This window comes from Cytobacillus sp. OWB-43 (assembly GCF_034651445.1).
Lineage (GTDB): Bacteria > Bacillota > Bacilli > Bacillales > Cytobacillaceae > Cytobacillus > Cytobacillus kochii.
In genome coordinates this window covers 46,473-103,519 of record NZ_JAYEFF010000005.1, presented here as the reverse complement: position 1 = coordinate 103,519, position 57,047 = coordinate 46,473, and the positions used below count along the sequence as shown (strand labels likewise).

General features: G+C 37.8%; 70 protein-coding genes, 2 riboswitches and 1 other annotated feature (1 of these 73 only partly in view). Of the genes, 17 read left to right on the top strand and 53 right to left on the bottom strand.

The features are described from left to right. The 7 genes from U9M49_RS17275 to U9M49_RS17245 form a co-directional block, all read right to left on the bottom strand. Positions 1-477, bottom strand: the 5' portion of a protein-coding gene (locus tag U9M49_RS17275; RefSeq protein ID WP_095370966.1) for an ATP-binding protein. Its footprint begins 876 nt before the window's first position; 477 of the gene's 1,353 nt are visible here — the first part of the coding sequence; it begins with the start codon at positions 475-477; its stop codon lies beyond the left edge, outside the window. Beyond that, on the bottom strand, positions 474-1,169 hold the full coding sequence (locus U9M49_RS17270) for a response regulator transcription factor (RefSeq protein ID WP_095370967.1): 696 nt from the start codon (positions 1,167-1,169) through the stop codon (positions 474-476). The genes U9M49_RS17275 and U9M49_RS17270 overlap by 4 nt, the downstream gene beginning before the upstream one ends. 112 nt (positions 1,170-1,281) lie before the next feature. Further along, positions 1,282-2,283, bottom strand: a complete 1,002-nt coding sequence (locus U9M49_RS17265; RefSeq protein WP_095370968.1) for a DUF1835 domain-containing protein — start codon at positions 2,281-2,283, stop codon at positions 1,282-1,284. A gap of 15 nt (positions 2,284-2,298) precedes the next feature. After that, entirely contained in the window at positions 2,299-2,751 is a 453-nt protein-coding gene (locus U9M49_RS17260; RefSeq protein ID WP_322910271.1) for a GNAT family N-acetyltransferase, read from the bottom strand. Positions 2,752-2,904: 153 nt separating this feature from the next. Next, on the bottom strand, positions 2,905-3,048 hold the full coding sequence (locus U9M49_RS17255) for a hypothetical protein (protein ID WP_322910270.1): 144 nt from the start codon (positions 3,046-3,048) through the stop codon (positions 2,905-2,907). Between the two features lie 636 nt (positions 3,049-3,684). Next, positions 3,685-3,825: a hypothetical protein gene (locus U9M49_RS17250; protein WP_322910269.1), complete on the bottom strand. Its 141-nt coding sequence runs from the start codon at positions 3,823-3,825 to the stop codon at positions 3,685-3,687. A gap of 579 nt (positions 3,826-4,404) precedes the next feature. Further along, positions 4,405-5,667, bottom strand: a complete 1,263-nt coding sequence (locus U9M49_RS17245) for a cation:dicarboxylate symporter family transporter (protein ID WP_095370971.1) — start codon at positions 5,665-5,667, stop codon at positions 4,405-4,407. A 130-nt stretch (positions 5,668-5,797) separates the two neighbouring features. After that, a riboswitch (cyclic di-AMP (ydaO/yuaA leader) is annotated at positions 5,798-5,953 on the bottom strand. A 361-nt stretch (positions 5,954-6,314) separates the two neighbouring features. Here U9M49_RS17245 and U9M49_RS17240 point away from each other — a divergent pair. Then, complete coding sequence (locus U9M49_RS17240) at positions 6,315-6,770, top strand: SRPBCC family protein (RefSeq protein WP_095370972.1); 456 nt, start codon at positions 6,315-6,317, stop codon at positions 6,768-6,770. Positions 6,771-6,788: 18 nt separating this feature from the next. Here U9M49_RS17240 and U9M49_RS17235 read toward each other — a convergent pair whose 3' ends face one another. Further along, positions 6,789-7,184, bottom strand: coding sequence for a VOC family protein (locus U9M49_RS17235; protein ID WP_095370973.1), 396 nt, complete (start codon positions 7,182-7,184; stop codon positions 6,789-6,791). A gap of 64 nt (positions 7,185-7,248) precedes the next feature. Then, entirely contained in the window at positions 7,249-8,472 is a 1,224-nt protein-coding gene (locus U9M49_RS17230) for an MFS transporter (protein ID WP_322910333.1), read from the bottom strand. Between the two features lie 83 nt (positions 8,473-8,555). Between U9M49_RS17230 and U9M49_RS17225 the strand changes: the two genes are divergently transcribed. Continuing rightward, on the top strand, positions 8,556-9,194 hold the full coding sequence (locus U9M49_RS17225) for an alpha/beta family hydrolase (RefSeq protein WP_322910268.1): 639 nt from the start codon (positions 8,556-8,558) through the stop codon (positions 9,192-9,194). Between the two features lie 21 nt (positions 9,195-9,215). On the opposite strand, the gene U9M49_RS17220 is transcribed toward U9M49_RS17225, so the two are convergent. From U9M49_RS17220 to U9M49_RS17185, 8 genes are all read right to left on the bottom strand, one after another. After that, positions 9,216-9,605, bottom strand: coding sequence for a DUF2283 domain-containing protein (locus tag U9M49_RS17220; protein WP_157733822.1), 390 nt, complete (start codon positions 9,603-9,605; stop codon positions 9,216-9,218). A gap of 77 nt (positions 9,606-9,682) precedes the next feature. Then, the gene (locus tag U9M49_RS17215; protein WP_095370976.1) at positions 9,683-12,163 is read right to left on the bottom strand and encodes a peptidase G2 autoproteolytic cleavage domain-containing protein; all 2,481 of its coding nucleotides are present in this window, start codon (positions 12,161-12,163) and stop codon (positions 9,683-9,685) included. 205 nt (positions 12,164-12,368) lie between these two features. Then, positions 12,369-12,851, bottom strand: a complete 483-nt coding sequence (locus tag U9M49_RS17210) for a VOC family protein (protein WP_095370977.1) — start codon at positions 12,849-12,851, stop codon at positions 12,369-12,371. Between the two features lie 148 nt (positions 12,852-12,999). After that, a complete protein-coding gene (locus U9M49_RS17205; protein ID WP_095370978.1) occupies positions 13,000-13,461 on the bottom strand; it encodes a helix-hairpin-helix domain-containing protein in 462 nt (153 codons plus the stop codon). A 25-nt stretch (positions 13,462-13,486) separates the two neighbouring features. After that, positions 13,487-13,735, bottom strand: a complete 249-nt coding sequence (locus U9M49_RS17200; RefSeq protein WP_322910332.1) for a hypothetical protein — start codon at positions 13,733-13,735, stop codon at positions 13,487-13,489. Positions 13,736-13,847: 112 nt separating this feature from the next. Then, positions 13,848-14,711, bottom strand: a complete 864-nt coding sequence (locus U9M49_RS17195) for an aminoglycoside 6-adenylyltransferase (protein ID WP_095370980.1) — start codon at positions 14,709-14,711, stop codon at positions 13,848-13,850. Between the two features lie 61 nt (positions 14,712-14,772). After that, entirely contained in the window at positions 14,773-16,413 is a 1,641-nt protein-coding gene (metG, locus tag U9M49_RS17190) for a methionine--tRNA ligase (protein ID WP_095370981.1), read from the bottom strand. Between the two features lie 80 nt (positions 16,414-16,493). Beyond that, positions 16,494-16,769 (bottom strand) — a binding site (T-box leader). A 423-nt stretch (positions 16,770-17,192) separates the two neighbouring features. After that, the gene (locus U9M49_RS17185; protein WP_322910267.1) at positions 17,193-17,732 is read right to left on the bottom strand and encodes a hypothetical protein; all 540 of its coding nucleotides are present in this window, start codon (positions 17,730-17,732) and stop codon (positions 17,193-17,195) included. A gap of 309 nt (positions 17,733-18,041) precedes the next feature. On the opposite strand from U9M49_RS17185, the gene U9M49_RS17180 reads away from it, so the two are divergent. Further along, positions 18,042-18,752, top strand: a complete 711-nt coding sequence (locus tag U9M49_RS17180; RefSeq protein WP_095370982.1) for a hypothetical protein — start codon at positions 18,042-18,044, stop codon at positions 18,750-18,752. 90 nt (positions 18,753-18,842) lie between these two features. On the opposite strand, the gene U9M49_RS17175 is transcribed toward U9M49_RS17180, so the two are convergent. From U9M49_RS17175 to U9M49_RS17125, 11 genes are all read right to left on the bottom strand, one after another. Then, positions 18,843-19,040 (bottom strand): hypothetical protein, encoded by a 198-nt coding sequence (locus U9M49_RS17175; protein WP_095370983.1) that lies wholly within the window; start codon positions 19,038-19,040, stop codon positions 18,843-18,845. 19 nt (positions 19,041-19,059) lie between these two features. Next, positions 19,060-19,791 carry a cytochrome c biogenesis CcdA family protein gene (locus tag U9M49_RS17170; RefSeq protein WP_322910331.1) on the bottom strand — a complete coding sequence of 244 codons (732 nt, stop codon included), beginning with the start codon at positions 19,789-19,791 and terminating at the stop codon, positions 19,060-19,062. Between the two features lie 46 nt (positions 19,792-19,837). Beyond that, complete coding sequence (locus U9M49_RS17165; RefSeq protein ID WP_322910266.1) at positions 19,838-20,407, bottom strand: nucleotidyltransferase domain-containing protein; 570 nt, start codon at positions 20,405-20,407, stop codon at positions 19,838-19,840. Then, positions 20,404-20,526: a hypothetical protein gene (locus tag U9M49_RS17160; protein WP_322910265.1), complete on the bottom strand. Its 123-nt coding sequence runs from the start codon at positions 20,524-20,526 to the stop codon at positions 20,404-20,406. Before U9M49_RS17160 ends, U9M49_RS17165 begins: the two co-directional genes overlap by 4 nt. Before the next feature lie 30 nt (positions 20,527-20,556). Continuing rightward, positions 20,557-21,288, bottom strand: coding sequence for a class I SAM-dependent methyltransferase (locus U9M49_RS17155; protein WP_322910264.1), 732 nt, complete (start codon positions 21,286-21,288; stop codon positions 20,557-20,559). Between the two features lie 14 nt (positions 21,289-21,302). Then, positions 21,303-21,749: an HAD hydrolase family protein gene (locus U9M49_RS17150; RefSeq protein WP_322910263.1), complete on the bottom strand. Its 447-nt coding sequence runs from the start codon at positions 21,747-21,749 to the stop codon at positions 21,303-21,305. Then, on the bottom strand, positions 21,746-22,075 hold the full coding sequence (locus U9M49_RS17145; RefSeq protein ID WP_322910262.1) for an HAD-IIB family hydrolase: 330 nt from the start codon (positions 22,073-22,075) through the stop codon (positions 21,746-21,748). Before U9M49_RS17145 ends, U9M49_RS17150 begins: the two co-directional genes overlap by 4 nt. Beyond that, complete coding sequence (locus tag U9M49_RS17140; protein WP_322910330.1) at positions 22,072-22,500, bottom strand: DUF4275 family protein; 429 nt, start codon at positions 22,498-22,500, stop codon at positions 22,072-22,074. The genes U9M49_RS17145 and U9M49_RS17140 overlap by 4 nt, the downstream gene beginning before the upstream one ends. A gap of 24 nt (positions 22,501-22,524) precedes the next feature. Continuing rightward, the gene (locus U9M49_RS17135) at positions 22,525-23,802 is read right to left on the bottom strand and encodes a hypothetical protein (protein ID WP_322910261.1); all 1,278 of its coding nucleotides are present in this window, start codon (positions 23,800-23,802) and stop codon (positions 22,525-22,527) included. Next, on the bottom strand, positions 23,799-24,212 hold the full coding sequence (locus U9M49_RS17130; RefSeq protein WP_095370989.1) for a hypothetical protein: 414 nt from the start codon (positions 24,210-24,212) through the stop codon (positions 23,799-23,801). Before U9M49_RS17130 ends, U9M49_RS17135 begins: the two co-directional genes overlap by 4 nt. A gap of 87 nt (positions 24,213-24,299) precedes the next feature. Continuing rightward, complete coding sequence (locus tag U9M49_RS17125; RefSeq protein WP_095370990.1) at positions 24,300-25,301, bottom strand: YeiH family protein; 1,002 nt, start codon at positions 25,299-25,301, stop codon at positions 24,300-24,302. A gap of 106 nt (positions 25,302-25,407) precedes the next feature. Here U9M49_RS17125 and U9M49_RS17120 point away from each other — a divergent pair, with 106 nt between their 5' ends. From U9M49_RS17120 to U9M49_RS17105, 4 genes are all read left to right on the top strand, one after another. Beyond that, a complete protein-coding gene (locus U9M49_RS17120) occupies positions 25,408-26,286 on the top strand; it encodes a LysR family transcriptional regulator (RefSeq protein ID WP_095370991.1) in 879 nt (292 codons plus the stop codon). Between the two features lie 379 nt (positions 26,287-26,665). Then, on the top strand, positions 26,666-27,505 hold the full coding sequence (locus U9M49_RS17115; RefSeq protein ID WP_233435361.1) for a helix-turn-helix domain-containing protein: 840 nt from the start codon (positions 26,666-26,668) through the stop codon (positions 27,503-27,505). 51 nt (positions 27,506-27,556) lie between these two features. Continuing rightward, a complete protein-coding gene (locus U9M49_RS17110) occupies positions 27,557-29,611 on the top strand; it encodes a HelD family protein (RefSeq protein WP_322910260.1) in 2,055 nt (684 codons plus the stop codon). Between the two features lie 344 nt (positions 29,612-29,955). Further along, positions 29,956-30,927: a phosphotransferase gene (locus U9M49_RS17105; protein ID WP_095370994.1), complete on the top strand. Its 972-nt coding sequence runs from the start codon at positions 29,956-29,958 to the stop codon at positions 30,925-30,927. 903 nt (positions 30,928-31,830) lie between these two features. Here U9M49_RS17105 and U9M49_RS17100 read toward each other — a convergent pair. Continuing rightward, complete coding sequence (locus tag U9M49_RS17100) at positions 31,831-32,802, bottom strand: M23 family metallopeptidase (RefSeq protein WP_322910259.1); 972 nt, start codon at positions 32,800-32,802, stop codon at positions 31,831-31,833. 23 nt (positions 32,803-32,825) lie between these two features. After that, positions 32,826-33,065, bottom strand: coding sequence for a hypothetical protein (locus tag U9M49_RS17095; protein ID WP_095370996.1), 240 nt, complete (start codon positions 33,063-33,065; stop codon positions 32,826-32,828). A 133-nt stretch (positions 33,066-33,198) separates the two neighbouring features. Continuing rightward, a riboswitch (TPP riboswitch) is annotated at positions 33,199-33,303 on the top strand. Positions 33,304-33,407: 104 nt separating this feature from the next. Between U9M49_RS17095 and thiT the strand changes: the two genes are divergently transcribed. Further along, positions 33,408-33,986 carry an energy-coupled thiamine transporter ThiT gene (gene thiT, locus U9M49_RS17090; RefSeq protein ID WP_095370997.1) on the top strand — a complete coding sequence of 193 codons (579 nt, stop codon included), beginning with the start codon at positions 33,408-33,410 and terminating at the stop codon, positions 33,984-33,986. A 410-nt stretch (positions 33,987-34,396) separates the two neighbouring features. Here thiT and U9M49_RS17085 read toward each other — a convergent pair whose 3' ends face one another. After that, entirely contained in the window at positions 34,397-34,792 is a 396-nt protein-coding gene (locus U9M49_RS17085; RefSeq protein WP_322910258.1) for a hypothetical protein, read from the bottom strand. 556 nt (positions 34,793-35,348) lie between these two features. Between U9M49_RS17085 and sigY the strand changes: the two genes are divergently transcribed. Genes sigY through U9M49_RS17065 form a run of 4 tightly spaced genes read left to right on the top strand, consistent with a single transcriptional unit; the run spans position 35,349 to position 36,719 of the window. Next, positions 35,349-35,906 (top strand): RNA polymerase sigma factor SigY, encoded by a 558-nt coding sequence (gene sigY / locus U9M49_RS17080; RefSeq protein ID WP_322910257.1) that lies wholly within the window; start codon positions 35,349-35,351, stop codon positions 35,904-35,906. Further along, the gene (locus tag U9M49_RS17075; RefSeq protein ID WP_307315724.1) at positions 35,860-36,219 is read left to right on the top strand and encodes a YxlC family protein; all 360 of its coding nucleotides are present in this window, start codon (positions 35,860-35,862) and stop codon (positions 36,217-36,219) included. The genes sigY and U9M49_RS17075 overlap by 47 nt, the downstream gene beginning before the upstream one ends. Next, entirely contained in the window at positions 36,206-36,424 is a 219-nt protein-coding gene (locus U9M49_RS17070; protein ID WP_095371001.1) for a hypothetical protein, read from the top strand. The genes U9M49_RS17075 and U9M49_RS17070 overlap by 14 nt, the downstream gene beginning before the upstream one ends. Then, positions 36,405-36,719, top strand: coding sequence for a YbjQ family protein (locus U9M49_RS17065; protein WP_095371002.1), 315 nt, complete (start codon positions 36,405-36,407; stop codon positions 36,717-36,719). The genes U9M49_RS17070 and U9M49_RS17065 overlap by 20 nt, the downstream gene beginning before the upstream one ends. Positions 36,720-36,844: 125 nt before the next feature. Here the strand turns inward: U9M49_RS17065 and U9M49_RS17060 are convergent, their stop codons facing one another. Next, positions 36,845-37,378, bottom strand: a complete 534-nt coding sequence (locus U9M49_RS17060) for a PadR family transcriptional regulator (RefSeq protein ID WP_322910256.1) — start codon at positions 37,376-37,378, stop codon at positions 36,845-36,847. 181 nt (positions 37,379-37,559) lie between these two features. Between U9M49_RS17060 and U9M49_RS17055 the strand changes: the two genes are divergently transcribed. Beyond that, positions 37,560-38,816, top strand: a complete 1,257-nt coding sequence (locus U9M49_RS17055; protein ID WP_322910255.1) for a cytochrome P450 — start codon at positions 37,560-37,562, stop codon at positions 38,814-38,816. A gap of 270 nt (positions 38,817-39,086) precedes the next feature. Here U9M49_RS17055 and U9M49_RS17050 read toward each other — a convergent pair whose 3' ends face one another. From U9M49_RS17050 to U9M49_RS16975, 17 genes are all read right to left on the bottom strand, one after another. Next, positions 39,087-39,245 (bottom strand): helix-turn-helix transcriptional regulator, encoded by a 159-nt coding sequence (locus U9M49_RS17050; protein WP_322910254.1) that lies wholly within the window; start codon positions 39,243-39,245, stop codon positions 39,087-39,089. A gap of 33 nt (positions 39,246-39,278) precedes the next feature. After that, complete coding sequence (locus U9M49_RS17045; RefSeq protein ID WP_322910253.1) at positions 39,279-39,581, bottom strand: hypothetical protein; 303 nt, start codon at positions 39,579-39,581, stop codon at positions 39,279-39,281. Positions 39,582-39,679: 98 nt separating this feature from the next. After that, the gene (gene aspA / locus U9M49_RS17040) at positions 39,680-41,107 is read right to left on the bottom strand and encodes an aspartate ammonia-lyase (protein ID WP_095371007.1); all 1,428 of its coding nucleotides are present in this window, start codon (positions 41,105-41,107) and stop codon (positions 39,680-39,682) included. A gap of 133 nt (positions 41,108-41,240) precedes the next feature. Next, positions 41,241-41,486: a hypothetical protein gene (locus U9M49_RS17035; RefSeq protein WP_095371008.1), complete on the bottom strand. Its 246-nt coding sequence runs from the start codon at positions 41,484-41,486 to the stop codon at positions 41,241-41,243. Between the two features lie 218 nt (positions 41,487-41,704). Continuing rightward, positions 41,705-42,025: a cytochrome C biogenesis protein gene (locus U9M49_RS17030; RefSeq protein ID WP_095371009.1), complete on the bottom strand. Its 321-nt coding sequence runs from the start codon at positions 42,023-42,025 to the stop codon at positions 41,705-41,707. 10 nt (positions 42,026-42,035) lie between these two features. Continuing rightward, complete coding sequence (locus U9M49_RS17025; RefSeq protein ID WP_095371010.1) at positions 42,036-42,218, bottom strand: hypothetical protein; 183 nt, start codon at positions 42,216-42,218, stop codon at positions 42,036-42,038. 447 nt (positions 42,219-42,665) lie between these two features. Further along, positions 42,666-44,342, bottom strand: coding sequence for an acyl-CoA dehydrogenase family protein (locus U9M49_RS17020; protein ID WP_322910252.1), 1,677 nt, complete (start codon positions 44,340-44,342; stop codon positions 42,666-42,668). After that, positions 44,339-45,844 (bottom strand): long-chain-fatty-acid--CoA ligase, encoded by a 1,506-nt coding sequence (locus U9M49_RS17015; RefSeq protein WP_322910251.1) that lies wholly within the window; start codon positions 45,842-45,844, stop codon positions 44,339-44,341. Before U9M49_RS17015 ends, U9M49_RS17020 begins: the two co-directional genes overlap by 4 nt. After that, complete coding sequence (locus tag U9M49_RS17010; protein ID WP_322910329.1) at positions 45,837-46,220, bottom strand: MerR family transcriptional regulator; 384 nt, start codon at positions 46,218-46,220, stop codon at positions 45,837-45,839. The genes U9M49_RS17015 and U9M49_RS17010 overlap by 8 nt, the downstream gene beginning before the upstream one ends. Before the next feature lie 127 nt (positions 46,221-46,347). After that, the gene (locus tag U9M49_RS17005) at positions 46,348-46,545 is read right to left on the bottom strand and encodes a hypothetical protein (protein WP_322910250.1); all 198 of its coding nucleotides are present in this window, start codon (positions 46,543-46,545) and stop codon (positions 46,348-46,350) included. Next, positions 46,532-47,041 carry a phosphoribosylanthranilate isomerase gene (locus U9M49_RS17000; RefSeq protein ID WP_322910249.1) on the bottom strand — a complete coding sequence of 170 codons (510 nt, stop codon included), beginning with the start codon at positions 47,039-47,041 and terminating at the stop codon, positions 46,532-46,534. The genes U9M49_RS17005 and U9M49_RS17000 overlap by 14 nt, the downstream gene beginning before the upstream one ends. A 400-nt stretch (positions 47,042-47,441) precedes the next feature. After that, a complete protein-coding gene (locus U9M49_RS16995; protein ID WP_322910248.1) occupies positions 47,442-47,993 on the bottom strand; it encodes a hypothetical protein in 552 nt (183 codons plus the stop codon). Between the two features lie 228 nt (positions 47,994-48,221). Continuing rightward, positions 48,222-48,536 (bottom strand): antibiotic biosynthesis monooxygenase, encoded by a 315-nt coding sequence (locus tag U9M49_RS16990; RefSeq protein WP_322910247.1) that lies wholly within the window; start codon positions 48,534-48,536, stop codon positions 48,222-48,224. A 24-nt stretch (positions 48,537-48,560) separates the two neighbouring features. Further along, positions 48,561-48,671, bottom strand: coding sequence for an HTH domain-containing protein (locus tag U9M49_RS22710; RefSeq protein WP_370873339.1), 111 nt, complete (start codon positions 48,669-48,671; stop codon positions 48,561-48,563). Between the two features lie 149 nt (positions 48,672-48,820). Continuing rightward, positions 48,821-49,378 carry a DUF4256 domain-containing protein gene (locus U9M49_RS16985; RefSeq protein WP_289432618.1) on the bottom strand — a complete coding sequence of 186 codons (558 nt, stop codon included), beginning with the start codon at positions 49,376-49,378 and terminating at the stop codon, positions 48,821-48,823. A gap of 16 nt (positions 49,379-49,394) precedes the next feature. Continuing rightward, positions 49,395-49,940: a hypothetical protein gene (locus U9M49_RS16980; RefSeq protein WP_307315750.1), complete on the bottom strand. Its 546-nt coding sequence runs from the start codon at positions 49,938-49,940 to the stop codon at positions 49,395-49,397. Further along, positions 49,933-50,409: an NUDIX hydrolase gene (locus tag U9M49_RS16975; RefSeq protein ID WP_322910246.1), complete on the bottom strand. Its 477-nt coding sequence runs from the start codon at positions 50,407-50,409 to the stop codon at positions 49,933-49,935. The genes U9M49_RS16980 and U9M49_RS16975 overlap by 8 nt, the downstream gene beginning before the upstream one ends. A gap of 131 nt (positions 50,410-50,540) precedes the next feature. Here U9M49_RS16975 and U9M49_RS16970 point away from each other — a divergent pair, with 131 nt between their 5' ends. Then, positions 50,541-51,254 (top strand): class I SAM-dependent methyltransferase, encoded by a 714-nt coding sequence (locus U9M49_RS16970; RefSeq protein ID WP_322910245.1) that lies wholly within the window; start codon positions 50,541-50,543, stop codon positions 51,252-51,254. Between the two features lie 50 nt (positions 51,255-51,304). On the opposite strand, the gene U9M49_RS16965 is transcribed toward U9M49_RS16970, so the two are convergent. The 3 genes from U9M49_RS16965 to U9M49_RS16955 form a co-directional block, all read right to left on the bottom strand. Beyond that, entirely contained in the window at positions 51,305-52,060 is a 756-nt protein-coding gene (locus U9M49_RS16965) for a class I SAM-dependent methyltransferase (protein ID WP_095371024.1), read from the bottom strand. A 17-nt stretch (positions 52,061-52,077) separates the two neighbouring features. After that, positions 52,078-52,251: a hypothetical protein gene (locus tag U9M49_RS16960; protein ID WP_322910244.1), complete on the bottom strand. Its 174-nt coding sequence runs from the start codon at positions 52,249-52,251 to the stop codon at positions 52,078-52,080. 182 nt (positions 52,252-52,433) lie between these two features. After that, positions 52,434-52,616 carry a CAP domain-containing protein gene (locus U9M49_RS16955; protein ID WP_322910243.1) on the bottom strand — a complete coding sequence of 61 codons (183 nt, stop codon included), beginning with the start codon at positions 52,614-52,616 and terminating at the stop codon, positions 52,434-52,436. A gap of 70 nt (positions 52,617-52,686) precedes the next feature. Here U9M49_RS16955 and U9M49_RS16950 point away from each other — a divergent pair, with 70 nt between their 5' ends. Next, the gene (locus U9M49_RS16950) at positions 52,687-53,073 is read left to right on the top strand and encodes a hypothetical protein (protein WP_180317027.1); all 387 of its coding nucleotides are present in this window, start codon (positions 52,687-52,689) and stop codon (positions 53,071-53,073) included. Between the two features lie 121 nt (positions 53,074-53,194). Here the strand turns inward: U9M49_RS16950 and U9M49_RS16945 are convergent, their stop codons facing one another. Next, positions 53,195-53,959 (bottom strand): hypothetical protein, encoded by a 765-nt coding sequence (locus U9M49_RS16945; protein ID WP_180317028.1) that lies wholly within the window; start codon positions 53,957-53,959, stop codon positions 53,195-53,197. A gap of 167 nt (positions 53,960-54,126) precedes the next feature. On the opposite strand from U9M49_RS16945, the gene U9M49_RS16940 reads away from it, so the two are divergent. Both U9M49_RS16940 and U9M49_RS16935 read left to right on the top strand, forming a co-directional pair. Further along, on the top strand, positions 54,127-55,260 hold the full coding sequence (locus tag U9M49_RS16940) for a CamS family sex pheromone protein (protein WP_322910242.1): 1,134 nt from the start codon (positions 54,127-54,129) through the stop codon (positions 55,258-55,260). Positions 55,261-55,376: 116 nt separating this feature from the next. Then, a complete protein-coding gene (locus tag U9M49_RS16935) occupies positions 55,377-56,063 on the top strand; it encodes a DUF1796 family putative cysteine peptidase (RefSeq protein ID WP_322910241.1) in 687 nt (228 codons plus the stop codon). Positions 56,064-57,047: the final 984 nt, after the last annotated feature.

Below are 57,047 nucleotides of genomic sequence, written 5' to 3'. Positions count from 1 at the left end.
TAGCGTTACGATAAAGAGAACGGTCTTTAATATATTTAAATTTCGATAACTTGCTTCAATATCTTTTCCTATTTGTAAGTTTGCCACTTCTCCACTAGGCAAAATCATTGGTGTTGAACTAATAACTATATGGTCGTTCTTAATAATTTCTGTCTTATCACTTGCTCCAAATTGAAAAGCCAGCTTATCTACCTTTTCATTATCCATCGAAGTGGTTGTTGTTGCTTCTCCATTTTCATGAATAATTCTTATAAACCCATCAACCGGTACATACGCCCTTAATAAGCTTCCTTGAGGAAGAGTGCCTAGGGATTGATGGAACTCAGTTAAAACCCTATTTAATTCTTCTTTTGCCTGCTCCTTCTCACCCTCTAGCGTAATGGATTGAAAAATAAAGTATATTGTAAAGTTCATTACAATGAGTAAAACAATAAATAAGACCGCAGTATATAAATGAATTCTATTTTTGATCTTCATGTTGGTTGCCTGAGGGTATAGCCCACACCTCTTACTGTTTGAATAAGCGGTTTGACATCATCAGATACTTCTAACTTCCTTCTTAAATAACGAATATACACATCAACCACATTTGTATCACCGCTGTAATCGTACCCCCACACTTTAGACAATATTTGGTCTCTTGTCAGCACTTGGCGTTCATTCTCAGCTAAATAGAGCAATAAATCGAATTCCTTAGCAGTCAACTCAATGGATTGTTCCCCTCGCATGACTTCTCTCGTCTGCTCATTCATTTTTAAATCGCTACAAGTTAACCATTTTCCTCCTTCTTCCTTACCGCCTTTTTGTTTCAATCGCAAAGCTGCTCTCACTCGTGCTAGCAATTCTTCTATTTGAAAAGGCTTGGTGACATAGTCATTCGCCCCAAAATCAAGTCCAGTTACTTTATCTTCTACTGCACCTTTAGCTGTTAGTAATATAACCGGTGTAACCGTATCATTCCCTCTAATTCTACGCAGAATTTCCATCCCACTTAAACCTGGTAGCATCACATCTAAGAGGATAAGATCCCACTCTTTTTCTCGGTAATGATTCATCGCCTCCATGCCATCATACACCTTTGTCACTTGATAACCTTCATACGTTAATTCAAGCTCTAATAAGCGCGCAATTTTTTCCTCATCCTCAACAATCAAAATCTCCTCTGCCATCCACCACGCCTCCTTTTACAGTTATTATTAACTTACCAAAAGAACATTAAAAACAAATTAAAATTTTCATTAAATAAACCTCCCTTTTTTGAAGGAGGTCTCACCATATTGATTATTCGTTCGACTTGAGGCGTACACTATAAAATCTCATTGCCCTCGGCACACCCTTCAATTCAAAAACACCTAAGAACGCTAGCGTTCTTAAACGGTATTCAATAAACAAATCCCCAATGGGTTGGTCTAAATGTCCAATGACCTCACCAATTAGGCGGGTAGACTTCATAAATTCTTTTCCCTTTTGAAGCTCCCTTGCCTTAGCAATAATCATCTCATCTAAATAATGTTCACTGACAGGAGTCAACCTTCCTTCTTTCCATGTCCTTAAAAAGACGTCCTTCGATTGAGCAAGCGTAACCCAAAGTTCTATCCATTTTTGACGTTCATCTATTGATAAGAGGAGATAATTTTCCACATTTTTTATATATTCCATCCACTGCTCGGGCGCAAGCTCACCTGTATGTAGAATATCTTGACGTGTTAAACTTTGCTGGTGCTCCTGATCTAAACCTATATATACTTGATTGTTTTTCTCCCGTAATAGGTAGACTGCATAGGCTATTCCTGCCTGTTCATGCGCATTTTCACATCCCCAAATAAAAATTTTACATTGTTCGGGTAATGCCTGTAACTTCATCCAACTTTCTTCTATCCGTGGAATATAGTCAAAAATAAATTCATCTTCTAAATTAATATGTTCAAACAACCAGTCCCTTCGCTTCTCAAGACCCTCTATTTGATGCAATTGCCATAATGGCCCGATCGAAAAATTAATCGGAATAGTAATGACTCTATCACTCATATTTAATTTCTTTATTGCTTGTTTTAAACTCCCCGCACTCGAATCGCTAAAAACAATATGTATATTACCTCCTTGAATAGGAGGAGTTTCCTTATCAAATGTTAACACTGCTTGATAAAACTTCTTCATGCTAGTCATATAATCCTCATCAGAGTAATTTCCTGAACGAAGCATTTCAGTATGTAATAACATTTGTAACAGTAAGGATCTTGCTTTATGATCCGATAATTTATCTACTTGCTGTTTAATTTGCAACTGCTAATCCACTCCCTATACACTTTTATAACAATCAATTACCATATTTATAAACTCATAAGTACTTCCGTTTGTTTCATGCATATATATGCGACTCGTGCGAAACCCTACTCGTTTATATAGTTTAATAGCCCTTTTATTGAAAGTAGCTATAGATAATGTCATCTGTTTAGGTTCATAATTCTTTCTTAAAAAACACATCGCAGCCTTTAAGAAAGTGGCACCTTTTCCTTGACCAGTTAAGTCTGGTCTCATCCCAAGGCCTAAATCCATTGAGTCACCCATTTGCTCAATCATCAAAAAAGCGATAAGCTCTTCTTCATCCTTTACAAAAAAAACAAACTCGCCCCGTTCTTTTTCATCCAAAAATGCAACTAAATCCTCCTCATCTTCTTCAATATTATAAAAATCATAGGGGGCATCATACTGCCAAGTTAAAGAAATTTCCTCAGCTTCCTGTTGCGACATTTAAATGAATCGGCATTATAGACTCCTCCTTATTTTAGTAAATTATACCACTTCCTATCTATTCAAGGCCCTAACTAGCCATTTAATATGCAGGGCCCTGCTTTTGACAGCGAAGTCCGCATTGAGCGCGATACTTTTGGAGTAAAGTGTTTCCTACTTTTTTTTAGACTTGTATGCGTTTTTGGCTCTTTCGCGCATTTCCTCGGCTTCCTCTATACCACTTTTGCGCGTATCCGGCATTTGCGCGCAATTCTTCTTCGCTTTCTCATAACTTGTGCGCATATTTGGCTCTTTCACGCATTTCCTCGGCTTCCTCTATACCTCTTTTGCGCGTATCTGGTATTTGCGCGCAATTCTTTTTCTCTCTCTCATAACTTGTGCGCGTTTTTGGCTCTTTCGCGCATTTCCTCCCCCTTCTCTATACCTCTTTTGCGCGTATCTGGCTTTTGCGCGAAATTCTTTTTCTCTCTCTCATAACTTGTGCGCATATTTGGCTCTTTCGCGCATTTCCTTGGCTTCCTCTATACCGCTTTTGCGCGTATCTGGCTTTTGCGCGAAATTCTTCTTCTCTCTCTCATAACTTGTGCGCATTTTTGGCTCTTTCGCGCATTTCCTCCCCCTTCTCTATACCTCTTTTGCGCGTATCTGGCTTTTGCGCGAAATTCTTCTTCGCTTTCTCATAACTTGTGCGCATTTTTGGCTCTTGCGCGCATTTCCTCTGCCTTCTCTATGACTCTTTTGCGCGTATCTGGCTTTTGCGCGCAATTCTTCTTCTCTTTCTCATAACTTGTGCGCATTTTTGGCTCTTTCGCGCATTTCCTCGGCTTCCTCTATACCCCTTTTGCGCGTATTCGGTATTTGCGCGAAATTCTTTTTCTCTCTCTCATAACTTGTGCGTATATTTTGCTGTTTCGCGCATTTCCTCTGCCTTCTCTATGACTCTTTTGCGTGTATCTGGCTTTTGCGCGTAATTCTTCTTCTCTTTCTCATAACTTGTGCGCGCATTTGGCTCTTTCCCGCAATTCCTCCCCCTCCTCTATGACCCTTTTGCGCGTATCCGGCATTTCCGCGCAACTCTTCTTCTCTTTCTCATAACTTGTGCGCGTATTTGGCTCTTTCCCGCAATTCCTTCCCCTCCTCTATGACTCTTTTGCGCGTATCCGGCATTTCCGCGCAACTCTTCTTCGCTTTCTCATAACTTGTGCGTATATTTTGCTCTTTCGCGCATTTCCTCTGCCTTCTCTATGACTCTTTTGCGCGTATCTGGCTTTTGCGCGCAATTCTTCTTCGCTTTCTCATAACTTGTGCGCGTTTTTGGCTCTTTCGCGCATTTCCTCGGCTTCCTCTATACCTCTTTTGCGCGTATCCGGCTTTTGCGCGCAATTCTTCTTCTCTTTCTCATAACTTGTGCGCATATTTGGCTCTTTCGCGCATTTCCTCGGCTTCCTCTATACCGCTTTTGCGCGTATCTGACATTTTCGCGCAATTCTTATTCTCTTTCCCTTAGCTTGTGCGTGTATTTGATTCCTGCCACATAGTTTCTTATTCTCTTCCCTCGCATTTTAGGTTATGCAGCCAAGTTAGACTATTAATCGCAAACAAAAAAAATACCACAGAATTAAATTCTGTGGCATACAAATTCTATGATAACTTTTAAGAAGCTTTTTGAACTTTATTATCAGCTGGCGGGTTAAATTGGCCTTCCCACTTTGCGATAACAAGTGCAGCAAGGGAATTACCAACTACGTTTACTGCTGTACGACCCATATCTAGGATACGGTCGATACCTGCGATAAAAGCAAGACCTGCTGCAGGTAGTCCAATTGTACTGAAAGTAGCTAGTAGAACAACAAACGAAACGCCTGGTACACCTGCCATACCTTTAGAAGTAATCATTAGTACAAGCATTAGTGTGATTTGTTCAACAATACTTAACTCAATACCAAACATTTGTGCAATAAATAATGCTGCAATGGCTTGGTATAAAACGGAACCATCGAGGTTAAATGAGTAACCAGTTGGAATAACAAAAGAAGCGATATGTTTCGGGCTTCCTGCTTGTTCCATCTTGTCCATAATTCTTGGAAGAACCGTTTCTGAACTCGCTGTTGAGAAAGCAAGCAGTAATTCTTCTTTAATGGATCCAAGTAATTTAAAGATATTCACACCGATAATTTTAGCCATAATTCCTAAAATAACGATAACGAAGAATGCCATTGTACCATACACTGTTAACGCTAATTTCCCCAAAGGAATCAATGAAGCAAAACCATATTTTGAAATAGTCACACCAATTAACGCAAACACCCCTATTGGTGCGTACTTCATAAATAAGTTTGTTACATAAAACATGGCCTTAGCTGTGCCTTCAAAAAATCTTAATACTGGTTTCCCTTTTTCACCTATTGCTGCGACTCCTAGTCCAAATACAACGGCAAAGAATATAATCGCAAGCATGTCACCTTCCACCATTGCTTGAACCGGATTTGTCGGTACAATATGCAATAGTGTGTCGGCTATTGATTTTCCTTCTTGCTCTTCATTCGTTTCAACATATCCAGAAATATCATTCTGTTCTAAGCTCTCCATATCCAAACCCGCTCCAGGTTGGAATATATTAGCAGAAATAAGTCCCACTGCAATCGCTACCATTGTCATTCCAATGAAATAAAACAGTGATTTCCCGCCGAGCTTACCGACTGATTTAATGTCACCAACACCAGCAATAGCAACGATGATTGTTGAAAGAACGATCGGTACGACGATCATTTTAATTAAACGGATAAATAAATCACCAAATGGCTGTAAAAAACTTTGAGCGGTTTCATTTCCGTAGAAAATACCACCAATGACAATACCTAAAATAAGACCAATCAAAATTTGAGTAGCTAGACTCATTTTAAATATTTTTTTCATTTAAAAAACCTCACCTTCTATAAATTTGATCTAGTGCTTAGGCAAGGGAAACAAGGTTAATTAATTTAAGGTGAAAATAAACCAAAAAAAAAAGCCTTTTCAGTCATTTTCCCGCAATCATATAAACTCCTTTTGTCTCCTTTAATGCTGACGAGGTTAGCTTTCGGGTTAGGACTAAGGGAAACAGTAAGCCCCTCTAACATACATAGATTCACCCCAAACGGACATGTCCGCTGTAAAAATTGGGTCCCCCGTTCTTAGAAAAAAGATTAAGCAATATATTACAAAATACTTTTCTATTATATTATTAATACATTGAAATTGTAAATAGCAAGAATTACCGAGGATATTTAAAGCTGTGCGTTCACTATAGCGCACCTATCTAGCAAAACCTTTATAATTCTAGCAAATACTTATCATTTCTCCTGTTTACTATAATATTCTTCAGTTTAATTCTTCCGATTATTCCTCTTTTTTTAAATAAAAATTAAAGAAAAATATACACAAATTTTACAAAACTAATTTTTCTGAAATATTAATTATTTAGTCTATCTAAATAATTAATCAACGGTTACCGCAATGATCTTGTTTATGGTGGTTGATTTCATCGAATGCTTTTGTTATCACTAAAATAAGGGGGTTTACAGATGCCTGTCATTAAACATCGTTTGTTGATTCATGCCGATATTCACTTATGTTTTGATTTAGCTAGAAATGTGGAAGTACATACGGAGACAGCAAAGCAATCACAGGAGCGAGCTGTTGCCGGAGTGACTTCAGGTTTACTCAGGAGTGGGGATACAGTAACATGGGAAGCTATACATTTTGGTGTAAAGCAGAGACTAACAGCAAAAGTTACGGAGATGGAACGCCCCTATCAATTTACAGATGTATTGGTAAAGGGTGCTTTTCAATCATTTATCCATGTTCATGAGTTCCGCGAGCATGATGAAGGAACAGAAATGATTGATTCATTTTCTTATATTTCACCATTAGGATTGATTGGAAAGATAGCAGACTTCCTCTTTTTAAAAGCTTATATGCAACGATTCATAACCAAAAGAGCGATAGCATTAAAAAAGATGGCAGAAGGGAATACATAACCCTCGCCATCTTTTTACTTAAGGTAGATTGATTTGCCAAGACACACCGAAGCGATCATTAATCCAGGCAAATTGTTGACTAAAACCATAATCACCTAAAGGCATTAATTCCGTACCACCGTCTACTAGCTTTTCGTAGACAACACGAAGTTCTTCCTCAGTATCACAATTCAAATAAAAGGAAAAGCTTGGTGTGAAATTGAACTGATGGGCGATATTACTATCAATGCACATCACTTCTTGGTCCTTTAGCTTGAATATGGCATTCATTACTGTTCCTTCATCACCCACTTCATTTTCACCATAGCGGACAATATTTATAATGCTTGAGTCTTCAATAATTGACGTATAATAATTCATCGCTTGCTCTGCTTGGCCATCTTGAAACATAAGAAAAGGCATGACACTTTTCATCGCTAATCTCCTTTATCTCTCATTTTCATTCATCATACTTCAATCGGAAGTTAGGAGCAAATCATTAGCTAGAGACAGCCTTATCTTCAAAATAACTTGCCTTTGATGGACGATAGATAGTTGCGACTAACGCAATGGAAACAATTCCACTAATCACTGCAAATACAACACTTACTTCTTGTAGGGTAAACCACTCAGCTAGGAGACCCAGTAGTAATGTCAAACCAATTTGGACGATTCCTTGCAATAGATCAGCTACACTTGCAAACCTCCCCATTATGTCGACAGGTACTTGTTTTTGGAAAAAAGTAACGTAACCTGCATTTGCAAACGTAAAGAAGAACCCTAATATGACAAAGGCTATGGTTGCAGTCAAATAATGTGAAGATGCATAGAAGACAATGTAACCGATGGATGTCAATAACATCCCCGCACCAATATATAGTTTTAATGATAATTTTTTCGCTAATAAACTCGAACATAAACCGCCAAATATAGCACCGATACCTGTCATAGCCACAATATAGCCATACGCTTCATTAGATAGGCCAAGATCTCTCGTTAAAAAGGTAACTTCTTGAGAATCTAGGGCGACACATATGAGCATCGTCGTTTGGAACAACAAATAGACAGATATAAAATATTTGGCTCCTTTTGAAAACCGGATAATTGTTCGCCAATCTTCTATTAATGTTTTTAAGCGAATTCGCTCTCTAACATGATTATTCTGCTCATCCACATTAGGAAGTAAGAAAATAAAGAAAGCACAAATAATAAAAGTAGCCGCATTAATATAGAAGCAGACAGCCAAACTAACCGTCGTCATTAGTACACCTGCAATAGCTGGACCAATCATAATTGCCCCATTACCTGCCATTCCGATAAGAGAGTTAACTCGCTTACGTTCTGACTCTGGAATTAATTTGGTTATGTATACTTGTGAGCTTGGTCCAAAGAAACTACCAGCCAAATTAATAAGTAACAATAAAAAGTAAATTAACCATAATGAATGTAAAAATGGTAAACAGACAACTAAAAGACCACGTACAATATCGATAAAAATCATTAACCTTCTTTTATTTACTCTATCAATCACGCTTCCTGACCAAAGGTTGGTCATAAGCATTGCTAGAGGTCTAATAATATAAAGACCCGCAACTGCAGCTGCAGAACCGGTTAAGTCAATAATATATACGTTCAACGCAATCAAATAAATCCAATTTCCTAAATAAGAAACGCCTATACCCAATATAAGCAGCGCAGGATTTCTCCACCCGATAGGTATCACCCCTTGCAAAAAAATATAAGATTCAGAAAATACAGTACAGGAAATATGTTACACTACTTATAAAAAATAACAAGGGGAAATCGATGGAAATTCACGAAAGAAACTTACAAAAAGAGGAAAAAGTAGTTAGATATACTCATATAAATTCAGGTGCTCCGTCCGTATGTATTATGTTTTCAGGAGCGGGATACAACTATAATCATCCATTGTTTTACTACGCTACGATGATGATGATTGAACAGGGCATTGATGTTGTTCATATCCATTATCAATATGAAGCAAATTTATTAAAAACACATAGAGTAGAAGACATTTCATCCTTAATGATGGCAGATATTCACCTAGTTATTACGGATCTATCTCAAAAACATATCTATCAAAAAACCATCCTGTTGGGCAAATCTCTTGGTACGATACCGATCACTTTACACCTTGCGAAAGAAGAAATTTTCCGTGAGGCACAGATTATTCTTTTAACACCGTTATTAAAACTCCCATCAATCGCTAAGGCAACAGTACTTATAACGCAAGAGGTGTTACTCGTCATCGGTAATCAAGATCCATATTTCCATCATGAAACAATCGAAGAAATGAAGGAACGTTCTATTCAAATAAAAATAATCGATGGCGCAAATCACTCACTCGACATCAACTATCATACGGAACAATCCCTTCAAACTTTAAAAACAGTAATGGCTGAATTAAAAAGATTTATTTCTTGAAAGCGAAAAAAAAACTAAAAATTATTTTACCATGCTTTTTAAAATCTGTTTCTTATATTTGTGAAAATCAATAATGTCGAAGCCGATAAAGTATTTAGACTGCTCATCAGCAAAATAAAATTGGATGCCTTTTAGCAGATAATGTTTCTTAACAGCTTGTCCAGATAGCCGGAAGGATAGGGTTTCTCCATTTTCGTGATATATTTTTTCTTCCCCTGCTATCGGGGATAATCTTTGCGCAATCTCTCCAAAACATTCTATACCAACGATTCGATCATGCTCATCAATATCGACTAGTAATGGAGAATCACCCACATCTTCTGTTGCTTGAATAGTATACGTTTCTGAATCAGCCAGTAAATAAATATAGCCAGCCTTCGCCTCTGTATCAAATGTAATTCTAGATTCCAATCGTTTTCCCCCCCAGATTTTTAGTTTATTATGTAAACATAGGGTTCCTCTTTATAGAAACCCTACATTCTTACGGTTTAATTATTTTTATTATTAATTGTATTAGCCAACTGGGAAAGCATTTGTTTCATTTCTTGTTGCTCTTGTTGATATCGGTTAGAAAGCTCGATTATTTCACTTTCATTGCCTTTTATCATAATAATGACTTGATTAGCGGCCGTTCTTTTGATCACGCGATACCCTTGCTGTGAAGTAGTTGCTATTCCTTCATTATTTGGTAAACAATAGCCATTCACTTGACAACTACCATCATCTCTTACTCTTAATTGTCCCAATAACCCTACTGCAGACCACTCTTGTCTATCTTGTCTTGAAACATAAGATTGCGATGGATCCCATTTCGTACTAATGATCGGTTTGGTTTCTGTAACCGATGAGCGAGTTTCTCCATTTTTTGTAGCTGGCAAAGGTACTTCAATATGGGTGTATATTCTACGTCCCCATTCATCTAATTCATATTTCCCCTGCCAATTCAAGCTTGCACTATTACCTAATAAACTTGGAGTAGCACTTGTTACACCAAGAATATAGCTATCAGATGCAGTTGCCTTTCGCATCTTATCTCCTTCTAATGTAACAAAGTATCCTGGATCAATTGCCAAGCCATCTATACTTTCAAACATCTCTGCTATATCTGCCCCACCAGTATTGTATGTGGCTCCATCAATATACATTTCGCCATTACTAGCTAACCATTTAGCACCGAGGCTTCTTGTGTCTGCAGCTGTACCGTTACCAATAAACCATGAAAAAGGTTCTTCGGCATCACCGTATCTACCTATAATATGTGCGCCGGCTTGATCATTTGTACTTGTTCCAAGTCCCTCCGCATGAGAGTAATCACCTGAAGCGATCGTATCTGTGCCTTCTGCATGACTTGCTAATCCACTCGCCACATTGTTAAATCCTTCAACATGGGAACTATTGCCGCTTGCAGTGTTAGGTGCAGGTAAGTTTGCACCATCTGAACCCCCTTCTGCGTGTGCTGAAAAACCACTTGCGGTATTTTCTGTTCCTTCCGCATGAGAAGCATTTCCGCTGGCAATTGTACCTAATCCTTCTGCATGTGCATAAGGGGCATCAAGTGTTGTACTAGATAAGTAGCCCTCAGCATGGGAAGCAGTGCCCGCTGCCACAGTACTCTGACCTTGGGCATGTGCAAAAGTGCCTGAAGCAATTGTGGAATTTCCTTCTGCATGCGATGCGTAGCCAGATGCCTCTGATCCATCACCCTCCGCATGAGACCAAGTACCAGAAGCAACTGTTGAAGTACCTTCCGCATGAGCCGCATCTCCACTTGCAACGGTTAAATATCCTTCCGCATGAGTATACACACCTTGTGCCTGTGTACTCCCCCCTTCGGCATGAGAGTAAGATCCTATCGCTTGAGTATTGTACCCTTCGGCATGAGTACCAAAGTTACTTGCTACACTTAGAAAACCCTCGGCATGTGCGCCAGAATTGGAGGCAGTTGTTTGAATGCCCTCCGCATGAGCACCATAAGCTGTTGCATTTGTTGAACCACCTTCTGCATGCGAAGCGATAGCGGTAGCAGAAGTAGATAAACCCTCGGCATGTGCAGCACTACCAGAAGCTAACGTACCATCTCCTTCCGCATGAGAGGCATCTCCACTCGCGGTTGTACCTAACCCTTCTGCATGCGAAGCACCCCCACTTGCTGTTGATTCTGAACCTTCTGCATGCGAAACATCTCCACTTGCACTTGTTTCAGAACCTTCGGCATGAGAGGTTTCTCCACTAGCTGTTGTTGCATAACCCTCGGCATGACTATTATCTCCAACCGCCGACGTATTTGTTCCTTCAGCATGTGCCTCATTTCCAATTGCCGAAGTATTAATCCCCTCGGCATGAGAGGCATATCCACTTGCTTCAGTCCCATGTCCCTCAGCGTGTGATACTCCACCGATGGCCAAACTTTCAAAACCCTCCGCATGGGAGGCTGTCCCTAATGCATTCGTAGAATTCCCCTCAGAATGAGACCCATCACCGTTTGCAGTTGTACTAAAGCCTTCTGCATGTGCAGCGACTCCACCTGCATTCGATTGAGCCCCTTCTGCATGTGAACCAATTCCTTCTGTTGTTGTTCCATAACCTTCTGCATGTGAGCTATCAGCAATCGCTGTATTCCCAAAGCCTTCCACATGGGATGCTGTGCCTAAAGCTTCCGTCGAATTCCCCTCCGCATGGGAGGCTTGCCCACTCGCTAGTGTATTAAACCCTTCACTATGTGCGGCGACCTCCGTCGCATTAGTACTTGATCCTTCCACGTGAGAAGCTGCACCTGTTGCTGTTGATGCATAACCCTCGGCATGTGATGTCTCACCAGTTGCTATACTATTATAGCCCTCCGCATGAGACGCTGTGCCAACAGCTTCTGTTGTACTACCTTCCGCATGCGAAGCCACACCACTTGCAGTAGTATTATAGCCACCTGCATCGGAACATGTCCCTAAAGCATTTCTATTACAATCAGCCAAATGTAACACTCCTTTCCACAAGAATTTAATCTTTATCCTGATAGTTTATTAAGAAGAGATCATTTTCGTGTGGACAAGTAACCTATTTTTATCACTTTATCTCTTTGGCATTTTCTAAATGTAACCATATTACCGCTCAACTCTTACAAGGCAAAAAAAAAACGAAAAAATGATATATGAAGCAACATTTTTTCGTAAAATTACTCTATTTATATATATCTTGTAGCTTAAGTCCCTTCAAAGATTCTTCCCATTCAGTGATAGACCACTTTTTGCAAACTTTCTGCAACTCCTCTGGTGTATCCACCGTACACATCAACTCTAAACTATTGCCGTCCGGGTCTTTAAAATAAACTGACGCATTACTTTGATGTGATCGAATAAATGGAGCCACCGACTTTCTGTTACCAAATGGCACTGCTTCAATTCCCTTTGTTTCTAACCAATTTAATGACCGCTTTAAATTTTCATAGGAAACGCGAAAGGCAACATGTCTAACAGAAGGATGATAAGGCAACTTGTACTCTTCACCTTGCCATAGACCTAACCAACTTTTATCCTTTTCAATCCAGAGAAATACTGTATCTTCATCCCTTAATGCCACCTGTAACCCTAGATTCGTATAAAATTCAATCGCGTCATCTAAATTTTTGACTGGTAAATGAGCTTCATATAAGCCTTCTATCATTGCATCATCAGTCCTCCTTTATCTAATTATATTTTTATACAAAAGAGAACTCATCACGACCGATAAAAGCTGTATCTTACTTACGACTTTTGATGGAGAGCGGACTTTGCAATAAGCTACTCTCTTGAATCACAATAGCCAACTTCTCCTAGTCCCTCCACGATTTCTCTGGTCGATCTGATGGAAAGCCATGTGTTATGCGATACGCCTTCCTCTCCTCCGTGAAGTCAAACCATTTTTTAGACATTTGCTTATTGTTAGCAAAATGAATGACACAGCGAATTTGATCTTCCACACAGCCATCCGTTCTCACACCCATTTCCTTTTCCAGCAGATCAAATAGTTGTCCAGGGTTTTCATTCTTTATATCTTCTAAACGATAGATTTGCAGATATCGAACAAGTTTATCCGCTAATTCAAAACCAATTGAGGGCACCAATTGGAAGTCTGCCCATCCCTTAATCTTCCGTGCCCTTTCATCTGATATATTTAAATGCTGACTAATTTCTTTTATCCCAAGTATATGTATTTGGCTGATCTTCAATCTTGCCTCTCGTAGTCTAGACCTTTCATCCGCTGTTAAAGGTAATTTAGGTTGATAAGATGGCATCGGCTTCCTCCTTACTGGCTTACATTTATAGTGTTAGTGGTTTATAACCTTTTCTTTTTTTATAATGTTCAAGTGTACCCATCTCTAAGTTAGCTACCATTTCCATTCTCTCTAAATCTCTTCTTGTCACAACAGGATCCGCCGCATTCCAGCGCACAGTGCGAATGAAATAATACGTTTTAATTGGGTGAAAGACTACTTTTGAATGGGGAAAAGCATCGAAAGTAAATTCAATCGCTCCCCGTTTTTTATAAGAATAGGAAAGAATATTCATTGTGTGAATCCATCCCTTTGCTTTTAAGTCGTACAATTCTTTACCCTTATACGAAAGGTCTTCAATCCCTTTTTCCGCTTTTTCCTCTCATTCTTTAAGTAGCCTATCTCCTTCACGCTTTCGGTAATTGCCTAACCCCCTCCAAATACGCCAACATGCGGCGATCATCATTGATAGGATAAGAGAATCGAAGGTGATTAGCCACTTCTTGAGCTAACGCACGAAACAATTCGCATGTGGTCATAACTGCTTCCCACATATTTTCCTCATCTCCATCACTATAAGTTTTTCTGTACATCTCCCAATAGGAAGGAGGGAGATAACACTTATAATATTTTTCTAACTTACCAGTAGAAATACGAAAATCATATTGAATACCGATCCACCAATCGACCATTTTGTTTAATGCGTCTCTTATGTCAGAGTTAAACATTGCTTGAGCATATGGCCATTCATCTCGCCAAATGCCTTTCGCCACATTTTGTAGACACCACCAGAAGTTATTTGTATAAGCATCATATTCACCTTCACTCGGTGTTTGCACGTGGTAATCGACATCTGTCGGAGGAGGAATAATGGGCAAGTACTCACCTTTATCTAATAAAGGAACAGTCAGTTTATCTTCCCCATATTCTTTTCGCATCACTTCCTTCGTTTGAAAGCGAAGATCGATGCGATTGCCGTCTGTAAATAGCATCAGAAAACCATAACTCTTGAAGTCTTGCACTATTTCTTTACCAAAATCATTTTTATCTGGTTCTTGCTTCATAATCAACTCGCCGAATGATGCGATCCAATTTTGATTTTTAATAAAAGGCTCGGTATCTTCAACGACATAAACAATATCATAATCTTGAAACTGGTCTCTTGGGACATTTATATTTGTTCTGGAACCGTTCATATAGACAGCAAAAATCCTCTCTTCGTTTTTTGCAAAGTCTATAATCGTAGCCATCATTTCTGTTTCTGACCTCATCACTTCACCACCCAAGTATTGGTTCTTTGTTTGCTAAGTAAAGTCCTGCTTCCGGCGATTATTAGATAAGTGATTGTGCTTGTAATCTCGTTAATTCTTTTTCAATGTTCTCTACATCAATGCGCGCAAACAATGGTTCAACTGGTGCAGTGAGTGTCACACCATTCAAAACAACCTCTTGCCATCTCCGCTCTTGGACATTGAGTAATTCAAATACCTTTTCACTTGAAAACGGTAAAAAAGGAGAAAGTAATTGCGCGAGGTTGGCAAGAAGATAAACACAATTAGCTAACGTTTTTTCACAAGTCCCTTGATCCTCATGCCATTGTTGCCATGGCTTTTGCTCATCAAAATATTTATTAAATTTTCGTACATAGGCGAATATATTCTCTAGTGCTTGCTTCATGCTTCCTTGTTCGATGAGGTTTCCAACTTCTTGATATAAGCAGTTTATTTCTCCTTTTATCTTTTCATCAATATCCGACGTTGTAATGACACCGGCAAATGATTTTTCAATAAATTTCAACGTACGATTCACAAAATTCCCATATGCACCGAGCAATTCGCTATTATGGCTATAGATAAACTCTTTCCAAGAAAAATCGGCATCGCGATTCTCCGGTGCATTAATCGTAAGAAAGTAGCGAATCGAATCTGGTTCATATCTTTCTAAGAAATCAGGCACCCAAACAGCCCAATTTTTACTCGTCGATAACTTCTTTTTTTCTAAAGTAACATATTCGTTGGAAATCACCCTTGTCGGCAATGCCGCAATTCCTATTCCTTGTAAAATGGCGGGCCAAATGACCGTGTGGAACGGGATATTATCTTTTCCGTGCACATAATACGAGGTTGTTTCATTTGACCAAAAATGATGATCATCCTGATTGTTTTCTTCGGCCCACTTTTTACTTGCTGAATAATAGCCTGAAACCGCCTCAATCCATACATACACCTTTTTATCTTCATAACCAGAAACAGGGACACTGACACCGATTGGTAGATCTCGAGAAATGGCTCTGTCGTGCAAGCCTTCACCTAAATACCTTTTCGTTAAATGCAGTGCATTCTCTCTCCATAAATGTTGCACCTCAGCCCGTTGTGTATATTTCTCCAAATCAGCTTGTAAGTCCCTTAGTGCAAAATAAAAATGTTCTGTCTCCCTTGTCGTCGGTGTGTGACCACAAATTTTACAGCTGCGTTCATGAAGTTCAAGGGGCTCTAAGATGGTTGCACAATGATCACATTGATCGCCTCTGGCAGGTTCATTGCAAACTGGACATAATCCTTCCACATAGCGGTCTGGCAAGAACTGCTGACAATGGTCACAATAGGTTTGCTCTACCTTTCGCTTGTAGATCAAGCCTTTTTCTAAAAGCGCTAAAAATATTTCTTGTACTACATGATGATGATGAGCTGTATCTGTTCTTGTATAAATATCATAAGAAAAACCTAATTGCGTAAAGCAATCAACAAACTCTTGGTGATAGTGATCCGCTATCGCCTGCGGCTCTACCCCCGCCTGTCTTGCCTTCACAGTAATCGGTGTACCATTACAATCACTGCCTGAAACATATAGCACTTTTTCTCCTTTTAAACGATAATATCTTGCCAAAATGTCTCCAGGTAGCAAACTTGAAACATGACCGAGATGTAAAGATCCATTTGCATAAGCCCACGCCCCACCAATAAAAATACTCATCTTCTATTCCCCCTAAATTGTTAGCCTGTTTGATTGAGACGTGACTGCAAACAAAAAACCTCGCCCCATAGCTATTTCTAGCTAAGGGCGAGGTTTACACCACGCGTTACCACCTTATTTTACAAATAGGTTGCCCTACTTGCCTCATCAAGTACGCCAGTCCCAATCGGCCTTTATACTGTGACATTGATAACGAGTGCCAAAACTCGGTGTAGCCTACTTATACTTATAAACAAGTATGTTCAGTACACAGCTCAGAGACCATTTTCGAATGATTGCTTTTTGCTTCTTCTCAGCTACCGAAGCTCTCTGCTTAAAAAACGACACATTCTACTTTTTCTCTTCATTGCTTTTGGAGTGAAAATATTTAAATGTAATTGTAATCAACTGGGTTTTGAAAGTCAATGGGAGAAGTGAAAGGCAAATGTGTTTTGCTCGGCTTTCGTGACGGATTTTCTAGTTGAATGACTTGCTAATGCTATTTGCTCGGCTTTCGTGGCAGATTTTCTGACTGAGTGACTCGCTAATACTATTTACTCGGCTTTCGTGACGGATTTTCTGGCTGAGTGACTCGCTAATGCTATTTGCTCGGCTTTCGTGACGGATTTTCTGGCTGAATGACTCGCTAATGCTATTTGCTCGGCTTTCGTGGCGGATTTTCTAACTGAATGACTTGCTAATGCTATTTGCTCGGCTTTCGTGGCGGATTTTCTAACTGAATGACTCGCTAATGCTATTTGCTCGGCTTTCGTGGCGGATTTTCTAACTGAATGACTCGCCTATGCTATTTGCTCGGCTTTCGTGACGGATTTTCTGGCTGAATGACTCGCTAATGCTATTTGCTCGGCTTTCGTGGCGGATTTTCTGACTGAGTGAATCGCTAATACTATTTGCTCGGCTTTCGTGACGGATTTTCTGGCTGTATGACTTGCTAATGCTATTTGCTCGGCTTTCGTGGCAGATTTTCTGACTGAGTGACTCGCTAATGCTATTTGCTCGGCTTTCGTGGCGGATTTTCTGACTGAGTGACTCGCTAATGCTATTTGCTCGGCTTTCGTGACGGATTTTCTGGCTGAATGACTTGCTAATGCTATTTGCTCGGCTTTCGTGACGGATTTTCTGGCTGAATGACTTGCTAATGCTATTTGCTCGGCTTTCGTGGCGGGTTTTCTAGTTGAATGGCTCGCTAATGCTATTTGCTCGGCTTTCGTGACGGATTTTCTGGCTGAATGACTTGCTAATGCTATTTGCTCGGCTTTCGTGGCGGATTTTCGTGCTGAATGACTCGCTAACGCTTCCTTTTTTACTTTTTTCACCATTGTTGGTTGTGTATTTCGGCCAAATCACGGGTCTTTATCTATTTCTCGGCGGCACGGGAAAACAATATTTGCCGACGATTTATCTTTCGATTACCAATAAAAGGCCTGGGCTCATCGGGCAGGCACGCGGCGTCATCTACCACTGACCATGGATTATTCTTTTCCCTCTCATAGCTTACTTATTACTACTATTGGCCTTTTATCTCGTCTCGTCAGGTTAAATAACCAGACAAATAAAAATTGGCGGAGGATGACTCATTTATGATTTTTGGGTATATAGAAGGGTAGAGAAATAGGAGGGGAATCACCATGACCATTGAATCCATCATCATTGGCGTTATTCTTATATTCATTCAACTTTTTGCACTAAGGATTATTAAATGGCTACCAATGAAAGAGCAGAAAATACTTTCACTTTCCGGCGGTGTGGCGATCGCTTATGTATTTGTATATATTCTCCCTTCCATGCATGAAGAACAAGACAAGTTAGGTGGCACACTAGCGATCGATTCCGAACTATACTTCTTGGGGTTAATCGGATTAATTGTTTACTATAGTGTGTATAAATTCGCAAAATCTACAAAAGCGCAAAAAATGAACCAAAACGCCGCCTATTTTGTGCAAGCAACTTTTTTCGCTATCTATACATTTATGGTTTCTTATATTGTATTCTCATCTGACGTTCACTCTGGTGAAGCTTTATTTTATGGATTAGCCATCGGTCTTCACTTTATCGGCATATCCTATCATATTGGAAAAGAAAACGAGGATATTCACCACCAATACGGACGCTTTCTATTTGCGATAGCTACGCTTATAGGGGCAATTGCCGGATCAATGGGCCCTACTACAGGGTTATTCGTCCACTCCATCATCGCTTTCAGTTCAGGCGCAATGATCTTTAATGTCATTAGTAAAGAGTTACCGGAGGAAGACTATGCCCACCTGCCCACTTTCTTATTGGCTTCCCTTTTGTACTCATTGATTCTCTTTACTCTTAAAACCGTCTTTAATTGGTAAATAAAAGGAGAAAACCCAATTTAAATGACATGAGCAAATTCCCAGAAACATTTGTTCATGTCTTTTTTATGGAGTTGTACTCAACTCTTCTTACTTACTTTTTCTGTAAAGTATAGCACTAGTAAGAATCATAACGACTGTACCAATCATTAATAAACTGTTTGGGATCCAATACAATTCACTCGGTAAAGTACTAAAAAATATGATAGACAGCACGATCAAAGGTAGCATGCCTAAAATATACAGACGGATGATTGGGTTTTGCCACTTTATATTAAACTGATTCAACTAATTTTCCCCCTTTGTGCTAACTAGTAATCATCCCCCACAACCCTTTCAAAAAGAATTCCGCCTTCGCTCCCCAAATGTTGATGACATACACTTGATCAAAATAGACCATTACCCCAATAATAATCAAAATGAAACCACCCATTTTCATCAAATGACTCGAATATTTATGAAAGAATCGCACCTTCTCAATAGCAAAACCTAGTAAAATAAACGGTATAGAAAATCCTAACGAATAAGCTGTAATATGGATAAAAGTTTGTTCTGGTGGTTGAGCCAAACTAGCGTAAATAATAGCACCTAAGATGGGGCCAATACATGGGGTCCAAGCGGCAGCAAAAATGACGCCTACTAAGTATGAACTCAAAAAAGTTCCTGCTTGTTTATATTTAAAGAGGCGTATCTCCTTCATAAGAAGTTTCGGCTGAAAAAGACCCATTAAAAATATCCCCATCATAATAAGGAAAATCCCACCAAACATGCGAATGAGATCATTATATTCTCTAAAAAACTCCCCAAGAAAACTCGCAGAAAAACCCAATACATAGTTTAAAGATGCTAATCCGAAACAAAACGCAACCGCATGAAGGATTACCTTCGACTGTGCACCATGCTTTTGTTTCAGGTCATTTACCGATACCCCGGTAATATAAGAGATAAAAGTCGGATATAACGGTAGCGTACACGGAGAGAAAAATGCCAATAGCCCGCCTAATAATGCTAAGGTTACTGTCATATTCATTATATCCATCACTAGGTATCCTCCTGATCCATTTAAGTAAGTGTATTTCAGTATCTTACAGTAATTCTAACCACTTATGATATGGCATATGTAATTGCATCGCCGTTTGTAGCCATTTCTTTTCTTCAGAAGATAGGAAATCGACGACTCGAAGAAAGTCCTCTTGATCTTTCGCTCTCGTATCTTTCGCTTTATATAACAACACCACTTCGGGACTCAAATAAGGAATGCCTTCTTTGTTTACGGACTTCATTTTTTCAAATGAATAACGAATACGCTCATCTCTTCTAAAGATCCAATCGTTATGTTGGATTTCATTTAACAATACCTCTAAAGAAGTACCATTTATCACATTCTGGCAATGAATTTCATGAATCGGTCGCTGTAAGTTTTCTCCTTCCCACATAACTAGTTCACCATTCACCACTTTCTGAAGCCTCCATTGTTTAAGGTGATTTTTTACATGCGCTTGATCATGACGAAATACAGCGATTTCAATATCTTTATGTTCTCTAGTCTTTTGACCGATATGCAAATCAATCGCCCAACCACCCGCAATAAACCACGGTTTATCAAATCCCGACATGAGTTCCTTTACTCTATGACAAAGTTGGAACTCCGTCATAATTTCAACCCCATACATAAAGCTCCTGCTACCGGATTGTACGTATATGGCGGAATTTCATAAAACTGGTTAAGAGAATAATCTCTTGAAACGACCAAATCATCTACTCCTTTCTTCAACAACCAATCATCATTGATATTTAGCTACTCTTATTTAGTCGCCGAAATGATGATCATCATGGGTCTTCTCATTTCATTCTTCATTTCCTCTGTATGCATCATATGTTCTGGTGGCTTTGGTTCCACTACTCTTGTGATTTGAAAACCTTGCTTTAGTAAGCCATCAAGATAAGTAGTCAAAGTTTTATGGTATTTCGTTACTTTTTCTCCCAAAAAGGTTGTTTGTCTTTCTCCTTCAAAGAAATAATGGTCGACAGGAAAATGAGAAACCTCTTGCTGTACATCATAGAACCAATCTTGACTACCTTGTGCTGTAAAAATAGGATGTTCTACAGAAAAAATAAATTGTCCTCCTTTTACCAATCCCTTATGAACATTATTAGCCACTTCTTCAAAGTCAGGTACATAGTGTAGGGCAAGCGAACTTACTATCACATCATAATGCCTCTCCTTTATTTGCATATCCTCTATTGTGGATCGAATATATGTAACATTTTCATAGTCTTGTGACATTGTTTTTGCTTTCGAGATCATTTTTTCAGAAATGTCTACTCCCACAACTGATTTAGCTCCATGCTCTGCCGCGAATCGGCAATGCCAACCGAAACCACAACCTAAATCTAAGACGGTTTTATCCTGAAAGGTCGGCAGCATACCTTTTAATGTTTGCCATTCTCCAGCTCCTTCTAAGCCTTTTACCGATCGTGTCATTTGGCTATATTTTTCAAAAAAGGATGCTTGATCATATATATTCTCCTTCATAACGAACCTCCTTCTTATAAAATATTGAACTTCTTTAATGCCTCATAAATCCCTCCTTCACTTGCCCTAGAAGTCACATAATCCGCAGCAGTCTTAACGCCTTGGCTACCATTCCCCATCGCAATTCCTAGCCCAACAAGTTTCACCATATCAATGTCATTGTCGCCATCACCAAAAGCAATTGTTTCATGGGGGTACACATTGAAATAGGCTAATACTTCTTTTATTGCTACATACTTAGATACCTCTTTTTCAACTACATTTAAGATATAAGGGTGCCACCTCTTGAAGATTAAATAAGGAAACGTTTGCCGATAAATATCTACTACTCTATCATTCGCAAATAAACATAAAAGATAGACCTCCTCCTCAAGAATAGCAGGCTGTGTACTCGGATAATCAGCAAGAGATAAAGTCTCATTAAGTGCTGTAAGAATAGCTTCTTCTTTGACACCATTCATATAAAGGATTCAGTATAAAAAGATAAACCATGTTTCATTTTTTCTGCAAAGTTCATCACGTCTATTAATCTCTCTTTATTAAATGGAATCTTATGTATGACCGTCTGTTGATGCTTGGCATACCCTCCGTTAGCTGTTATAAATGTCTCAATTCCTATTTCCCGCAACTCTTCACACATGGATAATGGTCTACCAGTAGCCGCAACAACGTGTATACCTTTCTCCATCAGTTTTCTAATCGCTACCTTAGTTGTCGGTGGTATACTCCCATCTTTTTCACTCGTTATCGTTCCATCCACATCAAAGAATACCAGTTTATAAGTCATCTTCTCTCAACCTCTTTATGATGATAAAAATAAGGATTGTACCACGGGGGTTCATGTGTCCTTATATATGTCCAAGTAAAATCAACATCCACCACATAAATATCACTTTCTCTCTCGAAATCAATCGCCTTGAGTGATGTTACCCGATCAATGATATACGCAGCAGCATCCATCTCGTAAAATATATAACAAGACATATTTTTCATTTGATCTAACCTACCTCTAGCCTGTTCTCCTTCTAGACAAGCGACTGTCTCATAACTAAAAACGTGCCATAGAAACCCACAAATTCTCCCTTTATCATATAAATGAATCTCTTCTTCTTCACTCTTATTCAAGTGACTAGCAATTGACTGCTCCCAGCGATATTGTAAATAAGACCCCATTTCGGTATCTCGGTTACTTTTACTCCCCGATCTCGCAATCTTGTTACTAAATCCACCACTCCATCACTTCCTATCCGCCAACAAGAAAACCTCACCTGTATTGGCATCAACCCCATACAAACTATCAATCATTGCACTTAAAATATATTTTCGTGTATCAAAGTCATACACATAACTAGGTTTTAACTCAATGAATTCCTTGATTTTTTCATAGGCTTTTTCTTTTGATAGGACAACCTCATCCGGGCCATCATACGATTTAAATTGATCACTTAATATCTGGTTGTCTATATAATTAATCACCTCGAGCGAACGGGGATCGATAAAGACTTTCAGTTTCCGCTGGAAAACAAACGAGTGGCTCTTACTTCCTTTTAAATTTGCGTGAATATAACCAATATCCCGATTGAAAGAAGTTAATAACCATTCCCCTGAATACTCTGGGTATACTTGTCTTAAAAACGTTTGAACGACGTCAATATAAGCAGTTACTTCACTTTCATTAATCAGTTCAGTATCAGCACTAGGTTCATTCGTGAATGCCTGTTTTGCTGAGATATTTTCTATCAACATCAACTCACTCCGAGTGAAGTTATTTTGTAACGGCTCCGACCAAACCAATAGCTCTTCCAATTCAATACGTCCACATCTATCGGTAAAACCTTCAAAAGGAAATGTTTTCGAAAGATCATTGGCTATATAAATTTCCTCTACAGCATATACAGCGTGGATTTTTTCCTCTTCAAAGGAAGGATCATGTATCAGTTTGATTTGCGATTGGGCAGCTTTCTTTACTTGCTCAACGGTCAATGTATATTCCTCTTCTTTCACTACTTCTTCTTTTAGAAATTGCCCATAAACACTATAAAAAACGAGTTTCCCTTCACTATTTAATTTCAGTTCAATATAACCAGGTGGAGATATGTCTATCCCTTTATAACATTCTTTAAAAACGTACTTGTCCCCTTTATGAGAATCCAGTTGAAAATGCCTACCATATATTAAATTCGTTTCCGCTTCTATCCATTTGATAATGCTTTCTACATCCCGCTGTTGAAAGACAACACCATGCTTTGCATATGTTTTCCCTTCCACAAAAATAGCGGATTCTACCTTATTTGTTTGCAAATCGATCGTAATTACTGCCGTTCCCTCAGGATTTAAATTTTCCTCAACAATACCTGCCTCTTTAGGAAACCACTCCATACAATATTGGTAAACTGTTTCATTAAAAAGTGTTACACGGCGACTGTAACTACTACGACATAAATCATAATGAGCTAAGCCGAACTTGAATCTGGTCCATTCTATTATTTTTTGCTCTTGTTCGTTTATAATCATTTCTTAAGCATCTCCCTTAACACATTCGTCATGTCGCCTGTGGTCAAATACGTCTCCCCATCATTAACCATATACATGAGAATACTAGGTTCATCTTGTTCTCCTACCCATAAATGAATGGCATGAGTAGGCAAACCCTTTTTATACTCAACCATTACATCATAATCTGGCAGTCTTTCATTTATTACTGTTGGCTCTTTTACAGCTGTTAAAATGACTTTTTCCACTGTTTTTATGTCTGCATCTTCTTTGATAGAAAAAAGGATGGTTTCATTTATTTCACCCACGCCTTTTGATGGTGAAAAATGAATAGCTTTAATTGGCTCGTTCAATAACACCATCGGCTCTCCCTTTTCACAACCGATGAGAACTAATACGCTTAAAACGATAGCGAGGTATATACTTTTCATACTTACTCCTTCATACATATAAAATGGAAATATATTCTTATTATCATACAATGGAACAAAAAAAAGAGCCACACTTCATGTGACCCTTTACATCATAAAAATAATGATAAATCCTAATAAAACAAGCAGTATCGTACCAAGTAATGCCGCATAAAAAATCTGCAGGCCCATTTTCTTAAAAGCGGAGAGTTCTACATTTAGCCCTAAGCCCGCCATTGCCATCGCTAATAATAAATATGATCCACTAATAAGCCATTGAACAAGTTCAGTCGGCAACCACCCCAACGTATTGATGGCACTCATTGCGAGAAAACCGAAAATAAACCAAGGAATAGGTAACTTGTTCTTTGTTGCGCTCTCTTGACTTTCCCGCTTCTTCATATAATAGCCGATAAGAATGGCCACTGGTACAAGTAAAATGACTCTTGTTAGTTTAACGATGATGGCGATATTCTCTGCCTCCACACCACCAACAGAAGAAGCAGCAACAACGTGCGCAATCTCATGCAGGGTGCCTCCAGTTAACATACCATATTGGTAATCGGTTATTGGTAAAATCGGATAAAGAAATGTATAAAGTAACGTGAATAGCGTACCAAGCACAGCAATCACACCGACACTGACAGCAGTCACACTTTCCTTCGCTCTGACAACAGATGCAATCGCCACAATCGCAGCCGCACCACAAATCGCCGTACCACATGCCGTTAATAAACTTAATGTCTTATCCACACGAAGCATCCTAGCGAAGCTATAAACTGCTATGAGGGTGACACATAATAAGAATGCCGCATAAAGAAAAGTACTTACACCTGCATGAGCTAAATCGGATAAATTAAGGCGCAAACCTAACAAGATAATGCCTAGTCTTAATAATTTTTTACTAGAAAAATCAACACCGACTTTATATGAACGGTTCCAACCAATCGTATGAGACCAAATTATACCTAGCAAAATGGCTAAAACAAGATGACCGATTATCGTCAGGTAAGGTAGTTTGGCGAGAAGGCCAGCCATAATTGCAATAATCAATGTCGTTCCTATTCCAAAATAAAAGGAGCCTGTTCTCAAAGATGACTTTAAATCCATTGCTGCCTCCCCTTTCTCTATTACAGTATAGTTTTGTCCTTTTTATTTTGGAAATAAATATATATAATAATACTTATTCATTTTATTAATAAATGGGGTGGTTATCATGCATATGGAGGAACTTGAGACGTTTCTTGTCCTCGCACGCGAGAAAAATTTTACAAAAACAGCTAAACAAAGGGCGTTATCTCAACCAACCGTTAGTGTCCATATAAAAAACCTGGAAAATGAATTTGCGACCTCACTCATTCAGCGCACAACAAAAAAAGTCCACTTAACAGCAGAAGGGGAACTTTTTTATAATCAAGGCTTAAAAATATGGGATGTGTATCAACAGCTTAAAGAAACATTATATGAGAAAAAACAAGTTGCCTCAGGACTCATACGAATCGGAGCTAGTTTTACAATTGGTGAATACATTTTGCCGAGCGTGATCGCACAATTACAAGCAACTCATGAGCAGTTATCCTTCCATGTGACGATTGGTAATTCAGATCAGATGATTAATAGTGTGAGGCGGTTAGAAGTAGATATCGGTTTAGTGGAAGGGCAAACCTATGCAAGAGAGGTGGTCCAAACACCCTTCGCAGAAGATCGTTTAGTGATTGTCTGTTCACCTGCCTATGAAGGAAATTTTCATTCGATAGAAGATTTGCATGATCAAGAATGGATTATCCGTGAAGAAGGTTCGGGGACAAGGCAATCATTTGACCATCTAATCGAATCTCATCAAATTAGAGTCAAATCCACCTTCATCATCAGCTCTACCCAAGGAATAAAAAGTAGCGTAAAAAGTGGACTAGGACTCGCCTTACTATCCGAGGCAACCATACAAGAGGAATTAACATACGGTCTATTGAAGATTGTACCGATAGATGGCCTTTATGCAAAACGAGCCTTTTCTTATATCCTGACCAAAGGGACAAACCTTAATCGCAATACGCAATTATTGGTCAATACGTTGAAATATGGTACTGAAGCTTAGTATTTAAACAAACGTTTGATTAAATGGGATGAATGGAACAAGTGACAGGTTCTATTCGTTCCTTTTCTACTCGACCAAACCACCTCTTTTTAAGCATTGTCCATTTTAAGGTGATAGTTATTTCAATATATAAGTAAACTTCTGAATTCCACCTAACATTGTAATGATAGTATGAGCTATCAACAAAAAAATAGTTTGTTATCCGTATAAATTCCCTCATTTCCAATACTAAATGTATATTACTCTCCCTTCATTGTCATATTTAAATATAATATTGCTGGCATCCGCTAGTATATGTGTAAGAAAAGAGCAAGAATAATGAAAAGATCTTTAGGTTTTCTTGTTATTATTTGTGAGGGAGGGTCAAGCTTTGAAAAAAGTGAATCTAATTATGGATACCATTGATTATATCGAAGCTCATCTATCAGAGAAAATGAACCTAGCACTTGTTGCACATGCCTTGCATTATTCGAAGTATTATCTGCATAGGGTATTTTCACAAACAGTAGGTATGACTATTCATGATTATGTACAGCGAAGAAAGTTAACTGAGGCAGCAAAGATGCTTGTATTCTCCGATAAGTCTATTCTAGAAATCGCATTGGTTGCTGGTTACGAGAGTCAGCAAGCATTTACCACTATATTTAAAGCAATGTATAAGAAATCACCCCTTCAATACCGTGAGGAAAAAGACTATTATCCATTACAGTTACGATTCCAATTTAATCATGAATGGACTCAGACGAGTAACAATAAAGAATTAGAGAACTTACGAATAATTAAAGAAGCTACCAAGGATGATGTACCATCTTGGATGGCTTTTGTAAGCCTCGTAATTGATGGCTTTCCTCACTTGCAAGAAGCAGAGCATAGAAAGGTACTTCAAACATACATTGCTGACAGACGTGCCTTCATCATGATAGAAAATGGATTAATCATTGGAAATATGTTGATTTCCCACATAAATGGGGGAATTGATTTCCTGGGGGTTCATCCTTTATATGATAAACCAGAGATTATACATCTTTTTATAAAGATGACCGATTTGGCAAATTACGAAAAAGTCCACATCACGTCTTTTAGAAAAGGAGATAAAGCTGACCTAGGCTACCGAAATGCATTAATTCAACTAGGTTTTAGAGAAGCAGAACTTCTGACTGAATTTGGTTATCCTACTCAGGAAATGGTTTTATACCAACAAGGAGAGATACATGATTAAGCCAGTTACACTATATTTATGAAAACTTAAGTATAAGAAAGGAGTGCTATAATGACATCTGATATATTCCAGGAAGAAAGTATACGATTAAAAGAAATGATTAGTCATTTGGAAGAAGAAAAAGATTACATCAATCATAAAATTAAAAAAGACGATGCAGATTATCATGATTTAAAGCATTATTTATCCGAGTTTACTGCTGATCCGATGGAGATGTACCAAAATTATCGGTCTATGACTAATATTGATAAAACAATTGACTTTTACTATAGTCAATTAAATAAAGTAAAAAAGCTTTTAGAATCACCTTATTTTGGTCGTATCGATTTTAAATTTGAGGATGGCGATGAGGTAGAAGAATTTTATATTGGAAAGTTCAACCTAGCTGATCGAGATAACGATATATTAATTTACGATTGGCGAGCACCGATATCGAGTATGTATTATGAATACGAACTTGGGCAAGCTGCTTATGAAGCACAGGTTGGTATGATACATGGGGAAATCAGCCGAAAAAGACAGTATAAAATTAAGGATCAGCAATTGCAGTATGCATTAGAGAGCTCTATGACTATCCAAGATGATGTCCTTCAAAGAGAATTGAGTACAACGTCTGATGATCGAATGAAAACAATTATATCAACCATACAGAAAGAACAAAATAAGATTGTACGAAATGAATCTGCTCATACTCTCGTCATTCAAGGAGTTGCTGGTTCAGGAAAATCAGCCATTGCTCTGCATCGCATTGCCTACTTGCTTTACAAGCACAAAGAAAAGCTATCGTCTGATCAGATCACAATCATATCACCGAATAAAATATTTGCTGATTTTATAGCAAATGTTTTGCCTGAACTGGGTGAAGACCCAGTTCGTGAACAGACATTTGATGATATTGCCACAGCTCTTCTTCCAAATAATATAAAAGCTGAATCTTTATACGAACAAACCAAAAGAATCATAGAGGAACCTCATTCTAACTATACGCTTCGAGTAAAACTAAAATCCTCATTAGCTTTTTTTAAGCAATTGAGCAATTATATAAAGAATATTGATTCAAACATCTTCCAACCGGATGAAAATATGCATTTTGGTGATACGATCATAACAAAGGAATACCTTTTATCAAGATTCCATAGTTATAATAACCTCCCAGTAAAACAACGGTTGGATGAGTTATCTAATGATGTCTTGGACATTTTAAAGAAGAGTAAAGCAGCAGAAATTAAAAACATCCCTTCCAAAATAGACTTAAAAAAAAGACTTAGCAGCTATTTAAAATTTAGTGATGCCCAATCTATTTATATACATTTCTTTAATGTGATAAATAATGCTGATGCACTAAATTGGAATAAAGAAAGACTAGAATATCAAGATGTCTTTCCATATATATATTGTATCTACTATTTTGAGGGCATCGAGTCGTTTAACTTAGTTAAGCATTTAGTTATTGATGAAATGCAAGATTACAGTCCCGTTCATTACGCTGTAATCAATAAAATATTTAGGTGCAAGAAAACAATCTTAGGTGATTTTGGTCAAATGTTGAATCCTTTTAGTTTAAATTCCGATCAATCCTTCAGTAACATATTTGATAGAATGGAATTTGTAGAACTGAAAAAAAGTTATCGATCCTCTTATGAAATTATCGCTTTTGCGAAGCAGTTTATGCCGGATTACTCCATCGAAGCAATTGATCGCCATGGAGAAAAACCAGAAATTATATCGTATACAAACCAGCATTCTTTGATTGATCAATTACAAAGATTAATCATCCAGTTCCAAAATAACTCGTTTAATCGTTTAGGTATCATCTGTAAAAGTGAAGCACAAGTAAATCAAATTTATGATGAACTAAAACAGTTTTTTACACTTAATAAACTAAGTGATACCAGTGAAACATTTGAGCAAGGGATAACCGTAACAACAATCCAATTAGCTAAAGGATTGGAATTTGATGAGGTACTCATTCCTTTTGCAAATGCTGATGTATATAAATCTAAATTTGACAAAGGCTTATTATATATCGCAGCAACTAGAGCGATGCATACGTTGACTTTACTGCACAAAAAAAGCGAATTAACTCCTTTAATTAAAAACGAGTAAAAATCGACCCCATTCTATAAAAGATTGGGGTCTTCTCTTTTTATCAATCAATTGTCACTATTCTACCCCTTTAGCAACATAACTAGAAGAATTCCCTTTATTTAAAGAAATAAAGTAACTATCAACCAACCAGAGCAGACTAATATAAAAACTATAACTATGTGTAAAGAAACTATCTAGAGGAAATAACTTAGTTATTACCGTTTTGTTTTACTTGATATTACTCTATATGCTTTATAGAATATTAATCAGATTAATGAAGGAGGATTTTTGTTTGAATAACTTATGTTTAAGTCTGGTTCATAGCTTTTCTCAAAAATAATTCATCGAGGAGAGTGTAATTAATGAACTTTTATATAATGAAAGATATACTGAACGAACAGTTCGATTTAAAAATTACTCACATGACACAACTTACCGATCATAATATATCTGCAACCTATTATTTAAATACATCTAAAGGAAGTTACGTTCTAAAACGTATTCCTTCCTATATTCAAGATACCGAAATAGAAGGCAAATTGGTTAAGTACCTTTACGAAAACGAAATTCCTGTAGCACAAGTTATTAAATCTAATCAAGGAACTTATTCATTCTCCATAAACGGGGAAAAATACCACTTACAAGAATATATAGATGGGGAAATTTATGACTTAAATAATGGAACTGACTGGTTTAAGGATGTATCCGCTCAAAATTTAGGAAAAATTCAACATGTATTATCTCAAACCCCCAAATTAAAAACAGGAATGATTAATAAAGAATTATTTACTAACGGTCAAATTATTAAGGCAAAAAAATCCTACCTCAAGACTTTTAAAAAAGCACAACAGTCAAACGATACGACAACTATGAAAGATATTATTAACCGATTAGAGTATCTAGATACAATTAATAACTATACGTTTGATTATTCTAAGTTTACATGTACTAATTCACATGGAGATTATTATACTTCTCAAATCATATGTAAGGAAACAAAATTATATACAATTGATTGGACAGACGCCTGTCATTTACCTGCATGTTGGGAAGTAATGATGTCTTTCGCTTATGCGGACCCTGTTGCTAAGAGTGGAAAAATTGAATCTAATGCTCTTAAACGTTATATAGATAACTATTCAAAGTGGTTTACCTTGACTAAGTACGATTTGTTCCATATGCCGTATCTGTATTTCTTTCAGCTAGCTGTCAGTAATTTTTACGAACCATATGGAAAGTTACCAAAAGAATATTTAAAAATTGCTAGGCTGACAACAAAGCAGTTAGCATGGCTAAATAAGAATGTTGATTCTTTAGCCATGAAGTTAGTTTAAAAAACGTAATCTTTTGTCTTGTCCCTGTCACGTAGACAACATAAAAAGCTGAACATTGAACGTGTGTCGATATTCAATCGGCACACGTTTATTTAGTTTCATATGACTAAATTTAGAATCATCATTACCTAGAGCTTATTCTCCTTCTGTTTAACACTTATTCAGTTTTGAGGTGTCGAAAGATCGATTCTATAATTAGCATAAAAAAACAAGTTGCCCCAGGGTTCATACGAATCGGAGCTAGCTTTACGATTGGTAAAGCTATTTTGCTAAGTGTTATCGCACAATTACGAGCCACTCATGAGCAATTATCTTATCATGTTACAATTGGGAATAGCGAATAAGTAATTGATAGTGGCAGGCACCATAGCAGTAGATATTGGCTTGTGGAAAGGCAAACCAATGCGAAAGAGTTTGTCCAGAACCCCTTTGCAGAAGATTGCTTATTGACCTTCTGTTCACCCACATATGGAAAGGCATTTTCATTCGATAGAGGACTTATATGACCAAGAGTAGGTCACGAAAAAGGCACTTGATTGAATTACATCAAATTAGCGTCAAATCGACGTTCATCAGCTCTACACAAGGAATAAAGAGGAGTGTAAAAAGTAGCTTAGACGCTCCTTATTTTCCGAGGTAACTATAAAAGAGGAGTTGACATACGGCCTGTAGAAGCTGGAAGGCTTTAAGAAGAACATTCCTTCTCTTATGTGTTGATCAAAGGAACGAACTTGAATCACAGTATCCAGTTATTAGTTGATACGTTAAAAAACCGCACTGAGTCTTACGAAAAGAGCAACGATTATTATCAAACCACTTTTTTTGCGATTTAAATAAATGTTTGATTGAATTGTGGGCAAGGAGGCCGGCACAAGCGACCTCCATTTAACTGTATTTCTCTATTTAAAAAGCTGAATAATTGCTCTGGGAACGGCCAAAAACATAGTCTGCTATTGTCATCGTATTTTCAACCTTGTCGAACTTCTCTTCGAATCGATTAAGGTATTTTGTTAAATGATTTGTTACGATTTCTCCTTGAATCGGTTCTACACCATTTTTAAAACGAATGCGAACTGATTTTCCTTTATGAAGATCTTCTGAATCCATGATTTGAAAATGGATATGCGCTTCAGAAGAGTTACCCGAGTTCCCACATTTGCCAAGTAATTGTTTTTGAAGAACTTCTTCTCCTTCTTGGACAATGATACTGTCTTTTTTAAAATGAGCAATCATACTATATTCCTTATGCGCATGCTCTATCACAATATAGTTGCCTGGGGGGTGTTCTTCATCCATCTGCCCTGGAATATTATCATCGAGACCATCAACCACTTTTATTACTTTGCCATTTTGAGGGGCGATAACTTCCTCTGCAAATGCGTAATAACTCTCATTTTTTTCAGGTCTACCATTATATGTAGAGCCATCCTTCACCTTTAATAGATCATACGCGTACCTTTGATGTTCATATACGTAATGGTAATTAATAAATTCATTTGTGCCACCCCAGAAAACAAACCAATCATCCATCACTGGCATAATGTATTCATTCTTTGTATAAATCTTATCTGTTTCTGGAAAGACAAAGTAGGGTTTCAAATAGAGACTGACAATTGTATATTTATCATCGAATCCAACCACAACTGCTTTTGCTTTTGAGTTATCTACCCATACGAACTGACCAATGCCTATGACATCCGTCCGTGACGTAAGATGATAACTACGCACACCTTTATTAAAAGCTGCGCTCATCTCAATAAATGCCGATAATGAAACCATTCCTTGAAACACTTTTGAAGTTGCTTCATAAATTGTTTTAAAATCTTCTCTTAACCAATGATCTATAAACCTATCAGGATCTATTGACCCTACCATACCCTCTACCCCCGTAAGTTTTATTAAGATGAAAAAATTAAACGATTCTCAAGAAATATTTTGCAATTAATAGTAAAGAAACCGCCAATAGTTACTTTAATTTCACTTGAATCTTCTAACTTACCTTTCAAATCCCCTCTTAATGCTAGACCTAAATTTTCATCCTGTAATTCACCATTTACATACAACTTTTCTCCGTTAATCCAATAATTTTCGATTAATATATGATTTCCATGATGGTTTACTTCAAAAACCTTCTTCATATCAATCACTCCTTGATTATTCTACGACTATCTAGGGAATAAGTTTCACAAATAATCTGTTTTTTTACTACCAAAAAAAGATTCTTGAATTCTGATGAAAGTCATAGTATATTCTAACCGAGGATAAATTTAATACTTCCACAAGGGGAGCCTAATATGGCTGAGAGTGAGCGAGTTCGTTCTGACCCTAAGAACCTGTTAGATAATGCTAGCGTAGGGATCGTGGTTTTGGATATGAGCAATACTAGGCATCCATCACCGCCTATGTATTGCTTTTTTTCATGACAAAAAAGTAATACAGGTTTACTCGTTCGCTTCTCTTTTCGGAGAAGGAGGAAAAACATGAAACAAAATAAAACACTTTTTATGGTGGAAATTGCTATATTTGCAGCTTTGGCATTATTACTTGATTTCTTATCAGGCTTACTGATGGGGAGATTTTGGCCACAAGGTGGGTCCATCTCACTTGCTATGGTACCGGTTTTCTTAATGGCCTTTCGTTGGGGTGTTAAAGGCGGCGTCTTAACGGGCTTACTATTAGGAGGACTTCAAATCTTAACAGGAGCTGTTCCTTTTCATTTCGCCTCTTGGATCATTGACTATTTCGTAGCCTTTGCTGTTGTCGGACTCGCAGGCATCTATATGAATAAAGTTGTGCAAAATTATCAAGACGGCCAATTTGCCAAAGCAAACATGTATGTTATTAGTGGCGTTTTCTTAGGAAGTTTCTTACGCTTCTTATGCCATTATTTATCAGGCATTATCCTATTTGGTGCCTATGCTCCGGCAGATCAACCTGTCGCACTTTACTCACTCGTATATAACGGAACATATATGCTACCTACCTTTATCGTATGTGCCTTAGTAGTTGTCATGCTTTACACAACAGCCAATAAGGTCCTTCTGAAAAAAGCATATTAATCATCTAAAGGCTCTGGGGGAACTCAGGGCCTTTTTTTCAAGTCAACGTTTTGGGGGATTTTCGCACGATGAATGAACTGTGGAATCAGGGTGACATGTACATCGGCGTGATATCCATAAGATAACCATGCAAAATGAAAGCGCCAAAAGCAGCTAGACAAACCAACATCTTCTCTTCTATTTTCTCCTTGAGACCGGCAGTTTTCTTTTTGGATTTCTGAGAGGGGGAGTAGACACATCTTTATCCTTACTTTTTTTAGCAGCACTTTTCTTCCGTCAATGTCAATCTAACGATGAACACTCTTGATTATTTATGAATTTGCAACAACTATTATCTACGGTAGTTTAAACCAACATCATCTGTTTTCTTTCTTATGATTTTTGTACGTAAACACAATCGTGCGCAGTTCTCAACCTTCCTCTGCTCTCTTTTGCGCGTATACACGATTTGCGCGCAGTTCTCCGACTTTCCCTGCTCTCTTTTGCGCGTAAACACAATTTGCGCGCAGTTCTCTGACTTCCTCTTTTCTCTTTTGCGCGTATACACGATTTGCGCGCAGTTCTCTGACTTCCCCCTTCTCTCTTTTGCGCGTAAACACAATTTGCGCGCAGTTCCCTGACTTCCTCTTCTCTCTTTTGCGCATAAACACAATTTGCGCGCAGTTCCCTGACTTCCCCTGCTCTCTTTTGCGCGTAAACACAATTTGCGCGCAGTTCCCTGACTTCCTCTTCTCTCTTTTGCGCGTATACACAATTTGCGCGCAGTTCCCTGACTTCCCCCTTCTCTCTTTTGCGCGTATACACAATTTGCGCGCAGTTCCCTGACTTCCTCTTCTCTCTTTTGCGCATAAACACGATTTGCGCGCAGTTCCCTGACTTCCTCTTCTCTCTTTTGCGCGTATACACGATTTGCGCGCAGTTCTCTGACTTCCTCTTTTCTCTTTTGCGCGTATACACGATTTACGCGCAGTTCTCTGACTTCCTCTTTTCTCTTTTGCGCGTAAACATCTTTTGCGTTCAGTCTTAACTATAAACGCTCATTTAAGAATTACCGTATTGATTGGATGAAGCTGACACATATTTAAAAGATACCACCGCCCAAGTTTATATGGAGATTGTATAGCACACACGCCTAGATACTGCTGGCTCTTTCCTCTGTAGTCATGCCACCAGAGGGTCCATGTCATTGAAAATAAGGATATAATTGAACATTCTAATCATTTACATATTTATCCACTCGCATAACTTCTATGCAATAACAAGATATAATCTCTATCTCCATTCAAAAAATTTTATTTTTCGTGAACGAAAGGAGAACACTAATCGTCATAATAGTAAATCCAAAGAAAAGGGGGGCAAGGTTTGGAAGAGAAAAAATGGATTAAAGCAGCGAAAAAAGGCGATAACCAGGCGTTAGCTCACTTATTTAAGGAGAGTTATCCCCTTCTCGTTCATTATTTAATGAAGCTCACCCTTAATCGAGAAGAAGCTGAGGATTTGGCACAAGAGACAATGACAAAAGCGATTGAAAAACTAAATCAATTTCAGGTGAAATCGAAATTCTCCACTTGGCTCATATCCATTGGTACAAAATTATATATCGATCAAAAAAGGCGCCAGAAGCGAGCTGATGCCTTTAAAGCACAACATATGCGGAAATTAAAATGGCAGGCACAGTCACGAAATGAAGATTGGGATTTCTTATTAGCTTCTCTCGGTGAATTAGAAGATGAATTAAGAGTGCCGATTATTTTAAAACATTATTATGGCTATGCGTATGATGAGATTGGCAAAATGCTTGGAATTGCTGAAGGAACAGTAAAATCTAGAGTTCATCGCGGAATTAAAACCATTCGAAAGGAGATGGGTGAAGATGAGAAAGGCCCAGGAACAATGGAAAATCCTATCAAACAAGGATGAAGAAGATTTTTCAAAAGAAATGAAACGTTCTTTTGCACAGTTTGAGGAAAATAACCCCATCTCTACTCCTAGTGAAGATTGGTTTGAAAAAATGGTCATCGCAGAAAAGGATGAAGCTAGCAAAAAATGGCGAAGAGAATTACTCTTATTCAGCGGAATAGCAACACTTATTCTTGTTTTATTTTTTACAACATTAACCCAAATACCAGTTGTCTTTATCACATTACAAGGTCTTACAGTCCTTCTTGTCATCTGTTATACCTTTCTGCAAATCCAAAAACATAGAGAGAAGGTGCGACATGACGAATATTGATTTCTTTTTACTATTCTTAGTAGCAATTATTTTATTATCACAAAGTATCTTTTTATTTACTAATGCAAAGAAAAATGGAATGAATCATTGGTTCTGGGGTATTATCGCCTTAATTCAAGCACCGGTACCACTAATATTCTATTTCATCGTAAGAAACGTTCGTAGAAAAGAGGAGGATGAATTAAATGATTATCGTGACTACTGAAACAATACCAGGTAAAGAAATAAAAGAGTTAAAAGGTTTTGTTAGGGGAAATTCAGTCCAATCGAAACATATTGGAAAAGATATCGTTGCCGGATTACGTACGATTGTCGGTGGAGAAGTCTCGGAATATACAGATATGATGACGGAATCTCGCCAGAAAGCAATCGGTCGAATGGTAGAGCATGCCAAAGAAAAAGGGGCAAATGCGATTATCGGTGTACGTTTAGAAACGTCAGCTATAATGGCAAACGCCAGTGAAATATTGGCTTATGGTACGGCGGTGTATGTGGAGTAAACAAGGGGTTATATATATTTGTTGGCTGTCGATTTCTCGACAGCTTTTTTGTTGAGTACCTTAAACCTATGCAGAACAAGATCTCTTTATTATCAAGAACTAGCCTTTAATATTGTCAATATGGGCTAATTATCCTTTTTTAAGTCGCTCAGTAGTTTTTCTAACCAATAGATATTGCTTTGTATACTTTCATAGAAATAATTACTTAAGAAACGATTATAGCGGTGATCTTTATCATTATTTATCAATATTTCCAAACGAGCCCTAGTCTCTTGTAACTCTCTTGCTTCGATAATCTTTTTTTCTATTATCTCTATCACCTTGTCCGGATTAACATAATTTAGATTCGCGATGCCTAAGATCATATCATTTATAGTATCAGCATCTTCAAAGACTTTATATATTTTTTTCGGAAGTTCCAAACGTCCTTTTTCGGTTATACGATAAACTTGTTTATCTGGTCGATGCACTTCTTTAATCACTTTTACAATCTCAATTAAGCCTTGCTTGGCTAAGGAATCGAAATGATAATATAATTTGCTTTCTGTAATCGCCCGCATTTTATCTAACGGTACGGGTTCAGATAACAATTTCTTTATGTTGTATGGATAATTATCTTCATTCATTAGTTTACTTAAAATAAAAATTTGAATAGACATGTTGTTTCTCCTTATACTCATATACGTTTATAATAACACATTGAAAAATGCAATTATTCCCCCACTTAAGACCTATCACCAATAGGTACTTTACTCTTATTTACTATTAATAAAGATATTTAGTAAGCTTATTAATATACTCAAATTTGAGTATAAAATTAATTACCGGAAGGAAGTTAAGATGCTGAACAAATCAGATATTTCCAGCGAGGTTCTAGGTGTATTAAGTGGCAAAAGTGAAGAGAATCCATTTTTCGTATTTTCCAAGACACGTGATATAGGGCCAATTATTCCAATATCTAACCCTATTGGCGATACAGATAATCAAACTTGGATAGTTGTCCATATGGAAGAAGCTGTTCAAATTCTTAAAAACGCTAAGCAATTTACAGTAGACCCAACATCCATTGAAGAAAAAGAGAATTTTAGAGATAAAATTAATAGTAAAGAAAAATCGTCAGCTCCCGATACCTTCTTTACTGGTAAATCAATGCTCTTTTTAGATGGATTAGATCATAGGCGATTACGTATGTTGGTATCAAAAGCTTTTACTCCTCGATACATGGAGGGTTTGAGACCTCGAGTACAAGAAATTGCAGATGAGTTACTAGATAATGTTCACTCTAAAGGTGAAATGGATCTCGTAAAAGACTACGCCTATCCATTACCTATTAATGTAATATCTGAGATGTTAGGCGTTCCTTATGAAGATCGTGAAAAACTAAAAGATTGGTCTTCTGCAATTGCTACGGGGCTTGGATGGGGAAAGCAAGATGCTACTGTTGCAAAAAACCTTCAAGAATTCGGAGAATATACGAAACAATTAGTTGAAAGAAAACGAATGAACCCCTCTGATGACTTAATTAGTCAGTTAATTGCTATCGAGGCTGAAGGAGATCGCCTCGATGAATCAGAATTAATTTCCATGATTACTTTATTAATTTTCGCAGGACATGAAACTACCTCAAATTTAATAGCTACAGGTAGTATGATGTTATTTGAAAATCCTAAGCAACTTGAGTTACTCAAAAAGGATCTTCGATTAATACCATCTGCTATAGAGGAACTTTTAAGATATAACGGCCCTTCAACTGCTGTAGGACCACGCTTTGCAAAAGAAGACGTTGAGATATCTGGTAATAAAATCAAAAAGGGCGATATGGTTTTGGTCATGGTAAAAGCCGCGAATAGAGATGAAAAAATTTTTACTGATTCTGAAGATTTAGATATTACAAGAAAAATAAATCAACATCTAGCTTTCGGTCATGGTATGCATATGTGTCTAGGGTCACCACTCGCACGTTTGGAAGGAGAAATTGCTTTTAATTCCCTATTAAGACGTATGCCTAACTTATCTTTAAAAATCCCTAAAGAAAAAGTGGAATGGCAATTTAACCTTTCTTCACAAAGTATCGATTCATTACCCGTCACTTTCTAACCAACAAATCCTATAATTATTATCTAGATAATGTTTTTACGAAAGTCACTGTGATGCTCTTCCACAGTGACTTCCACATTCAATCCCAATCTAGTATACCTAAACTCTAATTATCACTAAGACTTCGTACCATTGTTAGTTACACCTATTATCTTCAATCTCTTCATTGTATTTAATGAAAGTTGAGGTGAAAATGAATAATATAGATAGAATTAAATAAAATTTAATAATTCCCATAGAAATTTTACTAGTGTATTCTCTCATTTCCTACTACTCATTGATAAACAATTCATCCACAGTTGTATTCAATATTGCAGCTAAATTAAACGCCAACTGCAGTGTTGGATCATATTTATTATTTTCAATAGCATTAATCGTTTGCCTCGTTACTTTGCAACGTTTCGCTACATCCTCCTGCGATAGTTTCATTGACTTCCTAAACTCACGTATCGGTTTTTCATCTTAATTACCGTATTTTCTCTTATAAAAAAGTAAAGTAATCAAGTAGATAATGCAAATACTTAGTAGAAAGGAGAATGGTGAGATTCCTTCATAAGTGTTGCTTCCCCAAAAAGCTGAATAAACCTTCTTCCCCATTTCAAAAACTAACACGGCTATAACTACTGCAAAGGAATAAGATTGTGCTTTCATTTTAATTAATTTTTTCCTTTCATCACCGAGTTGAGGTAACGTATTGATTGTCAAAAAAATGAGTATTAAACTTAAAACTAGCAGTGAAAAAAAGATAATAACAATCCCGTTCAAAATGATTCCTCCTTCAAAAAATGTAAAATACTTTATACATTTTTTTACTAAAACAACACAAAAATGCTTAGAGCCATTATCAACTCTAAGCATTTAAATTAATCTCTATTTAACAAAGACACACCCGCGATACCTGGGTTCGTCATTTCGTATGGGTTCAAGATAAGATCCAATTCTTCTTCAGTAAGCACATCGTATTTTAAGCACAGTTCACGAACGGATTTGCCATTGATGATTGCTTCTCTCGCGATGCGTGCTGCGACTTCGTATCCGATATGTGGATTCACTGCTGTAATGATCCCTGCACTGTTTTCTACATATTCTTTCAAACGTGTTTCATTCGCTTCAATGCCTGATAAACAGTAATCTGTAAAAGCACGGAAAGCGTTGTTCATAATACTGATTGATTGTAATAAGTTAAAAACAAGTACCGGCTCCATTACGTTTAATTCTAGCTGTCCTGCCTCGGATGCAAGGCAAATGGTATGGTCATTACCGATGACTTGGAATGCCACTTGGTTAATCATTTCAGGCATAACAGGATTCACTTTACCTGGCATGATAGAAGAACCTGGTTGACGCGCAGGCAATGAAATTTCGCCTAGACCAGCGCGTGGGCCTGATGCCATTAAACGAATGTCATTAGCAATCTTAGACATATTCATCATACAGACTTTTAACGCTGCAGAAACTTCTGTATAAGCATCTGTATTTTGAGTCGCATCGACAAGATGATCGGCGCCAACAAGTGGTAAGCCCGTAATCTCAGCCATATGTTTAACAACACTTTCAATATAAATAGGGTCTGCATTTAGTCCCGTTCCTACAGCCGTTGCCCCCATATTGATTTCATATAAATGCTGACGAGATTGCTGGATCCGTTTAATATCTCTTGTGACTACACGACTGTATGCTTCAAACTCTTGTCCAAGACGAATCGGAACCGCATCTTGCAGATGTGTTCTACCCATTTTAATCACATGATCAAACTGCTTTGCTTTCTCCTTAAATGCCGCAAGCATATGCTCCATCGTTTGTGTCAGTTTTTCCAATGCATTCAATGTAGCAATATGAATCGCTGTTGGGAAAGCATCATTTGTTGATTGTGACATGTTGACATGACTATTCGGACTTAAGTGAAGTGCATAGTCTCCTTTATTCTTCCCTAGTAACTCTAGCGCACGATTGGCAATCACTTCATTGGCATTCATATTAATGGATGTCCCAGCGCCACCTTGAATCGGGTCAACAATAAAGTGATCATGCCATTTACCTTCAATAATTTCATCAGCAGCCTGTACAATAACATTGCCAAGCCCCTCATATAATCTTTTTGTGTCCATATTTGCTAACGCGGCTGCCTTTTTAACCATAGCAATTGCGATGATCAGCTCTTCATGAATGCGATATCCGGTAATTGGAAAGTTTTCAACTGCACGTAAGGTTTGAACACCATAATATGCATCTATTGGCACTTCTTTCGAACCTAAGAAATCGTTTTCAATCCTTACTTTATCATTTGACATTTTTATTTTCGCCTCGCCTATTTTCATCATTTAACTATAGATATATCATCTTGCTTTAAGACGATATACCTCCTAAATAATAGCACAGTCTAATTCTTTTATAAAGGCGGGGAGCCACAAAGATTTTTTCTGCTTACACACTGGTTAAGAAAAAAATAATAAGAGAAAAACTTAATAAAATGAGCAGAATAGTATGAAGGAAAATGCCAATCACACTGCATACTTTTCCAGCAGAAATTAACTTTCTTTCTTTAGGTCCATTAATATTGCACAATAACTTTGATGCATAGATGCTTCCAAAGATACCTATAACAAGTCCAATATACGGTGTGATGATAGAAAGTATTCCTAAAATAAGAGAGAGATGAACTTTTGACAAATGCACGCCTCTTTTCAAAAGTAAGCTTATAGTTCATCATATTACACAATAAGTCTTTATATACGGAAAAATGGATTAAATGATGAGAGAGGTTCATTCTAAGAGGTTTTCGATACAATTTGTGGATTCGAATGAACAAGGTAAAAACTTCACCAACCTAGCCATCATCAATAGACCTAGGTTGGTTATAATCAGGCCTTGTTTAAATCCCTTCTATATTAAACGAACACCGGATGAAAATAGATCACTGGCTCTTCATATGGGTGAATGCGTTTGATGATTGTTTTCACTTCTTCCATCCGGCTATATAGGCAACGAAATTCCATCTTACATTCTGTCCCAAACGAGATGTTCCCAATTTGACCTAAGTAAGGATTAGCGTCTTCTAAAGGTCTATAGTAACCTTTTACCTCTGAGTAGGATATAACCTGATCATAATTCCCCACTGTTAATGTTCCTATTGCATTCAATTCATCTCTTAATCTCACAATATATTCGCCTGGTATTAATACTTCGACTTTTACAAATTCAAATATCATGAAGTTTCACCTACCATTTAAATGACACGCTTTGAAAAAGTGAAATCGTCAATATCACTGTTGTTAAAGTGCCAGCAGTCATCAAAGTAATCAACTTCGAGCGACTATTCTCCGTTTTTAAAACTTCATTCGATACCGCAAGCCAAATAACGATAGATGCGATTGCAATAATTGATAGCATTCCTGTAGACATCTTTCATCCCCCCCAGGATTTTTTTTAGACTCTTCTCTACTATTCTATACGATTTTGTGAGACATTTAGTTTCAAAAAGTAAAAATTAGTTTTAAGTCTGATTCAGGGTTAGGGCATTAGCATGAGTTGCATTAAGGTTTTTGTTAAATCAAGCTGTTATTTTAATTTTTCGCTGGTGGCTTGGTATTATCCGCCTTGCTATGTTCGCATTTTTGATTTAACAACACATCCTTGTAGTTTTCATTACTCTTGTGTTCTTATTCCCCATTTCCCAACACTTCTTGCCCTCCTTCCACCCATTTGAGTGGACATTCTCTTTTGAGCAAACTTACTGGCGAATTATTTAACCCTTTAATCCCCTCCCTCGATATACAACCCTACCTGATTCAGATCTCATCCCCCCACCCAAATAAAAAAACACCCCTAGCACTCTAGGGATGCAACTGATTATATAACGATCTTACTTAACTCCAAAACCCTTGTTTCTTCTCCATCAGCATTCCCCCAAGTTTGCTTTAAGTAGAGTTCGGCAATCGCTTCATATTTACCCTTAAATTTCTGCGCATATTCTAATGCGATGACACTTTCATAAAGATGAGCCATTTTTTCCATTAATGGTTTCGCTTGAAGTTGCTGCACGAGGGGCTCAGCTTTAGCGAATTGTTGCAGCTGTTGTTTCACTTCAGCAAACTTTACTTCAACGAGTGCGGTCTGTTCACCTTTAGCTAGTAAAGCAATTCGATCAAACGTTTGATTGATAAATAGTTCGTCGGCAGAGAATTTATTAACGAGACGGATTAATTCCTGACCGAGTATGTTCGCCGTGCCCTCCCATACCGTTAGCACTTGGGCATCTCGTAAAAGCCTTGGGGTGATAAAATCCTCTATATAACCGTTCCCTCCATGCAACTCTATTGCTTCATGGGCAAAATGAATCGCATTTTCTGCTGATTCTTTTTTCAAAAGGGCAATATAGAGACGGTGTAGAATAACCTCCGAATCGCTTGCCTCACCCGCTACAACCTTGTCGTATAGTTCTACTAAATCAAAAATTGCGGCGACCTCTACCTCAAGCTTTGCCTTAAGTTGAGAAAGTGTTTGTTGAATCATTGGCAAATCAATCAACTTTTGACCGAACGCTTCCCTTGCCATGGCATACTGCTTTGCTTCCTCATACGCTCGCTTCATGATGCCGCTTGATGCGACAGCATTACATATCCGAGAAAGGTTTAATGCTTCCATCATATAGTAAAAACCTTTTGATTCATCGCCGACTACATAGGCAACACTACCATCAAATTCTACTTCTCCAGATGGGACAGCACGCACACCCAATTTATCTTTTAATCTTCTAATGCGAAGATGGTTTAGCTCGCCATTGTCTTGTTTCCACGGAACAGCGAACAATGTTAAGCCCCGCGTTCCTTCTTTGGCGCCTTCCTTTCTTGCTAACACCATTGCTACACCACATTGGCCAGCATTGGAAGCAAAGTATTTCTCACCATACAACCGGTATTGTCCCTCTTCTTTTACTGCTCTCACGACATTTGCACCTACATCTGACCCGCCTTGCCGTTCAGTTAAAAAAGTCGCTCCCTCGTATAATTCCTCATCAGCATTTGTTGCACACACATGCGGTAAGAAGCGTTTCTTTATTTCTTCATTTCCATAATGATCCAATAGATAGGCGGTCGCCATTGATAAAGTAACTGGACAATAAAATCCTGGCTCTGTTTGAGAAAGGAGATACCCTTGCGCATAACTGTAAATATAGTTGCCTTTTCTACCAAGCTCAGGGATTTCCTTATGCACATAGCCCACCATACCCGTACCGTATGATTCTTTTACTGTTTGTTTGTAGCCGCTATTCACCCACACTTCAGAAACTTCTTCACCATAGCGGTCATACTGTTTTAGCACTGGTTGTCCTTCTCGATCAGTGTATTTAGCACGTTCATCAATCGGACCAGCACATTGCGCGCCGTACGCTGTTAATTTTTCAACTGCGTAATCAAAAAACGCAGGAGGAAGCTTTTCTTTTAAAATATGAAGTAACGTCTCGTCTTCTTTGAAAAAATTAGTTGCATAGCCGCTCTTCTTTTCCGGTTCCTTTAATACTTTCATACTTGCTCCACCCCTTCTTTTAACACTCTTTTTAATATTTTCCCTGACGCATTTCTTGGCAACATGTCAACTTGATGGTAGGAACGTGGGATTTTATATTTTGCTAAATGGTCAACAAGGAATCGATTGAGCTCCTCACTATTTACATCTTCTGTTGCTGAGAAGATGGCTGTTACTGTTTCTCCCCATTCACGGTGTGGGAGACCGATAATCGCAACCTCTTGAATAGTGGGATACTTCATCATAACGTCCTCGATTTCTTTCGGATAAATATTTACACCACCTGAGATAATAACATCCTTTTTACGATCGACTATCCAAATATAGCCTTCTTCATCCCGTCTTGCTAAATCCCCAGTCTTTAACCAGTCACCGATAAATGTTTCTTTTGTTAATGCCTTATTTTTGTAGTAACCAACCATGTTGCCTTCTCCACGCAAGACAATTTCTCCAACTTCACCTACCGGGATCACTTGACCGTGTTCATCAACAATTCTTAACTCCGTATGAAGGGGTGCTCGCATACCAATGCTACCCGTCTTTTCCCCATGCTCTTCAGGTAACATGATGGCGCCACTTGGTCCTGCTTCCGTTAAGCCATATACACTTGTTAGTCGATCCGTGTGAAATCTTTCAGCAATAAGATCAATTTGTTTCTTGGCAAGCGGCGCCCCTCCGTAAACCCACCATTTCATCGATGATAGGTCGTAGTTTTTTAATTCTGGGTGTTGTGCGGTCAGTAAATAAGCGACCGGTGCACCAAAAAAGTGTGTTGTGCGGTGTGTTGCAACCGCTTTCAAAAGAAGGTCTGGCGTAAAGGTAGGAGTAATGACAACTGCTGCCCCGACAACGGTTGCTGACATGAGGAATAAATGTAGAGGGGCTGAATGCGTTAAAGGCATCATTAAAAGCATTTTACTATCTGGTTTTACTTCCATTTCAACAGCAATCATTTGCGCCACTGTTAAAATATTGCGATAGCTAAAAAGAACACCCTTAGGATCACCTGTCGTTCCAGATGTATAAAGAATGGTACTGTAGTCATCTTCCGTTAGATTACACTCAACTTCTTTTCCAGGAGAAAGGGCCAATAACTGCTCAAAGCTTTCCCAATTCTGCGCATGCTCTCCCGTTTTAATCTTCAATGGTACTTTTTCAATACTCTCAACTGCTGAAAAAATAATCTCATGTGCGAAAATAGCTTTCGCTTCACAATGATCGACAATGTACTGCACCTCATCTAATGTGAACTTGGCATTTATCGGTATAACAACAGCACCCACTCTTTGCACAGCAAAATAGGTAATGATAAATTCAAATGTATTAGGCATAAACAAACAGACATTGTCTCCTTTATCAATTCCTCTTTCCAATAAACCGTTTGAAAGCGCATTTACTTTATCGTTTAACTCTTGAAAAGTAAGACTTCCTTCAAAACCGATTACTGCCTGTGCTTGAGGATACTTCCTGGCATTTCTTGCGACTAATTGCGAACTATTCATGACGATCCCTCTCTTCTACTAGTTTTTCGAGCCTTTCACTAAAGCTCTTCTTCAAAGACAGCAACTCTTCTTTCATTTCCAACAGTTCTTCAATGGCTTGATCAATTTGCTGGATCCGCTGATTACCATAAGTAATCGTACGTTCTAACTGGGCCATACCCGTTCTGTCATAATCAAATAGCAACACCATTTCTTTAATTTCTTCCAATGAAAAACCATACCGCTTTCCACGAAAAATCAACTTTAACTTGGCACACTCTTTTTTTGTATACAAACGATGATTGCCTTCAGAACGATTCGAGCTAATTAACCCTAGCTCTTCATAATAGCGAATCGTCCTTGTAGAAACATCAAATTTTGCAGCTACTTCACGTATTGTCTTCAGTCATCAGCACCTCCTTTTTCTTAGTATACAATTGACGTTAACGTTAACTTCAAATGTTTTTTGTATATTATCAAAATTCTTATATTTAAACAAAAAAGAATGATATCTGTCTTAGATATCATTCTTCTCTGTTCTTATGCTTTTTTTTATTCCAATCAAAAGGAATGTTGGTCCATTCAAAAAATAGATACCCAAGAAACACCAACAAACTTACCATTATATTCTCAAACCAAGAAATGGGCTGACTACTTATTAATTGCCATATCGTTCCCGTTAAAAAGAAGATCACCGCAAAAGAAAGGCTATTCTTTAGCATGATTTCCCCCCTTATGTAAATAAGTTATTTTCTCCCTATCTTTATCATTATTTTGATCAGCACGATAACTATCTTTAGAAGAAGCTTGATAAACCTTTAAATATTGCTCGTGATTTAATAAATAGTACTTACTATTTTCAACTTGTTCTAGCATTAATTCTGCTAAGGGAATTCCAGCAAAGCTAGGTAACGTATCAATAATTCCAAACTCAACCGACAAACCCTCTTTCATAAATTCATGTTCATGCAAATCGACTAATTGATATCCCAGCGATACCATCACATCAACAATCTTTGGCCACTCAAAAACATTCTGATCCGGAGGTACTGCCCACCCTCTGTCATCACCTGGCACATGAATATCTAAATCTCTTGCTTGCCAATCCACTCCTGTCAAAAGCTCAAGCCCCACCGAACCCATTAACAAAGGAATGATATTCACTTGATTCAGCGCTTCTGTTATTCTTAAAAACTCTTTGAATTTAGGATTGTTCACATGTGGCCCTCCTCGTTACTTTCTTTTAGCCGATATTTTAAGATTGCTAGATGATGTACAATGCATGCTCATATTTTGCCGCGATTTCTTTGCCCGTATTGTTCATACTTTGCTATTACTATTAGCATTGATTTTCTCTAACCTGGCTTTTATCTTGATGACTCTCTCTATTTGCTTTGATTTCTCTTTTTACATGGCTTTTATCTTAATGAACTGTGCTATTTGCTTTAATTTCACCTTTAACCTGGCTTATATATTGATGACTCTCTCTATTTGCTTTGATTCCTCTTTTTAGGTGGCTTTTATCTTGATGAACTGTGCTATTTGCACAAGTTCACCTTTTCCATGACTCATTTCTTGATGGGACTCTCGATTAGTTCCGAGTTTGCCTCATAGCATCTTACTTAAAATAATAAGAGTGAAGGATGAGAGACATGATATACTCTGATCGATCATCGGTTACATTTATCGATTGTACATTACTTATCAAATGATTACGCCGCAGTAAGCCTTCTTTCTTGTTATCTCTCATTAGCGAGATCGATGAAGTAACCGTCAATGCATTTGTGGCCCAGGTTTCCTCTTCTATTTCAAAAAAAATCACTTCCTTCAGCTTGGACATATTTTTCACATTCATTACTGTGTTAGCTTTGCCAATTACGATACCATTTTTGTAAATCAGCCATTGCTCCTGTTGAGAAAACCCCCGACTTCTTTTCCAACGTACATCAAAGGAATCCTCTTCTATATATATGCGCAAAGATAAATACCAGCGTAAATCAAAGATATCACTCACAACATATTGCCATCTCTGCGTGAAATATTGCTGAATGAAACCGCGTTTTTCCTCACCCTTAAAAAGCGGCTTTTTATTCATCAATGTTCGTTGCAGATGATAAAACGACCACCCGTCTTTATCAGGAGGTTGATAGTTATCTTCTTTTCCAGCCATACGTTTACTTACTAAATAAATAATAAGCGCGGTTGTTGGGAATAAAATATCGCAGCCCAATGCCACAGGTTAAATGCATTAAACAGCATAAAGCGTACAAACAAAATGAACGATAGCAAAACAAATAGTAAATTTAACTTAACCAAACAAACACCCCTTCGTTTACATACGAAAAAAATGGTAAATAGTTTCAATTCTAAATAAAAAAGCCTACTTCTAAAGTAGACTTCATCGTTCAAAACCATAACTCTCTTCCACCTTGCAAATACGCACCTGATAGTTCTCATACCAGTCCGATTTTCCTTTTTCCTGTGCGACTTTATGAGCCGTATGGTCTTTCCACCTTTTAATATCCTCAAATGTTGCCCAATATGAAACTGTAATTCCTAATTGTGAGTCTCTGGCACTTTCGATCCCGAGGAAACCTTCTTCCTTTTGCGCTAACTCCTCCATGGCCAATGCCATTTTTTCATACCCGTTATCGCCAATTGTCCTTTTGGAAGTAAAGATCACAGCATAATATGTTGATGGTAGCTCCTGCATGATTGACCTCCAATAAATGAGATATTATTTACAAATATAATGTAAAAATAGTACAGGCACAGCTAGTTTATATTTCGTTTCAACAGACACCGAGTTGCCATCAGCAAGAAAATTCTTGATGTCTTCTTCGCTCACTCTTGTATAAATAGAATCTTTTCGCTTGAAGAACTATCTCTACATAAACAGATGTCAACCGAAGAACTAGAGAACAGAGTAGATGCCATTTTTCAAACGTGGGTTTGGAGTCATATCAGCTTTTCTCGAACGATTAATCATTAACAAAATCAAACCCTTAATTCACCACGGAAACCTCTAGCCCCGTAGTATGAATCGGCGCCGTTATGGTAGACAAATACATGATCATAGCGGCGGTCACAAAATAATGCACCTCCGAGGTTTCTAATATTCTCTGGGGTCTGTATCCAGCTAGATGTTTTAAGGTCAAAATTTCCTAGCTGCTGCAATGATTCATACTGTTCTTCAGTAAGAATTGTAATGCCCATCTCATTTGCTAAATCCATCGCGCTCGTTTCTGGCTTATGTTTTTTTCTTGCCTCAAGTGCCTCTCTGTCATAACAAACACTGCGGCGCCCCTTTGGACTTTCTTTTGAACAATCGAAAAAGAGGTACTCGCCTGTGGATTCATCATAGCCCACCACATCAGGTTCACCTTCTGTTCTCTCCATTTCATGAAGGGACCACAGCTTGTCCGGCTGTGCAACTAGTTTTTCTTGCACGTTCTCCCATTCAATACCTTCATGTCTTTCCAAATTCTTCTCAAAACGCAATTTTAAAATGGATAATAACTCTTCTTGGTTTTCTGCTGATAACTTTTTAGTCATTCTTTTTAACCTTCCTTTATCTCATACTTTTTCGTACGAATTGTAGTAGTTTTTCTTTTCCATGTAAGCATTGCTCCATCGTTACAATACAAAAATATGGTTGACTCATCAAGTCCCCTAGGAAGCAATCATCATATATAACCTGCACAAACAAGGTTTTCCTTGGGGAAGACTCAGGTAAATCACGATAGATATTACTTATCTCTTCATCTACTGTCCTTGTGACGGCCAGTTCCCCCGTTAGACTCTGCCACCATACTTTAAAAGATTGATAAACTTCATTAAAGCTTGTATGGTCCATAAACAAGCCTTCAAAAAAGAAGTTTTTATGATTATAAAATAATTTTTCTCCATTAAATCGATTCTCCGCCACAAGCTGAACCGTTTCTGCCCACTTCTCTTTATAGCTATCTTCAAAGTTTTGACTAAAAACATACTCTCTAATCATATATGGAAATCTGTGCTCACTCTTTTTCGTCTGATTACCATATATGTTTTGAATATAGATAAAAAAATTCAACGCAGGACAGGCTTCAGTCATGATATAGAATTCCTTATTCATCTAGCCACCACCTGACCTCCAATTGTGTATACGGTTTTACTTTTACAAAATGCTTCTCAATAAAAGAAAGCACGCAGTCATTGCCAGGCACAGTTATTTGCTGAAGTGCCTCCTTGAATGTGAACCAGGCATAATCGCTATGCTCTTCGTTCAATTTCACCTGCTCTTCTTCGCCAACAAAGCCCACAAAAACCGGCGCCATATAGATAAAATCACTTTTTGGATGATAGTACTGCTCAAATGTATTGCTGACATATAAACGAATATCCGTTAGGCCCGTTTCTTCTCTCACTTCTCTTAATGCTGCTTCCCACGCCTTCTCATCCTCTTCAATAGCACCACCGACATAGCACCATTCGCCATGAAAAGGCTCTGTATTCCTTTTCATAAGCAGGACCAACGTATCATTCTCATACTTTTTTAATAAAACTACGGCTATGCCATTACAGTAAATGGGGAGATTCGCCATAGAAAAACACCTCACTCATTTATTCGATTAGATAAAGCCATTTCCTTTAAAGGGTTTGCTTTTACTAGTGTCGAAATTGAAATATACAATTGTAAACCTTTATTTACTTCCAAAGGAGACTGGACACTAAGATGATACCTTTGATATATGACCAAATGTACAAAATGGGACCGGGAGATAAATTTTTATTATCTATCATTAACAATTTACAGACTCATCATTTAGCAGATTTAGGATGTGGTACAGGGAGATTAACGAGTTACTTAGATACGAAGGGATATGAAATTACAGCAATTGATCCCGATAATGAGGCGATCGACGTCGCTAAAGGTAAAGGGTTAACAAATGTCCAATGGCTCGTAGGCGATAGTCGACTCTTGCAGGCAAACACATACGATGCTGTCATCATGACAGCAAATGTTGCCCAAGTATTTTTAACGGATGAAAGCTGGTCAGAAACGCTTTCTGATATCCATCAGGCTTTACAACCTAATGGCTCCCTTATTTTTGATTGCCGCAACCTTCATGCAAAAGAATGGGAGAACTGGATGGAGGATGAGACACCTGACTATACAAATCATCCCTATACTGGAGAGAAACTTACCATTATTTCTTCCTATGAAGGAATGGAAGATGATGTTTTCACCTTCTATGAGACCGTTCAGTATTGTGACAACGGTGAACTCTTCACTAGGAGAAAGCATCAAATAAGGTTTCGCACGCTCAAAGATATTGAAGGCTCTTTAACAAGAGCCGGGTTTACAATCAAATCATGTTACGGAGATTATCAAGATAAACAAGCGAATGATGATTCCGTTAGTTTTGTTTTTCACTGTAAGAAATAAAGTGAGTAAAGTCAGTGGTGTGGTCACTGGCTTTTTTTAGCATGCTTGCTCTATTTCGCTACTGCCTCAAATGTAATCGATTGATGAGCATTAGTAGGATATAGCCCTTGTTCATAATCGGCTGAAATAATGATGCTGTGGAAACCTGTTGTCTCAAGAATGTTCCTAAACTCTTCGACTCCGTACCAACGTAGGGGAAAATGTTCCAATTCTGTTTGTATCAGCTGCCCATCTCTCCACTTTTCATAACGATGGTGAGAAACCGTGTACTGTTTTATATAATCGACTTCAATCACCTTTTTCTCCAGCGTAATTATATCGCCATTTTCTGTTCTCCATGTCTTAGTCGATGCTTGATTTAGAGTAACGTCCGGTTGTAAAAAAATATCTACGATCAACTTTCCACCTGGCGAGAGATGGTGGTGGAAATTCTTTAATGCCTTTATAGAGTCCTCTCGCTCATGCAGCAACAGAAAAGTACCTGTTGGAATAATTATCGCTTCATATTTTGCTGGTAAACTAAACGACTCCATTTTCCCGCTAAATACATTGGTCTCAAGCCCTCTTTCTGCACAATGACGCCGACATATACGGAGCATCTCATCTGATACATCAAACCCTTCAACTGTAAAACCAGCTTCCAAAAGGGGAATAAGCGTCCTCCCCGTACCCACTCCAGGTTCAAGAATCCTGCCTTTACAAGTAGCTAATCTATCTCGGTAAAAGGCAATGTCTCCAAATGTTGAACCTATGTATTTATCTAAATCATATACTTCAGAAGAAAGTTTACTATAATAACTTAACAATGACTCTCACATCCTTCCTAAAGGAGCATGTCTAACTTATTTTTACTAGATGAATAATAATGAATGTCTTTACCTTTACTCTTTGCATATTGTATTTCCTTTCGCGTACTCTCTCCAATGTATTCATCCTCATCAATTACATAAATGGCGTCACTCAAATACATCTTTCTTAAATGTAACTCTTGTAGCATATGTAACTTCTCATTCGATAAATAAATGTCAATCTCACTTAGCCATTTTAACAAATTATAATACATTACTTAATATTTAGAAAATTAAACAACGAGTACTGATGTCGTTTAAATATTATAAGGAGGCTGAACCCCCCGCGTTAGGTTCAGCCTTCTTAGTCTTTATTTCCCTATAAACATCTTCACCCAATTATAATCATTACTTTCCATAACCTTATGCCGATTTCTGTAAAATTACCGTTTAATATATTTGCTCTATGACCTTCAGAGTTCATCCAGCCTTGGACAACCGCTTTAGGTGATGTATAGCCTTTAGCAATATTTTCACCAGCAGTAAGATAGGTAACCCCATTTGCCGTTAACATTTCAATTATACGATTGTAAATAAATTATAAATAGTGTAAAATTACACTAAAAAACAAGAAGGTGTCTTGATTGAAAAACAAGCTGTTAGTTTTCTTATTAACTATTAGTCTACTGCTGAACATATATTACTTCTGCAAATGGTTCTTATTAGAACAATGGTCTGCCGCAACAAGAGAAGAAGCTATTATTTTAAGTGAAATGATACTAAAAACGGTTGAAAGTGAGGATTACTTAGCTTTAAGAGAAAGAGAAAAAATCATTGCCATCGAATCAGATATTAACAAGTTTAAAGGTGGCGTCTTCCCGTATTATATGGAAGTCAGCGTTAGAACTGAGCAACAAACGTACCTATTTTACTGCAGCGATAAGCAATGTTCAAGTATGGAAAAAGGAGGTTTAAGTTATTCCATCTATGAAGAGGAAAAACCGCGCCTTCCATTTCAAAATACGGACTAATAAAAATTACTACAATCCAAAATAACCTAATTTTATAAAGATCGAAAGGAGAGGGATGATAAAAAACCTATTTACAGGCGTGTATTTGAACCAAAGCACGACAACCAAGGCTCAAGTCGTATTATTTATTTTGAAAAGCGTGATATAGCTTTAACATCTCCAACAGAATTTCTTTATTATAACCCGTTTTTTCATGAATTTTCATTACCCACTCATCGATACCAACTAATGGACTTTCTTTCATTAGTCCATGATTCGTGCTCAAAAAGCTGATCCAATTCGTAAATTCCCAGTGCGCTACTTCTGTTTGATAAGGAACTCTACATTCGAGTAAGGGAGTGGGCTTAAGGAGATTTTGTGAATGTTCAGCTGCTTGGAGAAAAACATCACAATCAATCGGGCGTGTATCATATATTTGTCTTGACTCTTTCCCATTAGGTCTATGATAGCGCACCTCGACCATAAATTCATTCGGTATCAATTGTATTTTAGCACCTGGGAAAAAACCGCCTAGTTTCTCACTTGTAAAATTTTCTCGTTTCTTATCTATTAACACCGGATTTAACCATTGATCTCCCAAATCACATAAGTAGCGGCCACCATTATCGTCCAGTGCAATTACTGCTACATGGGCATTTACTGTCCCTAGATTATGACCGATTGGAAATGCTTGAATCTTTGCTTGTCGAAAAGCATCCAACAACCAAATGGCTAAATCAAAACAATTACCCGCCAGGCCATATTGATCTCTATGTTCCTTCATTAAGGATAGTTCTCTTTGCTTTCTCTCACTTCCCTTTTGGTAATGCCATATTTTCGTTAGATTTTCCATTGGGAACGTGTTAAATTGATCCCAAACACACTGAATACTTTCGCTTGCTCTCATTATCATTCACATCCATCTTCTTTCTTTTCTAACCCTTTCTATTCCACCTTTCATAATCCTCCTTTTTCAAGCAAGCTATGAAAATATCATTTGTACATAATGTCATTATATGGTACCTTTTATTTGCAAGATAATTGGTTCAAAAACATACAAACAAGGAGTTAACCATGAGAAGGCTTCTACTACTTACACTTACACCATTACTACTTATTACGCTAACAGCATGTATGAATAAGGACGAGGAAGAAACCACAGATCAACCCGAAGATATCGTCATTCCAACGCAAATTGAGAATAATATATTTAAAGTCAAGCAACCGTTTGAGCCAGCTATGGCACGAGGTGCAATTACAGCAAATGTTTCTAATAACTACGATATCACTGAGATTGAACTAGGGTTGATGGATATCACTTCTGAATATTTTTCACCAGAAGACCACCTTTATCAATCAGGTCAATACATAGATAGTGACTTGCTCAATGAATTACTTGCTAGAGAGTCTAATGATACGCCTAATGGGCTGAACCCTAAAATGAAAGAAACAAAAGATCGACTGGAAGATGAGGAAAAAACCCCTAAAATCATCTCTCATATTCACGAACAAAATTACTTAAATGACAAAGGTAAAGTTGTTGGGATTTCATTAGCTATTTCTATCAATGATTACTACCATATTCGAGTAATGGATGATGCCGGATTAGTTCACACAGGTGAAGTAAGAGTGAATGAGGTTTATAAAGACAAGAGTTACAACGAAAAATATGCGAAAAACATCGCAAAAAATGTTATTTCTGCCGTCAGAGGGATTGAAAATGTCCCTAATGTACCCATTATCTTATCTATCTATGAAGAGGCAGGCCAAAATGAAATTACACCTGGCCAATTTCTTGCTCATACTTATATTGATAAAGGCAAACAAGGTATCGGCAGCTGGGAAGAGGTTGAAAAAGACCAATATGTCTATCCTTCAGATGAATTAAATGAAGTGGATAAAAGTCTCCATGATAGTCTCAATTATCTATCAGATGACCTTCTTACCTACTTTACAAATTTAGATTTGAGATTAAACGGCGATATTAATTATGAGCATGATAATTTAACGAATATAGAATTAAAAATCTATGCACCAGGTATTTCAAAGGCCGAGTTAACGAGCATTCTTAACTTTTGCGGTACGAAAATTAATTCTATAGCAGGCGACCATGTGCCCGTCTCCATTCGCATCATCAATGTAGATGAAGAACTTGGGCTCATGATTTGGGATACAGAGAACAAAGAGATCTTAACGGAAATATTATAAAAGTAGGGCTTCTTCTTTTTTAAAAAAGGAGGAGCCTTTTCTACTGCTTTTAACTGTTTGTCCAATCATTTCCTCTCCTTTATCAATAAAATAATTATAAGTAAAGGAGTGATAACTTGAAGCTATCAGAAACAAAAGGCGTATATGATCTCGTTGTAAGTTTAGGCTGTTGGTGTGGTCCTGCCATCTACACAAAAGAGCATCATCTAAGAAAAAATTCATTCCCTTTTGATTGGATACAGTCGCCACATCTTAACATGGTCAATCAGCTACTTAAAAACAAGTTTAAAAATTACATGGAAAAAGATCACATGGAGGAAAAGAATATTACCGCACATTTCGTCCATGAAGGACAAGTCATTTATGAAGAAGGAGGAACCACTCCTGCAAGGGCTCATTTTGTTCATGACCGTCTATATCAAATTGATTCTGTCCACGATTTCCCTATGATTGCCAACCAACAGTGGACAGATCAGTACCCAGCATTCAAACAAAAACTCAACAAACGCATTCAAAACTTTCTCACAAAAATACAAACTAGCAAAAAAACCTTATTCATCCGATATGAATGGGAAATTGCAAAATACGAAGACATTATTGAATTGCAAACGACTCTCTCCAAAATTACCCGCGGCCCCTTCAACCTCATTATCATCCAACAAGTAAATGTACCATTAGAACGACCACTCATTGATGAGGAATGGCCACATGAACGAATCTGCTTCGTTAAAATACCCGTTAACCATCATTATGATAAACAAATATGGAATGAAATCCTTACTGATGTGAGTTTGAGGAAGTAAAGACAGTCGATAATGCACTGTCTTTTTTATTTAGTACTTAGATATCGAAAGGAATTAAGTGTGTAGCTATATTTTGCTCACTGCGTCTCTCATCCCTAGACCAATTGGTTTGATTTTCTTATAAATGATGGTAAATTCCGTTTGTTCGGCTTTCGTGAGTGGTTTTCCTTTAAGTGACGTGCAAATCCAGTTTGCTCAGCTTTCATTGAGGGGTTTTGGTTTGAGTGATTCGCAATTTCATTTTGCTATCCTCTCGTTGGGAAATTTCTGTTTGAGTTACTCGCAAATCAGTTTGTTAACCTCTCGTGAACAGATTCCCTCTTGAGAGACTCGCAATTCCGGTTTGCTTACCTCTCATTAACGGATTACCGTTTGAGGGACTCGCAATTACAGTTTGCTTACCTCTCGTGAACAGATTCCTACTTGAGGGACTTGCAATCACAGTTTGATCACCTCTCATTAACAGGGGTTCCACTTGAGAGACTTGCAATCACAGTTTGCTCACCTCTCCTTTACAGATTTCCTCTTGAGGGACTCGCAATTACAGTTTGCTTACCTCTCGTGAACAGATTCCTACTTGAGGGACTTGCAATCACAGTTTGCTCACCTCTCATTAACAGGGGTTCCACTTGAGGGACTTGCAATCACAGTTTGCTCACCTCTCATTAACAGGGGTTCCACTTGAGAGACTTGCAATCACAGTTTGCTCACCTCTCCTTTACAGATTTCCTCTTGAGGGACTTGCAATCACAGTTTGATCACCTCTCCTTTACAGATTCCCTCTTGAGAGACTCGCAATTACAGTTTGATCACCTCTCCTTTACAGATTCCCTCTTGAGGGACTTGCAATTACAGTTTGATCACCTCTCCTTTACAGATTCCCATTTGAGGGACTCGCAATTACAGTTTGCTTACCTCTCGTGAACAGATTCCTACTTGAGGGACTTGCAATCACAGTTTGCTCACCTCTCATTAACAGGGGTT

Excerpts from the sequence above, each read along its gene's own strand:
- U9M49_RS17055 (WP_322910255.1), top strand. The coding sequence starts at position 37,560 with ATGCTGAACAAATCAGATATTTCCAGCGAGGTTCTAGGTGTATTAAGT.
- U9M49_RS17260 (WP_322910271.1), bottom strand. The coding sequence starts at position 2,751 with ATGTCGCAACAGGAAGCTGAGGAAATTTCTTTAACTTGGCAGTATGAT.
- U9M49_RS16980 (WP_307315750.1), bottom strand. The coding sequence starts at position 49,940 with ATGAATAAGGAATTCTATATCATGACTGAAGCCTGTCCTGCGTTGAAT.
- U9M49_RS17075 (WP_307315724.1), top strand. The coding sequence starts at position 35,860 with ATGAGAAAGGCCCAGGAACAATGGAAAATCCTATCAAACAAGGATGAA.
- U9M49_RS17225 (WP_322910268.1), top strand. The coding sequence starts at position 8,556 with ATGGAAATTCACGAAAGAAACTTACAAAAAGAGGAAAAAGTAGTTAGA.
- U9M49_RS17205 (WP_095370978.1), bottom strand. The coding sequence starts at position 13,461 with ATGCCATCTTATCAACCTAAATTACCTTTAACAGCGGATGAAAGGTCT.
- U9M49_RS16995 (WP_322910248.1), bottom strand. The coding sequence starts at position 47,993 with ATGGCTGGAAAAGAAGATAACTATCAACCTCCTGATAAAGACGGGTGG.
- U9M49_RS17170 (WP_322910331.1), bottom strand. The coding sequence starts at position 19,791 with ATGGATATAATGAATATGACAGTAACCTTAGCATTATTAGGCGGGCTA.
- aspA (WP_095371007.1), bottom strand. The coding sequence starts at position 41,107 with ATGTCAAATGATAAAGTAAGGATTGAAAACGATTTCTTAGGTTCGAAA.
- U9M49_RS16955 (WP_322910243.1), bottom strand. The coding sequence starts at position 52,616 with ATGTTAACGGCAAATGGGGTTACCTATCTTACTGCTGGTGAAAATATT.
- U9M49_RS17110 (WP_322910260.1), top strand. The coding sequence starts at position 27,557 with ATGACATCTGATATATTCCAGGAAGAAAGTATACGATTAAAAGAAATG.
- U9M49_RS17065 (WP_095371002.1), top strand. The coding sequence starts at position 36,405 with ATGATTATCGTGACTACTGAAACAATACCAGGTAAAGAAATAAAAGAG.
- U9M49_RS16990 (WP_322910247.1), bottom strand. The coding sequence starts at position 48,536 with ATGCAGGAGCTACCATCAACATATTATGCTGTGATCTTTACTTCCAAA.
- U9M49_RS16975 (WP_322910246.1), bottom strand. The coding sequence starts at position 50,409 with ATGGCGAATCTCCCCATTTACTGTAATGGCATAGCCGTAGTTTTATTA.
- U9M49_RS17145 (WP_322910262.1), bottom strand. The coding sequence starts at position 22,075 with ATGACTTATAAACTGGTATTCTTTGATGTGGATGGAACGATAACGAGT.
- U9M49_RS17155 (WP_322910264.1), bottom strand. The coding sequence starts at position 21,288 with ATGAAGGAGAATATATATGATCAAGCATCCTTTTTTGAAAAATATAGC.
- U9M49_RS16945 (WP_180317028.1), bottom strand. The coding sequence starts at position 53,959 with ATGAGAGCAAGCGAAAGTATTCAGTGTGTTTGGGATCAATTTAACACG.
- metG (WP_095370981.1), bottom strand. The coding sequence starts at position 16,413 with ATGAGTATTTTTATTGGTGGGGCGTGGGCTTATGCAAATGGATCTTTA.
- U9M49_RS17130 (WP_095370989.1), bottom strand. The coding sequence starts at position 24,212 with ATGAAAAGTATATACCTCGCTATCGTTTTAAGCGTATTAGTTCTCATC.
- U9M49_RS16970 (WP_322910245.1), top strand. The coding sequence starts at position 50,541 with ATGATACCTTTGATATATGACCAAATGTACAAAATGGGACCGGGAGAT.
- U9M49_RS17050 (WP_322910254.1), bottom strand. The coding sequence starts at position 39,245 with ATGAAACTATCGCAGGAGGATGTAGCGAAACGTTGCAAAGTAACGAGG.
- U9M49_RS16940 (WP_322910242.1), top strand. The coding sequence starts at position 54,127 with ATGAGAAGGCTTCTACTACTTACACTTACACCATTACTACTTATTACG.
- U9M49_RS17150 (WP_322910263.1), bottom strand. The coding sequence starts at position 21,749 with ATGAATGGTGTCAAAGAAGAAGCTATTCTTACAGCACTTAATGAGACT.
- U9M49_RS17030 (WP_095371009.1), bottom strand. The coding sequence starts at position 42,025 with ATGATATTTGAATTTGTAAAAGTCGAAGTATTAATACCAGGCGAATAT.
- U9M49_RS17120 (WP_095370991.1), top strand. The coding sequence starts at position 25,408 with ATGCATATGGAGGAACTTGAGACGTTTCTTGTCCTCGCACGCGAGAAA.
- U9M49_RS17210 (WP_095370977.1), bottom strand. The coding sequence starts at position 12,851 with ATGATAGAAGGCTTATATGAAGCTCATTTACCAGTCAAAAATTTAGAT.
- U9M49_RS17270 (WP_095370967.1), bottom strand. The coding sequence starts at position 1,169 with ATGGCAGAGGAGATTTTGATTGTTGAGGATGAGGAAAAAATTGCGCGC.
- U9M49_RS17240 (WP_095370972.1), top strand. The coding sequence starts at position 6,315 with ATGCCTGTCATTAAACATCGTTTGTTGATTCATGCCGATATTCACTTA.
- U9M49_RS17025 (WP_095371010.1), bottom strand. The coding sequence starts at position 42,218 with ATGTCTACAGGAATGCTATCAATTATTGCAATCGCATCTATCGTTATT.
- U9M49_RS17060 (WP_322910256.1), bottom strand. The coding sequence starts at position 37,378 with ATGTCTATTCAAATTTTTATTTTAAGTAAACTAATGAATGAAGATAAT.
- U9M49_RS17245 (WP_095370971.1), bottom strand. The coding sequence starts at position 5,667 with ATGAAAAAAATATTTAAAATGAGTCTAGCTACTCAAATTTTGATTGGT.
- U9M49_RS17195 (WP_095370980.1), bottom strand. The coding sequence starts at position 14,711 with ATGAGGTCAGAAACAGAAATGATGGCTACGATTATAGACTTTGCAAAA.
- U9M49_RS17105 (WP_095370994.1), top strand. The coding sequence starts at position 29,956 with ATGAACTTTTATATAATGAAAGATATACTGAACGAACAGTTCGATTTA.
- U9M49_RS17135 (WP_322910261.1), bottom strand. The coding sequence starts at position 23,802 with ATGATTATAAACGAACAAGAGCAAAAAATAATAGAATGGACCAGATTC.
- U9M49_RS17070 (WP_095371001.1), top strand. The coding sequence starts at position 36,206 with ATGACGAATATTGATTTCTTTTTACTATTCTTAGTAGCAATTATTTTA.
- U9M49_RS17235 (WP_095370973.1), bottom strand. The coding sequence starts at position 7,184 with ATGAAAAGTGTCATGCCTTTTCTTATGTTTCAAGATGGCCAAGCAGAG.
- U9M49_RS17015 (WP_322910251.1), bottom strand. The coding sequence starts at position 45,844 with ATGAATAGTTCGCAATTAGTCGCAAGAAATGCCAGGAAGTATCCTCAA.
- U9M49_RS17185 (WP_322910267.1), bottom strand. The coding sequence starts at position 17,732 with ATGGTGAAAAAAGTAAAAAAGGAAGCGTTAGCGAGTCATTCAGCACGA.
- U9M49_RS17005 (WP_322910250.1), bottom strand. The coding sequence starts at position 46,545 with ATGCTAAAGAATAGCCTTTCTTTTGCGGTGATCTTCTTTTTAACGGGA.
- U9M49_RS17020 (WP_322910252.1), bottom strand. The coding sequence starts at position 44,342 with ATGAAAGTATTAAAGGAACCGGAAAAGAAGAGCGGCTATGCAACTAAT.
- U9M49_RS17200 (WP_322910332.1), bottom strand. The coding sequence starts at position 13,735 with ATGAATATTCTTTCCTATTCTTATAAAAAACGGGGAGCGATTGAATTT.
- thiT (WP_095370997.1), top strand. The coding sequence starts at position 33,408 with ATGAAACAAAATAAAACACTTTTTATGGTGGAAATTGCTATATTTGCA.
- U9M49_RS16960 (WP_322910244.1), bottom strand. The coding sequence starts at position 52,251 with ATGCTACAAGAGTTACATTTAAGAAAGATGTATTTGAGTGACGCCATT.
- U9M49_RS17095 (WP_095370996.1), bottom strand. The coding sequence starts at position 33,065 with ATGAAGAAGGTTTTTGAAGTAAACCATCATGGAAATCATATATTAATC.
- U9M49_RS17165 (WP_322910266.1), bottom strand. The coding sequence starts at position 20,407 with ATGACGGAGTTCCAACTTTGTCATAGAGTAAAGGAACTCATGTCGGGA.
- U9M49_RS17100 (WP_322910259.1), bottom strand. The coding sequence starts at position 32,802 with ATGGTAGGGTCAATAGATCCTGATAGGTTTATAGATCATTGGTTAAGA.
- U9M49_RS17180 (WP_095370982.1), top strand. The coding sequence starts at position 18,042 with ATGACCATTGAATCCATCATCATTGGCGTTATTCTTATATTCATTCAA.
- U9M49_RS17125 (WP_095370990.1), bottom strand. The coding sequence starts at position 25,301 with ATGGATTTAAAGTCATCTTTGAGAACAGGCTCCTTTTATTTTGGAATA.
- U9M49_RS16985 (WP_289432618.1), bottom strand. The coding sequence starts at position 49,378 with ATGACTAAAAAGTTATCAGCAGAAAACCAAGAAGAGTTATTATCCATT.